We start from the raw sequence: 44,833 nt of genomic DNA on the forward strand, positions 1-44,833 counted from the left end.
CCTTCGAGCCCGGGTCAAGCGAGCGTTCCGCACGCCGGAGGGATGCCTTCGAGCCCGGGTCAAGCGAGCGTTCCGCACGCCGGAGGGATGCCTTCGAGCCCGGGTCAAGCGAGCGTTCCGCACGCCGGAGGGATGCCTTCGGTTCCGGGACAAGCGAGCGTTCCGCATGCTGGAGGGATGCCTTCGGTTCCGGGACAAGCGAGCGTTCCGCATGCTGGAGGTATGTCTTCGTCTTCGGGTCAAGCGAACGTCCCGCGTGCTGGAGCCGGTCCGTCCGCTCCCGATGAGGCCGGCTCCCGTGCCGCAGCCGCGCCCTCGACGCCGGGTCCGGCGGGCGTTCCGCGGACCGGAGAGGGCTCGTCGGCGACCGGCCAGGGGCTTGCGGCCGAACCGTCCGCCGGTCCCGGCCGGGCTGCGGTGCCTCAAACGCAGTCGCCCGACCCGGCCGGCCCCTCCGGGCCGAGCTCCGGGTCCGCGCCCTCGGGCGGCGTGCCGGCTCCGTCGGCCGGCCCGGCCGTGTCCAGCCCCCCGCGCGCCCAGGAGCTTGCCGGTATGCCCGGCACGCCGGGAAAGCCCGGTATGCCATTGAACCCCGGTCCGGCCACTGCCCCGCCCGTCCCACCGGCCGTCTCGATGACCGACCTCACCGCTTTCATGCCCAGCGCCTCTTCGGGCGGAGATCCCTCCTCGCCCGCACCCGGACAGGGACCGGCCCCACAGATTCCGACGGCGGGCCGGGCCCGGTCCCCACAGCCCGACACCGCGCCCACCGCCGGACAGCCCTCGCCGAGTGTGCCGTCCTCGCCACCCGTGCAGGCCGAAGGCCGGCCAGACCAGTCCGCCCAGGCGACCACACCTGGGCAGGCGCAGGAATCACCGGCCGGGCCCATGAGCGTGCCGCAGTCGTCCTCGGGTGGGCAGTCGGGTGCCGTGCAGTCGTCCTCGGGTGGGCGGTCGGGTGCCGTGCAGTCGTCCCCGGGTGGGCAGTCGGGTATCGCGCAGTCGTCCCCGGGTGGGCAGTCGGGGGAGCCCGGGCGGGTCAGCGGGCAGCAATTGTCGTCGGACGGGCTGCCGGGTGCTGTACAACCGGGTCAGCTCGAGCGGGCCGGCGGGCCGGCATCCGAGGTGAGACCGGCCGGATCGATGGCGCCGAACTTCTTCGCCGGACCTCGACCGGGTCGGGCGAATGCGCCTTCATCGTCAGAGTCCGTCGCGTCTGTGCCTGGGGGCGGTTCGGACGCCCCGGCGCAGGGTGGGCGGGTGCCTGCCGCGCCGTCGGCGGAATACCCGCCGAGTGGGCCCGGACCGATCGGGAACTGGCCGGGCAACCGTCCCGACCAGGTCGCGAGTGAGGCGGGCCAGACGTCGGCGCAGCAGGGTCATGGTGCTTCTGTTCCGGGCCAGGCGTCGGCCGAGCCGGCCCAGGCCCCGTCCCAGCCCGGCCGAGCACCGGCTCAGCCTGGTCGGGCTTCGGTTTCACAGGGTGATGGTGCTGGGCAGCCTGGTCGGGCTTCGGTTCCGCAGAGCGGTGGGGCTGGTCAGTCGGGCAACGCCACCGTTCGGCCGGGGGGCGGTGCCACCCAGGGCGGTCGGGATCCGGTTCAGCCGGGTGAGGGCGCGGCCCGGCCGGGTGGGGACGCGGCTCAGAGTGGCCGTGCCCCGGTCCGCCACGGCGAAGGGGCGCCTGGGCTGGAGGGTGCCGCTCAATCCGGGGAGGCGACCGTTCGCGGGGCGTGGGCCGCCGGGCCGCCCGCGCACGGTGCGGCGCCGGTACGGGCTTCGGATGCTGCGCGAACCGCCGACATGCACCGCGGCGGCGCCCCGAACCGGCCGATTGATCTCGGGCAGGCCGGAGGGGTTCGGCGTCCCTCCGATCTGGGCCAGGTAGCCGGTTCCGGCCGTCAGGGCGGTGTTCCGGGAGAATACGGGCATCCAGCCGGGCCGGGACAGTCGGGAAACCCGCATCAGCACGGCGAGCCGGGTCAGGTCGGCGGTCAGGGCCGTGCGGCTGTGGACCGGTCTGCCGGGCCGGGCCGCTTCGCAGCCGGTCAGAGTGTCGCGCCGGGCCGCCCGGGAGACGGCCAGGGCATGGACCCGGACAAGACCGCCGATTTCGGGCGGGCCGTGGATCCCGGGAGGGCTGCCGATTCCGGGCGAGGCATGGACCCGGACGAGACCGCTCATTTTGGGCGGTCTGTGGATTCCGGGAGGGTTGCCGATTCCGGGCGAGGCATGGACCCGGACGAGACCGCTCATTTTGGGCGGTCCGTGAATCCCGGAAGGACCGCCGATTTCGGGCGGGCCATGGACCAGGGGAGAACGGCCGACTTCGGGACGGGCTCCGGGCGGGCCAGCGCCTCCGGCCCGGGGACGGGTGCCGACCCCGGGCGGACCGCCGACCCCGCGCGGACCGCCGACCCCGGGCGGACCGCGAACCTGGGACCCATCGTGGATCCCGGTAAGACCGCGAATCTGGGACCGGCCGTGGACCCGGGCCGAACGGATCCGGATCGGACCGCGAGCTTCGGGATGCCCGCCGGTGGGTTCGCGCCCAGAGACGGCGGAGCGACCGGCTTCACGCCGCCGGAGACCAGGAGCGGCAGAGCGGAGACGGGCGGGCCCGGACGCGGCAGGGCGGAGCCGGTCGGGCCCTGGGGCGACGGAGCGGATCCGGTCGGGCCCTGGGGCGACGGAGCGGAGCCGGTCGGGCCCTGGGGCGGCGGAGCGGAGCCCGGCGGCACCTGGGGTGGAAGAACGGACACGAACAGGCCCTGGTCCGGCACGCCGAAGCACGGCCGGCCGGACAGCGCAAGCCCGGGGGATCCGGGTGGCTTCGGGCGGGCGGCGGTGCCGTCGCACCCCGCCCCGGGGGGTACTTATGGAGCGCGAGCCGCGCATCAGCCCGGAACGGGCGTCGCGGCCGGGACCGGCGACGGCGTCGCTCCGGGCGAGGTGGTCACCCGAAAATCCCGTACGAAATTGGTGTCTGGTCTTGTGGTCCTGACGCTGTTGGCGGGTGCGGCGGCAGTGGGCTTGGTGGTGCGGCCCGGGCCGGTCGACGAATGGCTCGGCGCCGAACCGGCTGCCACGCCCACGACGGCGGCCGCCACACCGGAGCCGACGCCGACGCCGGTGTTGATGGCGGCCGAGTCGGACGGCGCGGCCCCGGACCCGGTGGCGGTCAAGGCCGCGCTGGATCCGCTGGTGAACGCGGCGGCGCTGGGTTCCACCGTGCATGTTCAGGTGGTGGACGCGGCGACCGGGACGCTGCTGTACGAGCGCAACGCCGACAAGATGACCACGCCCGCCTCGACGACGAAGGTGCTGACCGCGGCGACCGTGCTGGCCGCGCGGGGCCCGGCGCACCGGCTGGAGACGCGGGTGGTGGCCGGTGACGAACCCGGCGAGGTGGTGATCATCGGCGGTGGGGACGCGACGCTGGCGGTCGAGAAGGACGACAAGGATCTCTTCCCGGGCGCGGCCCGTCTGGACGACCTGGCGGCGCAGGTGAAGAAGGCGCTGGGTGGCACGAAGCCGACCCGGGTGCTGGTGGACACCTCGCTGTTCACCGGGCCGGAGACGGCGGTCGGCTGGGACACGGGGGACATCTCGGCCGGGCAGGTGGCCCGGATCCAGTCGCTGATGACCAACGCCGGCCGGGTGGAGCCGGTGCACAACGAGTACGGCGGGGATCCCCGGCATTCGGATCCGGCGCTGGCGACGGGAAAGCTGTTCGCCAAGATGATCGGCGTCCCGACGTCGGCGGTGGCGAAGGGCGAGGCGCCGGAGTCGGCCGCCGTCGACCCGTCGCCGTCGGCGGGTGCCGCGGCGACTGTCGCGCCCGGTGACGAGCTGGGCAAGGTGGAGTCGCCGCCGATGGTGCAGATCGTCGACTGGATGCTGCAGCAGAGCGACAACGTGCTGGCCGAGGTGCTGGGCCGGCAGGTGGCGCTGGCGGCCGGCGGGGAGCCGAGCTTCAAGGGCGCCGCGACGGCGATGAAGGACCGGTTGACCGAGCTGGGTCTGCCGGCCGAGCTGGCCGTCCTCAACGACGCGAGTGGCCTGTCGAACCGTAACGCCATCGCCCCCGAGCTGCTGGTCAAGACGCTGGCGCTGGCGGCCGGCGACGATCAGCCGGCGCTCAGCAACATCTTCAACGGGCTGCCGGTGGCCGGCTGGTCGGGCACGCTGGAGACACGGTTCGCCACGCCGCGCGCCAACGAGACGGCGCAGGGCATCGTCCGGGCCAAGACGGGGTCGCTGAGTGGGGTGAACACGCTGGCCGGGGTGCTGGTCACCCGGGAGCGGCAGGTGCTGGTCTTCGCGATCATGGCGAAGGGCGGGGCGAACGCGATCACCGCGCGGGCCGCGCTGGACAAGGTGGCCGCCCGGTTGGTGGCCTGCGGCTGCTGATCCGGGGTTTCACCTGAGTGTGGTCTGGTACCGCGCGGGTACGGTGGGCTGCATGGCGCAGTTCGTTGACTGGGATCTGGCCGCCGCGACCGCGGGCGCGCTGTCGAAGACCGGCCCCGCGGTGTCGTTCGAGGAGGCCACCCAGGTGGTGTCCGAGCTGCGGGCGCTGACCGAAGAGGCGGCCGTGCACGTCGCGGCGTATACCGGGTTGGTGGCGCAGACCGATGTGCCACCGGTCCGTGTGGTGGACCGGCGGGACTGGGCGAAGGTGAACATCGCCGGCCTGCAGCGGGTCATCGGCCCGCTGGTGAGCCGTCTCTCCGGGGACAAAGAGCCGAGCCCGCTGGCCGAGGCGATCGGCTCGCGGGTGACCGGTGTCCAGGCCGGCACGGTGCTGGCGTATCTGTCCGGCCGTGTCCTGGGGCAGTATGAAGTGTTCTCCGGCGAGCCCGGCCAGTTGCTGCTCAACGCGCCGAACATCGTCGAGGTGGAGCGCAAGATCGACGCCGACCCGCGGGATTTCCGGCTCTGGGTCTGCCTGCACGAGGTCACCCACCGCACCCAGTTCACCGCGGTGCCGTGGATGCGGGGTTACTTCCTCGGCGAGGTGCAGGCGTTCGTCGACGCCTCGCAGGGTGGCGAGCACATTCTGGAGCGGCTGCGCCGGGGCGTGGCGACGCTGTCCGAGGCGCTGCGCGACGAGGAGAGCCGGGTCTCGATGCTGGACATCGTGCAGACGCCCGCCCAGCGGGCCGTGCTGGACCGGCTGACCGCGCTGATGACGCTGCTGGAGGGGCACGCCGAGTTCGTCATGGACGGTGTCGGCCCCGAGGTGATCCCGTCGGTCGAGTCGATCCGGGCCAAGTTCAACCGCCGCCGCGAGGCCGGCAATCCGCTGGAGAAGGCGATCCGCCGGGTGCTCGGCATCGAGGTCAAGATGCGGCAGTACGCGGAGGGCCGCAAGTTCGTGCACGGGGTCGTCGAGCAGGTCGGCATGGACGGCTTCAACCGGATCTTCGAGTCCCCGCTCACCCTGCCCCGCCTGGAGGAGCTCGGCGACCCGGACGCCTGGGTCGCCCGGGTGCACGGCTGACATGGCCCGGATTCCGCCGCCGGTGGCGGCCGTCCGGACGGCTGTGCGCCGGGGGCTGGCCGATCTGCCGACCGGCGCGCTGGTCCTGGTGGCCTGCTCGGGCGGGGCGGATTCGCTGGCGCTGGCGGCGGCGGCCAAGTTCGTGGGTCATCGGGTGGGTCTGGTCACCGTCGATCACGGGCTGCAGGAGGGCTCCGACCGGCGGGCCCGGTCGGTGGCCGCCTGGGCGCGGGACGCCGGCTTCGATCCGGTGCGGATCGCCACGGTGTCGGTGGCCGGCCTGCCGGGCGGCCCGGAGGCGGCCGCCCGTACGGCCCGGTATGAGGCGCTGACCGCCACCGCCGCCGAGTCGGGTGCGGCCGCCGTGCTGCTCGGTCACACCCGTGACGACCAGGCGGAGACGGTGCTGCTGGCGCTGGCCCGGGGTGCCGGTCCGCGTGGACTGTCCGGGATGCCCGGCCGGCGGGGGGTCTTCCGGCGGCCGCTGCTGGACGTGGCCCGGGCGCAGACGCGGAAGGCCTGCGCCGCTCTGGGCCTGGCACCGTGGGAGGACCCGCACAACACCGATCCGGCGTACGCCCGGTCCCGGGTGCGTTCCTCGGTGCTGCCGGTGCTGATCGACACGCTCGGCCCGGGGGTGCTGGGCAATCTGGCGCGGACCGCGTCGCTGATGGCGGCGGACAACGAGGCGCTGGACGAGCTGGCTTCCGGCTCGCTGGCCGAAGCGCGTTCCGAGGCCGGCCTGTCGGTGACGGCGCTGCGCGGCATGCCGGCCGCGATCCGGGGACGGGTGCTGCACCGTTGGGCGCGGGAGCTGGGGGCGCCGGGCGGGGCTCTGGCGTACGGGCACGTGGTCGCCCTGGATGCCCTCGTGACCGACTGGCACGGTCAGGGAGTGGTGCATCTGCCCGCCGGAATAGGTGTGGCTCGCCACATGGACGACCTCGTACGGGTGGTTCCGTCCCATATCAAGTGAGGCGTCCCGCTCGGAAGGTGGCCCCGTTCGCTGATCGGTAACCTCCATACGGCAGGCTTAGGTTCATGGCTGATGGCTCTTGGTACGACGCCGACATCGACCACGTGATCATCTCGGAGCAACAGATCCGGGACAAGATCGACGAACTTGCCAAGCAGGTGTCGGTGGACCACGTCGACGCCGCTGACGGCATCCTGCTGGTCTGCGTGCTGAAGGGCGCGGTCATGTTCATGGCCGATTTCGCTCGCGCGCTGGGGAAGCACGGGCCCTCGACCGAGATGGAGTTCATGGCCGTCTCGTCGTATGGGCAGGGCACGACCTCTTCGGGCGTGGTGCGCATCCTCAAGGACCTGGACCGGGACATCGCCGGCCGGCACGTGCTCGTCGTCGAGGACATCGTGGACTCCGGTCTGACCCTCTCCTGGCTCATGAAGTACCTGGAGTCGCGGCAGCCGGCGAGTGTCGAGGTGGTGGCCCTTTTCCGTAAGCCGGACGCGGTCAAGGTGCAGGTTCCGGTGCGGTATGTGGGCTTCGACATCCCCAACGAGTTCGTGGTGGGGTATGGGTTGGACTTCGCCGAGCGGTACCGGGAACTCCCGTACGTCGGTGTTCTCAGGCCCGAGGTGTACGCCCGTAGCTGAACCGCTTTCTCAGCGTGTTCTCAGTATTCGTGGTTATGGCCGGTTTTGCACCTAAACCGTTCGTGCTTACCCGTGGGTACCGGAGGTTCGCCCTACTGCCTCACGGGTTCGTCAACGGCACCTACGGTGTACGGTCGAGTGACCAATGGCGTAGTCGTCACAAACGCCGGAGGGGCCGCTGAACACGCGGCGACGTTGAGGTGACCAGGACGCCGATCAGGAGGGTCCGGGCGCTTGGCGCCCGACAACAGTATGGAACGTACGCGTTTCTTCCGCCGCCCGGTGGTCTGGATCATTCTGGTGATCATCGGCGTAGTCGCGCTGAGCTCATTCTTCACCAGTGGTCCGAACTACCAGAGGGTAGATACATCGGTCGCGCTCGAGCGTCTCAACCAGCCCGGAATCAAGAAGGTCGTCCAGAAGGACAAGGAGCAGACGCTCCAGATCGATCTTGAGAAGGCCGAGACGTTCAACAACAAGTCGACCGAGAAGATCGAGACCCAGTATCCGTACGAGCTCACCGACGAGATCTGGAACCAGGTCGACCAGGCGAAGGATCAGAACCGGATCTCCGGCACGATCAACGCCACGGTCTCCGGTGACAACATTCTCCTGAGCATTCTGATCAACCTGCTGCCGATCGCGATCCTCGTGGTCCTTCTGCTGCTGTTCATGTCGCAGATGCAGGGCGGCGGCTCGCGGGTGCTCAACTTCGGCAAGTCCAAGGCGAAGATGATCACCAAGGACACGCCGAAGACCACGTTCGCCGACGTGGCCGGCGCCGACGAGGCGGTCGAGGAACTCCAGGAGATCAAGGACTTCCTCCAGAACCCGACGAAGTACCAGGCCCTCGGCGCCAAGATCCCCAAGGGCGTGCTGCTCTTCGGCTCCCCGGGTACCGGTAAGACGCTGCTGGCCCGTGCCGTCGCCGGCGAGGCCGGGGTGCCGTTCTACTCCATCTCCGGCTCCGACTTCGTGGAGATGTTCGTCGGTGTCGGCGCCAGCCGGGTCCGCGACCTCTTCGAGCAGGCCAAGTCGAATGCTCCGGCGATCGTCTTCGTCGACGAGATCGACGCCGTCGGCCGGCACCGCGGCGCCGGCATGGGCGGCGGCCACGACGAGCGCGAGCAGACCCTCAACCAGCTGCTCGTCGAGATGGACGGCTTCGACACCAAGGGCGGCGTGATCCTGATCGCGGCCACCAACCGGCCCGACATCCTCGACCCGGCACTGCTGCGCCCGGGCCGTTTCGACCGGCAGATCCCGGTCGACAACCCCGACATGGAGGGCCGCAAGGCGATCCTGCGGGTGCACGCCAAGGGCAAGCCGTTCACGCCCGACGTCGACCTCGACTCGGTGGCCCGCCGCACGCCCGGCTTCTCCGGCGCCGACCTGGCCAACGTGATCAACGAGGCCGCCCTGCTGACCGCCCGGCACGAGAAGCGGGCGATCGGCAACGACTACCTCGAAGAGGCGATCGACCGGGTCATCGCCGGCCCCGAGCGCCGCACCCGGGCGATGAGCGACAAGGAAAAGAAGATCACCGCGTACCACGAGGGTGGACACGCGCTGGTCGCCTATGCTCTGCCGCACTCCGCCCCGGTGCACAAGGTGACGATCCTGCCGCGTGGCCGCTCGCTGGGTCACACGCTGGTCCTGCCGACCGAGGACAAGTACACCCAGACCCGCGCCGAGATGATCGACACCCTGGCGTATGCGCTGGGTGGCCGGGCCGCCGAGGAACTCGTCTTCCACGAGCCCACCACCGGCGCCGGCAACGACATCGAGAAGGCCACCAACCTGGCCAAGGCCATGGTCACCCAGTACGGCATGAGTTCCAAACTGGGCGCCGTCAAGTACGGCACGACCGGCGACGAGCCGTTCATGGGCCGCAGCATGGGCCACGACAAGGCGTACTCGGACTCGGTCGCCGCCGACATCGACGCCGAGGTCCGGGCACTGATCGAGCTGGCCCACGACGAGGCCTGGGAGATCCTTGTCGAGTACCGCGACGTGCTCGACAACATGGTGCTCGAGTTGATGGAGAAGGAGACCATCACTCAGGAGGACATGAACCGGATCTGTGCCCGTGTGGCGAAGCGCCCGCCGATGTCGCCGTTCAACGGCTTCGGCAAGCGACTGCCCTCCGAGGCGCCGCCGGTGCTCACCCCCGCCGAGCGGGAGAAGCTGAAGGCTCAGGCCGAAGCCGACGGGCAGATCGCGGTCGGACCGGCCCCGAACGCGAACGGTGCGGAAGGCAGCAACTAGTGAGTCTTTTTCAATCTGGCATCGAACCTGAGGGTGCCGGGCCGTTGGCGAGCGCCGGTGACAGCGGGCCTCGCCACATTGAAGAAGGTTCCACCAGTCCGCACGACGAGCTCGACTACCTCGCCGCCCGCCTGGTCGACGGCAAGCTCACCGGCACCCCGGTCGAGCAGGCCGTCGACCTCGGGCGGATTGAGAAAGCGGTCCGGGAGATCCTCATCGCCGTCGGTGAGGACCCGGACCGTGACGGTCTCCAGCGCACCCCGGCCCGGGTCGCCCGGGCCTACGCCGAGCTGTTCGCCGGCCTCCGGGTGGACCCGGCCAAGGTGCTCACCACCAGCTTCGAGGCGGACCACGAGGAACTCGTCCTGGTCCGCGACATCGAGGTGCAGAGCATGTGCGAGCACCACCTGCTGCCGTTCAAGGGCGTGGCGCACATCGGCTACATCCCCGGCACCCACGGGCGCATCACCGGCCTGTCGAAACTGGCCCGCCTCGTCGAGGTGTTCGCCCGCCGGCCACAGGTGCAGGAGCGGCTCACCTCCCAGATCGCCGACCTGCTGATGGCACAGCTCGGAGCCCGCGGCGCGATAGTCGTCCTCGAGTGCGAGCACCTCTGCATGGAGATGCGCGGCATCCGCAAAGCCGGGGCCCGCACCGTCACGTCGGCGGTGCGCGGCGCCTTCCAGACCGACGGCAAGGTGCGGGCCGAAGCGATGGCCCTGATCAACGCTAGATGACGTTGCGGTACTGATCGGCCGAGTCGATCGCCGCGTGGGTGAGCTGAACCGCCTCGTCCAGACGGGTCCGGGCCTGCTCGAAATGAGCGATCGCGGCCGCCACCGCCGGATGGAACGATCCCAGGGCCGTCATCCGCATCCGGGCCAGAGCCTCATCCAACTGGTCGGCCGCGGCCTGAATGCCGGCCGATGCCCGACGGGCACCGTCCACCGTGGCCGCGACGTTGACCTTGACTTCCTCGACGTTCGCCATGCCCTAATTGAACAACGCTTCCAGCCCTTTGCCCGCACAGGTCAACAGCACCGGCGTCAGGCAGACGACCAACCCGGCCACCGGCGTGCGATCCACCTTCGCCTCCGCGCCGCCGTAGACGAACCCGATCGTCGCGAACCCCAACCCGAACGCCAGCAGCGGCATGCTCAGCCCGCACAGCAGCGCGTAGGCCGACGACGAACCCGGCGGGGTCACCAGGAACAGCAGCACCTGCACGATCAGCACAGCGACCGCGAACGGCCCGTAGATCAGCAGGTTGCGCGCCCACGGCCGCGCCGGACCGGCCGGAACCGGCCCGATGAAGGCATGATCCGCGGCGTCCGCAGTGGCTCGCGCCTCCCGCAGCGCGTTCAGCACGGCGGGCGGCCCACCAGCCACCCTCTCCATCGCCACCGCCTGCTCTGAGGGCTGAGGCATCAGATCACTCTCCGGTACGCGGAAGTCGCGCGCCAGACGAGCCCGTTGCGGCGCCAACCGTGCCCGCACAGACGTCAGCTCCTGCCGTGCGGCCGCCACCGTCGCGGCATGCTCGCCCGCCGACGAACTGGCCGCCCGGCGCAGCGCGTCCAACTCCCGGGCCGCCTGCAGATAATCCGTCCACGGCCCCGGCTCCGGCGGGCCCCCCTGCATCGGGATCAATCCGTGCTGCTCCGCCTGCTCGGTCACGGCGCGTCACTCTCCGGCGCTACGAAGGGGACCACGGTCACCGTACGGTCGGCGTGCCGGTCATGCAGCAGCGCCCGGTTCTCCCGAGGGTGCCAGTCCACCGGACGGCCCAGCATCAGCGACACATCCGACTGCGGAACATTCAGGAACAGCAGCCCGGCCACATCCTCCCGGCCCATGCTGCCGCCCGTCTCCTCACTGAACCGCCGCACCCCGCGCCACCAGGACAACAGATGTGCCCCACGGCTCGGGCCCTCCCGTAACAGCTGCCGCAAACCGGTCAGGCCGCCCGGCGGAGCGGCGTCCAGCCCGAACACCACCCGGTAGCCCGGCTGCTCCGGATCCAGCGCGGCGGCCAGACCGGCGGCGTCCACCACGGACACCTCCTGCCGGTGCCCGATCTCGGCGGCCAACTCGGCGGCCGGCCCGTCACCCTCGGCCACCAGCGAGGCGATCACGAACCGGGCCGTCCGCGGCGCGTGACAGGCGGCCAGACTCCGGGCCGCCGCGTCCAGCACCTCCGCGCCCGCCGTCGACGACCCCAGAATCGCCAGATGCCGGCCCGGCGAGGAGTCCAGCGGGAACGTGGCCGTCGACAACGCCACGTCGATCACCCGGCCGACCAGCGCGGCCGGGCGCGTCACCCGGCCCGCCAGCGCCGCCCGGAACGTCGGGTCGTCGGCCAGATGCTGCCGCGCGTAACCCGCGAACACCCGCGGCGGCTGCGCCTGAAGATCGCGGGCCCCCCACAACCGGTGCCGTAGATCGCTCAACAGCGTCTGATCGGCGTGCGGGTCCGGGAAACGAACCACCCGCTCGTGCCCCCGCGTCGCGCCGCGCGGCCCGCCCAGGCCGCCCGCCGTGTTCACCACGGCACTGCCCATCGGCAGCCCGGCCGCCGCGTCGTTGGTCGGCTCCAGCACGTCACCACCGCCCGGCAACGCGATCCGCACCGGGAACTGACCGAAGATCGAATCCCGTTTCGCATACAGCGCCTCGACACCCAGCACCGTCTGGCTCGCCAGCACCAGATGTATCCCGTACGACCGGCCCTTGCGTGCCAGCGACTCGAGCAGCGCCACCGCCTCGGCCGCCATCGGATCGTTTCCGGCCAGCAGCACCTGGAATTCGTCGATCACGCACAGCACCCGGGGCAGCGAACCGCCCCGGCCCTCCTCGGCGGCGACCGCCCGCAGATCGGCGAACCGCGACACCCCCGCCCGCTTGTACGCCAGCGAGCGGCGGCCCATCTCGGCGTCCAGCTCCCGCAGAACCGCCAGACCGTACTCCCGGTCCGACTCGACACCCACGGCACGGGCGTGCGGCAGCCACGTCCGGTCCCGCTGGGTCGGGACGAACTCGGCGAACGAGACGCCCTCCTTGAAGTCGAGCAGGTACAGCGCCAGCTCGGCGGGGCTGTACCGGGCGCCCAGGCCGTACAGCACGTTGATCAGGAAAGCCGTCTTGCCAGCGCCGGACCGGCCGCCCAGCATCCAGTGCGGGGTCAGGTCGTTGAACCGCAGCACCAGCGGCACGTCACCGTGATGGCCCACCACGGTCTCCACACCGGCCGCCGCGTCCTGCGACCACAACTCCTCGTCCGGCAGCAGATCGGAGAGGGTCACCCGGGACGCCTCCACCGAATCGGCGGCCAGCTCCCGGCAGACCGCGTCGATCAGGCGCGGAGGCGGATCCTCGTCCAGGAACACCGGGGCGTTCAACCACATCGCCTCCGGCACCGAACCGAACGTCCCACCCGGCGGATCGCCCACGATCGCATACGGGTTACGCACCGAGATCGCCGTCGTCCGCGGCAACGGCGCCTGCGTGGTCTCCGTCGTCAGCGGAGGCGGCGGCCAGCCGGCCACGATCAGATGCAGACCCGAATCCGGGCCCTGCTGAGCCAGCGCCGCGATCCGCCGCAACTCCTCGCCCTCGGTCAGCTCCGGCAGACTCGCGATCACCACGAGCAGGCTGCGATCCCGCCGCCCCCGCCGGCCGCCGGCCCGGACCGGGCGCAGCCACTTCTCCGCCTCCGACAGCACATCCCGCAAACCCTGCCGATCGGTCGCCGGCGGCGACATCAGCCCCGCGTCGGACAGCTCCTCGAACGGTGCGAACACCGCGCCACCACCGGCGCCGTCCACCGCCCGGACCAGCAGGGAACCCGGCGGTGCGGCCGCCAGCAGACGCAACAACAGCGAGCGCAGCAGGCCGAACACCCGCGGATCGGTGGCCGTCGCGTCGACCGTCAGATGACCCGTGCCCAGCAACGGCACCACTGCCGGAAACCGCACGTCCTCCAACGGCTGAGCCAGCCCCACCCGGACGAACCGCGGCATGCCGTCACCACCCAGCGGCGCCACCGGGGACAACGCGTCCAACGTCGAACCCAGCCAGCCCGGCGCCAACCGCGCCGCCGCCGCCCGCAACCGGTCAGACAGACGATGCTGCTCGCGAGGGTCGGCGTCAGCCGGGGCGAACGCCTCCAACGCGACGGCGGCCGCGTCCGCCGTCGCCACAGCCTGCCGGTGCAGAGCAGCGGCCTGCCGGACCCGCAGAGTCGAATCAGCCACTGCCGTCACCTCCTGTCCGCGTCATAAAACCTATCCCAGACCCGCCCGGTCACCGCGTTGCGTCCCCGGTGCGAACTTTCGTGCCGGACCGGTCCTGATCAGTCCATTCAGGACCGCGGGACGAACGGATCGTGTCTGTTTGAACCCGAAGCGTGCAACAGCGGTATCCGCACCCAGAGGATTCGCGCGGGAAGACAACGATGGGAGGCCGCGGTGGACCACACGCAGGGGCACGGTGAGCACGCCCAATCCACCCACACGGCGGAATTCTCCGACACCGCCGACTACATCGCGTCCACCGGAAGCGGCGCCGACGGCCTCGTCCGGATCGAACTCGACGGCAACGGACGGCTCTGGGACGTCGTCCTCGACCCCCAGATCACCGAACTCACCGTCGACGACCTGCGGACCGCACTCTTCGACGCCATCACCGAAGCGCAAGCCGGCCTCGTGGCCGAGCACCGGACCGATTACGAGAACGCGGTCGCCGACGTCAACACCACGGCGGAACGCCGCTTCGCCGAGATCTCCGCGGCCCTCCACGGCCTCACTGCCAGGGCGGTCACGAGATGAGCGTACGGATGAGACTCGACCCGGAAGCGGTGGCGTCGTCCGGCCGTGCCCTGGCCGGCATAGCCCAGCGGATGGCCGACGACGTCGCCGTCCTGGAGACCACCGTCAACGGCCCCGGCAACCCGTGGGGCGGCGACGAGAGCGGCAGCGTCTTCGCCCTCGCGTACCAGGCCGTCCTCGGGCACGCCCTGCAAGCCCTCGGCTCCCACGTCGAGCAGATGGGCGAAGCCGCGCTCACCCTCACCGAACAGGCCCGCGCCGTCGCCGCCACCGACGCCACGGCCGGGGCGGAACTGAGGGCCGGCTCATGACCATCGAACTGCCCCCGGAACTCACCGAGCCGCTCGAATGGCTCGGCCTCAGCTGGCCGGAAGCCGACGAGGACCGCCTCTACGCCGACGGCATGGCCTGGATCGAACACGGCACCCGGCTGCGCCTGCACGCCACCGACGCCGACGTCGCCGCCCGCCGGGTCTGGCTGGAGAACGAAGGCGCCACCGTCGAAGCCTTCGAACAGTGGTGGAACGGTGACGACGGCCCCGGCCGGCACTTGACCGACGCGGCCACCGCCGTCGAACTGATCGGCGCCGGCCTGATCGCCATGTCCGGCGTCACCGTCGCCCTCAAAACCGCCTACCTGGCCCAGCTGACCCTGCTCGCCTTCCAGGTCGGCCAGGCCATCGCCACCGCCACCGTCTCGGCCGGCGCCACCCTCGCCGAGATCCCGATCTTCGTGGCCGCCAGCCGCATCGCCTGCCGGCAGCTCATCCACAAAGCACTCCAGGTCGTCGAAGGCGAGATCGCCCAATCCTTCACCCAGGCCGCCGCACTCCTCCGCACCGCCGGCACCAAGGCCGCCGCCCAGCACGCCGGCCAACTCGCCAAGCACTTCGGACAGAACTCCGAATTCCACCGCCTCATGCGCGAGGTCGAACGAGCCGACGTACGCAGCCCCGTCGACGGCGCCAACTTCTACTCCGGCAAGGACACCGCCGGAACCCCCATGCGGGTGTACGCCGAAAAGCACACCGACGGCGTCTCCTCGGTGACGCTGGAACAGACCTCCGGTGGCGGGCGCTTCGACGACATGATGCTCTTCGAAACCGGCTCGCCGATTCGGGTAGAACACGCCAAGGACGTCTGGTCGCGGCTCTCCGAACGCTACGCCGAAGACGCCCGGGGCGAAGTCACCGCCTGGTCGCACAGCCCACGAGCCGAAGGTATCTGGAACACGGTGGAACGTCCGGCCTTGGAACGGAACCCGGCAGTGACGAGTATTAGGGTCATCGACCCCGATGCATGACGGTGGAGGCGGGATGGGTGTTCACGACATCGCCAGTCAGGCGGCACGAACCGATACCGGCGTGATCGTCCGCAACGTCGACCGGGAGACCATGCGCGCCGACTACCGGGGACGCAGCATGATCTTGCCGGTGGATCGCGGGGTCGGAAGCGACGGCGTCTACCTTCCGAGGGCGCCGGTCTGGGACGACGGTGAGCCGATCGATCCGGAGGACCTCGCCGTCATCAAGGACGCCGTGGTGGAGATCCTGCGGCACTGGGGTGCCGAGACCGAGTTCATCACCCTGCCGGGCTGGAAGCCGTAGGCGCTCTGTGAACGAACTACTGTCTTATGTATGCAACCCAGGGAACCGGGAGCCGGTCCAGCCGAGGGCGACGTCGCGGTGACGTCTCCGGAACGGCCTCGTGGCCGCTTGCAGAGCCGCCGGGCGCGCCTGTGGCTGGCGCTGGGCGGCGGCATCATGGCTCTCCTCTGCCTGGGCGGTGTCGGGGTCGTCTTCGTCCTCTTCAACGACGCCACCGAAATCAACCGCAGCGAGCCGGACATCGTCGCTGATGCCTTCCTGATCGCCTACCTAGTGAATAGAGATGATCAGCAGGCAGTGCTCTACACCTGTGACAGCCCTGATCTGCAAGCTATCAAGGGCCTTCGCGACGAGATCGTGCGGCGAGAGGCCGAGTTCAAGGTCAGCGTCTCGGTCAGTTGGGGCGCACTCTACCGAGCACCTACCGGCCAGGGGCAGGAGGACGTGAGCACTCAGCTGACGATATCCAGCGCGGCCAACGGCAAAATGAACAGCAGCAGGAACGAGGACTGGGTCCTCAAGCTGCAGGAGCAGAGTGGGTCCTGGCGCGTCTGCGGAGCAGCGGAAGCGGCGTAACGCTACTCGACCCAGATCAGGTGCGCCGGGACCTCCAGCGTGCGGGGAATCTTGCCGCTCCAGCCCCACCGGTACCAGTCGAGTTCCTGAGCCACCCGCACGGTGACCGTCCCGTCGTCGCTCACATGGGTCTCGGTGACGGCCCGCAGGTCTCGGCGTTCCTCGCCGTCCTCCAGGACCTGGGTGACTCGGCGCCCGGTCAGCGAATCCGTGTCGACCGCCGCGACCGGCGGCCGTCGTGGCGGCTCATCGAGTGAGACGAGCTGATTCACCTTGGCTCCGGCGACGCTGGTGCCGGCGAATCCCAACTCCTCGACCCAGACCCGTTCGACCGGGACCAACGCGGCGAACACTTCGGTCTGCTCCGCCTCGGCCCTATACCACTCGGCCTCCGGCATCACCGGAACGTAGGTTCGGCTGCCCTGTATCACCTTCTCGTCGGCCCGGAGATCGCCGCGCCAGCCGTGCCCGGGCAATCCGACGAGCACCCGCCGACCCCGCAACTCACCGGCCATGGTGGCGGGAGTCGGCACTATCGGACGAGGAGACTCCAGCGCCCCGTCCCGGGGCCCGCCGAACGGGTCGGGCATCGATCCGCCACTCATCCCTGGTTCCCCAACGGTGCGCCCTGCTGCTGCATGAACTGAACCGGATCCACCGCGCCGGCGCTGGACCGGTCATTGTTCAGATGGACCTCGAAGTGCAGGTGGGGACCGGACGAGTTGCCGCTGCTACCGACCCGGCCGATCACCTCTCCGGCCGTGACCTGCTGGTTCTCCCGCACGAACGGCCGTTGCACCAGGTGACAGTAGCGCGTCATGACGTTACCCGCATGGATGATCTCGACCATCCAGCCGCATCCGCCCTTACCGGGGTAGCCGTCCACATTGCAGGTCTTCCGGCCGCGGAAGTCCTCGTCGCATTTGACGAGCGAGACCACCCCGCTGGCCGCGGCTTGAATCGGTTTGTACTTTTCCACGCTGAGGTCGACACCCTGGTGGGTGGGCCGTGACGGGCTGCGGAAGGCGGACCCGACCGGGGCCTTGAGCGGGATGGTCCATCCGGAGGCCGCGATCTGCCCGGCCGCCGCGCACTCCAGCGCGGCCTGGTTCCCCACCGCGTTGGCGGCTCCATCGGCCAGCATGTTGACGATCTGGGTGGCCAGCGGCTCATGCTTCGCGTAGGCGTCCGGGTAGGCGCTGATCTGCACCGCCTGCGCGGCCTCGGTCAGCGCCATGCCCTCCCAGCCCTCGATCGTCTTGAGCTTCTCGTAGAACTTCGTGCTGGCGTAGACCGGATCCTGGATCTGCTGCGGTGTTCCCCACCCGGTGCTCGGACGCTGCTGGAAGAGTCCGAGGGAGTCGTGGTCGTTGCGCGATCCGAGGTGCCCGAGATTGCTCAGCCGGGACTCCTGCATGGCGGTCGCCACCGCGATCACCCAGGCACGTGGGGGGAGTTGCATGTCCGCGCCGACGTTGATGATGATCGCGGCGTTGCGGATCTGTGCGGCGCCGTAGGGCCGGATTCGCGGCAGCTTGGAGTCCGGGTCGACCGCGCCGCCCTTCCCGCAACCCAGGGAGGCATTGAGGAACCGGTCGTTGTCGTTGCTGGTGAGCCCGTTCAGCAGCAGAACCGTGATGCTGCCACCACAGCACAGCAGCGCGAGCGTGACGACCAGGGCGACTACGAGGACTGCCTTACGGGGACGGAACCTCACGCCGGTTCCCAGTCGATACCGTCGACGAGCCAGTAGCCCTCCGGTGCGACCAGGCGGAGGCCGAGCTTGCCGGAATCCATCGTCACGGTCGCGTTGACCATGCTCTCGTTGACCGCCACGAGTGTTGGCCGTCCGATCACCCGATCAGCCGGAACGCTGGCAGGGTCGACGCCGCGCAGCTTGTCCGCGAGGGCCGTGGTCGAGTTCGGCTGGAGGCGGTTGATCCACTTCTTGGCGGTGATGTTCTGGTGGTTCACCCAGGCTGAGGCGAATGCGTAAGCGACGGCCTCCGGCTGTGCCCGCCCCGGGCTGGTCTTCGGTGTGGGCGGCGGATCAGGCGAGACGACGCTGTCGTTGTCGGATGGGTCGATGCTGATCGCCGGTGCCGCACTGCCGTTCCCGAGCGGAGGGGATGCTTCCCCATCGGAGAACAGCCGGCCGATACCCACGACCGCCAGGACGATGACGACGATGACGATGGCGACACCCCAACGGGATCGGAAGATCCCGTTGAGGCCACGCTCAATCAACCGAGGCATCGTTCACCTGGCCTCGGAACGCACCCGCGGGCTAGCCGGTTCCTGGCTGGTCGAGCCGGTCTCAGGTCGGTAGATCGCGTAGGACGTGGGCCGCTCGGTTATATCGGGCTCGGTCCAGTCGGCGTTGGCGCGGGTACGAGTACGGGCGGGCCGGGGCTGCGGCGCGGGCGCCTCGGCCGGGCCGTCGTCACGCACCGACTCGTTGCCATCCGGACGGCTGGGGGCAATGGCAGGAACGATTTCGGCTCTCTCGTTACGCGACGAGTGCGCCGGATCCTCCAACCGCGCCTCCGGCCGGAGGCTTCGCTGCTCAGTGCCGAGGCGGCTCTTGCCGAACGTCGGCTCCCGCGTTCCGCCGCCCTCGGCGACTTCGAGCTTGGCGGCTTCCCGCATGTCACGGAAGAACCGCCGATGCCACGAACCGGCCGATGCGATGGCAGCAGTGCCGTCCTTCCCGCCGAGTTGTGTGACTCGTCGGTACGGCCGCAGAAGCAACCAGCCGACGACCCCGCAAAGCCAGACCAGGACGACCTGCAGCCAGCCAGGAAGACTCGCGGTATTCATGATCAGGTCGACCGCGAAGAGGTAGATGGCCGCGCCAGTGCCGAAGATCGCGATGTTGAACAGAGCGGCCACTACGGCGTTGCCGAGGCGACGGATACCACTGCTCGCCGGCTGCAGGAGACCGATGGTTCCCAGGATCGGCGCGGCGATGACCGCCCAGCGGAAGACGAGGAAACCGAGGAGCACCAGAAGCGATGCGGTCAGGTCGAACATGGCGAACATGATCGCGGCGAGAACAGCGATGAAACCGGCACCGATCCGGTCCATTCCGTTGATGCCCTGGAGGTACTGGTATGCCTCCGGGTCTTCTGCCTTGATCTGTTCAGCGACCTTCTGCCACTGAGTGCTCTTCTGCTTGAGCAGAGCATCCCGAGTCTGGGGATTCTCGCGGAGCTTCTCTGCCTCCTGCCACGAGATCGACTTGGCGTCGTATAGCGCGAGTCCGTATTTCTTGGCGGTCTCGCTGTCGGCCGATCCGAGAAGTCCGCGCAGATAGTTCCGATAGAGGATGGTCTCCGTGGCGGTGTCGCTGGCACGGACTGCCGGGGCTCGGTCGTCCTCACAGGCGCCGGGCGTCGGATCATCACACTGCCCGGGAGGGACCTCGTGGGCGCGGGGCCCCACAGCGTCGTGGACGACGTTCAGGCTTGTGATCAAGCTCTGGTCCGCGATGTTCGCGGACTTGACCGGCCAGGCCGCGATCGCCGTTACGACGACCATGATGAGGATGGCCCAGCCTGCCGTGGTTGTCGCGGCCCCCAACTCGGCCTGCCGTGACCGCCAGAGCAGGTAGAGACCGACCACAGCGAGGGTGACCACACCGAAGACCGTGAACACCTTCTCGTAGACCGCTCGAGTGGCCTGTTCGACCAACGGGTCGGCCCAACCCCAGAGGGATTGCGGGTCCCACGCGCGCTCCCTGAGCGCGTTGGAGGCGCCGATGATAGCCGTGGCGATCATGAACTCGCCGTTGGCGATCGTGGTTTCGATCTTGAAATCCGGGTCGACTAACGTCGAGGCGCAGCCGCTATCCAGATCGTAGGTTGTGTAGTTGTATCCGGCATATCCATATTTGCTGTATAGGCCCTCGAAGCCGAGTCCATCTGATGACTCGGGACGTTCCGCGAACCATCCAGCCAAGCCGGAGTCCGGCGTGTTGGGAGTAGGAGCCTTGAGGCACTGGGCGCGGGCGCTGCCGACCTCAGCCAGACGGCTCACACAGCCTTGAATGTTCTGCTGCCACTCCTCGACGCTGCAGGCGCCGCCTGGGGCCTTGGCCGGCGGCGGGGCCGCCACCGCACTGGACGGCGCGGCGACCGCCCAAGCGATCGACGCCACCACCAGGACCAACAAGGTAGTGAGGAACGCCAGCCCCCGCCGCACCATCTCAAACCTCCAGGTCGGACGGGAGCGGCACAACGGTAGGCGGTGCCACACCCGGTGTCGTATCCAGATGTTCGAGCAGCCCGTCGACGTACGAAACGTCGACGCGCACTTTCTGGACGCGTCCGTCCACGTCCCGCATCACGAACTCGCGGAAGCCGAGCCGGTGCTGGGAGGACGTGTCGATCTGGGAGAGGGAGGCGAGCGTCGCCTCGTACCCGTCGTGGACCGGCACCCGCAGGAGCCGGAGCGCCTCGGATGCGATCTCCTGGTCTTCGGCGATCCGGCCGACGAAGACGGTGGAGACGAGGTTCTGCACGTCCAGGCCGAGGATGTCGCGGGGGTTCTGGGACGCCACGAGGGCGGCCAGGTTCCATTTCCGGGAGTCGCGGGCGAGGCGGACCAGGAACGACCGGCCGGAGCGCCAGCCTTCCATGAAGTGGGCCTCGTCCAGGCCGACCATCTTGCGGGAGGACATCGATCCGCCGTAGCAGCGGCGGACGGCGAGCCGGTGTGCGGTGTGCAGCATCGGCAGGGCGAGGGATTCCTCCGCCGACCAGTACTCTCGCTCGATCTTGAGGTCGGGCAGTCGCAGGCCGGCCATGGTGATGACGGTGAGCGCCGCGTCGGCGCCGAGGAGGTGCTGCGGCGGGTGCCCGAAGAAGAGCAGCGCGAGCGGCATCTCTGCGGTGTCGAGGAGCAGGTTGGCGAGTTCCTTGCCCTCGTCGTCGTCAAGACCCTGGAGGGTACGCACGACGTCGTCCAGCGTGGAGGTCTCCTCGGCCGGCACCTGTCGCACCGCGTGGCGCAGCAGGGTGGCGGTGGAGGCCTCCTTGGCGACCTGTGGCGGCACCAGCATCGAGCAGATGTCCTGTACGAGCATCCGCCGCTCGGCCCGCGCGTTGGAGACGGCGATCTCGTACTCCCGGTCGCCGGCCGGCCCGGTCGGGAACTCGGAGCGCACCGGCGTCGGGATCAGTGAGTACGGCGCGAGCGTCCCCTGTTCGGAACCGGTCAGGTTGAGCACCCGTGAGTACGGCCGCAACTCCGGCATCTGGCACAGCCGCGCGAGTGGCCCGGACGGGTCGAGCAGGGTGACCTGCACTCCGCGGCGCGCGTTGAGGTAGCCGAGGGCGCCCATCAGGGTCGACTTGCCGCCGCCCGGTTCGGCGACGAAGACGCCGAGCCCGGAGCGTTCCCGCACCTCCATGGGGAAGTGCAGGTCGAGGAAGACGGGCCGTCGGCAGGTCCCCGAGGTACGCCCGATCAGGTCTCCGCGCCGGTCACCGACCGTGGACGCCGCCTGTGGGAGGGCTGCGGCGAGCAGTTTGACCGGCATCCGGCGTACATATCCGGTGTTGGCGATGGGCTCGCCGGGGATGAACTCGCGGGCCAGCTGGTCCTGGTTCTTCGGGTGTTGCAGCGAGATCCGCATCTCCCGCGAGTAGAGCTGGATCAGGCGCCGGGCTCGTTCGAGGCACTCCTCGCGGGTGGCGCCGCCGACCGCGATCCGGTGCCATCCGTGGGCGCGGGCCGACTCGACGGGCAGTCCGGTGGTCATCTCGTCGCCGATGACGAGCGCCCGTTTGGCGAGCCGTTCCAGCTCGGGTGGCGCGTCGATGCCGTGTTCGGCGTAGTCGAGCTGCTGGGATCGGATCATCCGGAGCCGGTGTTCGAGGTTCTTGAAGGAGCTGCCGGAGCCGAGGATGTCGATCCGCGAGGAGATTTCCATGGGCCAGGGCAGTCGTTCGTGGAAGTGCATCCACGGCTCGTGCTTCTCCGGGATCTCCAGCGGTTCCATCCGGCCGACGGAGAGCACGGCGACGTGCCGTTCCTCCCCGGACATCCGGTTGACCAGCTTGACCGTCGAACCGTACGGCGTCCGGTAGCGCTCGACCTGTTCGGTGAGGGCGAGCAGGTCGCCGGTCTCCCAGTGGCCGTTGGTGACCGGGGAGAGCAGCCCGGGCGGGGCCATGCACAGCGCCACCGACCGGTAGAGCAGCCATTCCAGTTCCTGCGGGGTGACCCGGCGGCCGCGCATGCCGAACGCGTTGAGCACCTCGTCGAACTGTTCGACGGTGCGGCCGAGTTTGCGCCGTTCCCCGTCGGAGGTGCCGCGCCCGAAGGCTCGCAGGATCCGTTCGGAGAAGGTGTCGCCGAGTGACCGCCGCGCGAACGTCACGCCCAGGTACGTCTGCCCCTCGGCGTGGTTGACCGACAGCAGGTGCCGTTGCGCCGCGACCAGGTGGTCGGACCAGGAGGTGGCGCCGTGCACGTCGGCGAGCGGTTTGGTGGTGAACGAGTCGACGGTGCGGGCCCACTCGTCGGCCGGGAAGGGCCGGGTGGTGCGGCGCAGGTGCAGGCGGAAGCCGGCGAGTCCGGCGTACTGCTCGGAGATGGCGCTGAGCAGGGCCTCGCGTTCGGCGTCGGGGCGGAAGGCCCAGCGCACTTCGGGCAGGTGGTACCACGCGGTGACGGTGCTCTGGGTGAACGTCAGATGCCCGGCGATCTCGCTGATGGCCAGTTCGACGGACGGGTCACGGTCGTTGAACTTGAACTTCGGCGCGCGGACCGGGGCCGGTTTCGGCTCGCGGCCCTCCTTGCGTTTGGCGGGCGCCTTCTCCTTGCGGCGGGCCGGGGCCTTCTCCGGGACGGGCACCGGCAGCGGCGCGGGCTCGGCGGAGACGGGCGCCGCGGACATCGGCACGGCGGAGACCGGTGCGGCGGAGACCGGCGCCGGGGAGGCGGGCGCGGCCGCCATCGGGGCCTGCCACAGCGGAACCGGGTCGGCCGGCGGGGCCACGGCGGGGCCGGCCGGAGTGGGCGGCGGTGGCCAGTCCTCGAAGTCGGTCCACTCGTCGTCGTCCACATCCGGGGCGGGGGCCTGACCGTTCTCCTGGAAGAAGTCCGGTTCGGGGCCGACCGGCGCCCGGGTGAAGGGTGCGCCGTTCCACCCGCGCGACGTCTCCGCCGGCGGTGGCGGGGTGTAAGGAGCGGGCGGTGCGGCCGGGATCGGCTGAGCTTCACCCGATCGGGGACCGGGTGCGCCACCGAAGAGGTCGAGGAAGGGCGAGTCGATGTCCAGCGTGGAGTCCATCGCGGAGCCTCGCGGGCGGACCGGCTGCGGGGCTTGGAAGACGCCCACCCCGCCGTGCCCGGGCGCGGTGACGAACTCGTCGGCGTCGTCGGCCGGGCCGGGCCGGGAGTAGTCGTCCGAACGCACACCGTTACTCTGCCTGCCCGGGGACGAGGCGTCCGCTCGGGGATGCCCGTGCGGAAACGTTCCGGTCATGCGTGGACCTCGTGCGCGTGGACGAACCGGCAACTGGTCATACCAACTCCTCCCGAACCCGGATGCGAGTGGCGACAAGTCTGGGATCGCGTTGCTCCACGGCGGGCTCGCGGGTGCGGCGCCAGTCGGTGAGCGCGGTCTTGATCACAGCCCGGGCCGGCCGGTCGGGGTCGACGTGACGAAACACGTACGACGTGGTGACCATGGCCAGGGCGATCTCCCAGGCCGGGAACGGGTCGAACTCGAGTGTGATCAGGTAGTGCAGGAACATGAAGACCGGTACGAGTACGACGAACATCCCGTACTGCGCATATGGCAGGTGGATGGGCAGTGTGTAGCCGGGCGGGCCGAGATAGACCAGGCGCGCCCGGTAGATGTCGTCGTCGGTCCGGAGCCGCATCTCAGTTGAAGATCAGGTCGATGATCGACTCGCCGACGAAGAACAGCGTCGCGGCGCCGGCGATGAACGCCAGGCCCACGATCGCGATCGCCGAGCTGGTGAGCACTTTGGAGATCTCGCCCTTGCTGGCCCGGCCGATGAAGATCACGCCGAGGACCGCGAGCAGGATCGGTGCGATATTGCTCGCGAAGAAGGTGACGATGCCTTCGGTGTTGATGTTGCCCGCTGGCTCGGCGGCCAGGATGGCGATCTCGGTGGCGATCATCGGTAAACCTCCCGGTGTCCGTGGGGGGTGCGGACACACTGCAGTTGTGAAGCCGTACGGCAACGCCCATATGGTGCTACCTCTGACTCACCGCGTCGAGTGAGCCGTTCGGGCACTGCCATGCTCGTCTCTGCTCTCTTCGGTCACTTCATGATGCCCAGATCCGAAGAGTACGGCCCGGACATGCGAGCAACAAGCGCCCGTTTCGTTACCCAAGGTGAAGGAGTGCGTGAATCCTCGTTACACGCCATCGTACGCGTGTTCGAACAACCGCCGCCCCGTACCCTTCACGTGTGTCCACTTCGCCGACAGACGCGCAGCTCACAGGGGCTGAACTGCTTCGCCGGGATCACCCGGTCGTGATGGGTGTCCTCAACGTCACGCCGGACTCCTTCTCTGACGGTGGGAGATACACCGGCATCGACGCCGCGGTTCAACACGGCATCGCACTTTTTTCCGACGGTGCGCACGTCATCGACGTCGGTGGCGAGTCCACCAGGCCGGGAGCCGAGCGTGTGGACGCCGCCACCGAGATCGCCCGCGTCGTCCCGGTGATCGAGGGGTTGTTCGCCCAGGGCGTACCGGTCAGCATCGACACCACCCGTGCGGCGGTCGCCGAGGCGGCGCTCACAGCCGGCGCCGCGGTGATCAACGACGTCTCCGGGGGCCTCGCCGACCCGGGCATGGCATCGGTCGCGGCGGCCGCCGGATGCCCGTGGATCCTGATGCACTGGCGCGGCCACTCCCGCGAGATGCAGAAGCTGGCGGTGTACGGCGACGTCGTCACCGAGGTCCGCGACGAGTTGCGGGCCCGCGCCGACGACGCGATCGCGGCCGGCGTCGACCCCGCGATGATCGTCCTCGACCCGGGACTGGGCTTCGCCAAGCTGCCGGAGCACAACTGGGCGCTCAGCGCACGTCTCGACGTACTCGTCGATCTGGGTTTCCCGGTTCTCTTCGCGGCCAGTCGCAAGACCTACCTGGGCCGCCTGCTCGCCGGGCCGGACGGCACACCGCGGCCGGTGGACGGCCGCGAGGCGGCCACCCTCGCCACCTCTCTACTCGCGGTCGCCGCCGGCGCCTGGGGAGTGCGCGTTCATGAGGTACGGGCGACCGCCGACGCGCTCGCCGTCTGGCAGGCGACGGGAGCACCGGCGATCCGTCACGGAGCGAAGGAGCGGCGATGACCGGGCGGATCACGCTGACCGGCCTGCGGGCCCGCGGCCATCACGGCGTCTACGACTTCGAGCGGGCCGAGGGCCAGGACTTCGTGGTCGACGTGACCCTCGACCTGGACCTGGGCCCGGCCGCCCGCAGCGACGACGTGGCCGACACCGTCCACTACGGCGAACTGGCCACCGCCCTGGTCGCGGTGCTCACCGGCGAGCCGGTCAACCTGCTGGAACGGCTCGCCGGCCGGCTCCTCGACGTGTGCCTCGCCGACCCGCGGGTGGCGTCCGCCGAGGTGACCGTGCACAAGCCGCAGGCACCGATCCCGCACGAGTTCGCCGACGTGGCCGTCACCCTGCGGCGAGGGCGTTCATGACCAGCGCGGTCCTCTCCATCGGCGGGAATCTGGGTGACCGGCTCGCCCACCTGCGGGCCGCCGTCGCGATGCTCGGCGACAGTGTCACCGCCGTCTCCGGGGTCTACGAGACGCCCCCTTGGGGAGACGGCGCGCAACCGCCGTACCTCAATGCCGTGGTCCTGGTGGACGATCGGAGCGCGGCCCCGCGCGACTGGCTGGAGCGGGCACGCGCGTGCGAGGCGGCCGAAGGCCGGGTCCGTGACCCGGAGCGACGATTCGGGCCGCGCACCCTGGATGTCGACGTCATCGTGGTCCGCCGGTCCGACGGCGTCCCGATCCTCGACGACGACCCCGAGCTCACCCTGCCGCACCCGCGCGCCCACCTGCGGGCCTTCGTGCTGGCGCCGTGGCTGGCCGTGGATCCGCGGGCCGAGCTGCCGGGACACGGCCCGGTCGCCGCGCTGCTGGACACGCCCGGCGTCGCCGCCGACCTCGCCGGTGTCACGCCCCGCCCGGACTTGTCGTTAGAGTCGATGGAGTGAGCGTCAACCCGGGCAACGACCCCTCGCGCCGGACCGATCCGTCGCTCCGGCCGACCAGCGCGTCGGCGCTGATCGTGGCCGCACTGGCGGCCGCGGCGGCGGGCTGGCTGCTGATCTCCACGAACGACCTCTTCTACCACATATCACCGCTGCCCTGGACCGGCGCGGGCGTGCTGGGCGTGCTCGCCGTCGCCGAGGCCTACCTGGCGCAGAGCACCAGCGCCCGGATCCAGCGCAAACCGGGGGCGCCGCCGGTCCAGCCGCTGGCCGTCGCCCGGTATGCCGCTCTCGCCAAGGCGTCCTCCCTGGTCGGCGCCCTGTCCGCGGGGTTCACCGGTGGCCTGCTCGTCGGACTGCTGCTGGAGACCACCGAGGAAGCCGCCTCCAACGTGCCGGTCGCGGTGACCACCCTCGCCGCCGCCGTCGCGCTGATCGCCGCGGCGCTCTGGCTGGAGCGCGCCTGCCGGGTCCCGGACCGCCCGGACCGGGAGGACGACGAAGTGAATCGCCGTTGACAAGCCGTCGATGATCTTCGACGTGAGTTGGCCTCTGAACTGAGGCCATCTCGTTTCCGTATGCTTTGCGGCGGGCGGCACACAGCCGGAGTAGCGTGCGCCTCGAACCGCTCGTGGAGGCGTAAGGAGGCGCGGATCATGGCGTACGACGACACCACCTTCCGCCGGCCCGGTGACGAGACGACCGAGACCGATCCGGCCGCCTACCGGCGCCGGGTGCAGTACGACGACACCGTCGGCGACACCCTCGACCAGTCCCTGCGGAGCCCGGTGACCACCACCGGCGCCATCCCGGCCGTGACCGACGACGGCCGCGACCGGCTCGGCATCCACCTCGGCTGGGAGGTCATGCTGCTGGTCGCCGCGGGCGTCCTCGGATTCCTGCTGAACCGGGAGGACGCGGCCGCCCTCCAGCGTCCCGCCCTGGACGCGCTGCTGGTCACCGGCGCCGCGATCGGCCTGCTCACCCTCGGCGCCGGGCTCACCCTGCGGGCCGGAGTGCCGAACCTCGCCCTCGGCCCGATCGCCCTGGCCGCCGCCTTCCAGTACGCGGAGAACGGCGACGAGGGCGTGGCCAAGGCCCTCGTCCCGGCGCTGATCATCGCGGCCGCCGGCGCGCTCCTGGTCGCCGCCCTGGTGGTCGTGCTGCACGTTCCCGGCTGGGCCGCCACCCTGGCCGCCGGGTTCGGCGTCATCGTCTACATCCAGATGCGGCCCGCACCGGTCGTCGTGCAGGGCGACTGGGACCCGACCGGTAAGGCGTTTCTGTTCTTCGGCGGCTTCGCGCTGCTCGCCGTGCTGGGCGGCGCGATCGGCGCGATCGGCCCGATCCGCCGTTTCGTCGGCCGGATGCGCCCGGTCGGCGACCCGGCCCGCCGTCGCGGTGTCGCCGCCGCCGTCCCGGCCGTGTTCGCCCTGATCATCTCGTCGCTCTTCGCGGTCGGCGCCGGCGTGCTGTTCGCCACCCAGGCGGACGGCCCGATCCAGCCGGACACCGGCCTCGAGTGGACCGGCATCGCGCTCGGCCTGGCCCTGCTCGCCGGCACCAGCGCGTACGGGCGGCGCGGCGGCATCTTCGGCACCCTGTTCGCGGTGACCGCGCTGACCCTCTTCCTGGAGTACTCCGACCGTCTCGACCTCCAGATCGCCCTGTTCGCGATCGCCGCGGCGGTCTTCACGGCCGGCCTCGTCGTGACCCGGTTCGTCGAGTCGTTCGGCGCCCCGTACCAACCGGCGGCCGGCGAGGAGTGGAACGCCGCGGCGTCCAACGGCACCGCCTGGTCGCCCACACTGCCGGAGACCTGGAACTCGCCGGCCACCCCCGCGCCGCGCAGCGACCGTTGGGGATGACCCCCGTGGGGCGTCACCCGCTGACCTATGCTTTCGGACATGACCTTGCCCAGCTTTGCCGAACTGGACGCACTGCCCACCGAGGCCCTGCGCGAGCAGGCCTTCGCCAAGGCACGGGCAAGACACGACATCGCCTTCTTCTGGCAGGTGCTGCGGCACCTGCCGGACGCCGGTGACGCCGCCTCGCTGGACGGGGCGCCCCACTCGATCGGGCCCACGGTCGACGAGGCGGTCGCCCTCTGGCGGGAGTTCGAGGGCCGCGACCTCGGTCCGCAAGAGCCGCTGCTGCGTGCCGCGTTCATCGACTACCTGAGCAAACAGTGACGTTCGTCGTTTGAAAACCCTGCCGCCGCGGGAAATCGCGGGGACATGGCTCTCGGTAATCGGTACAAGACCGCACCCGGTGCGGGCACTCTTGCCGCGCTGATACTCGTCCTCGTCTTCGGCAGCCCCTGGTACGCCGACTGGGCGCAGGAGAACACGTCCCCCGGCACCGCGGGGGGCTGGTGGCTGCGGCTGCTGGCCTGGCCGCACTGGAGTTTCGACACCGACGACTCACTGCGTGACGTGATCGTCGGTGACCTCAAGGCGATCCTGGTGGTCGTGCTGACCGCGCTCTTCCTCGTCCTGCTGCCCGGCTCACAGCTGGCCCGGGCCCGCGGCACGATCAGCCAGTTCTTCGCCGGCTGGGCCGCGTACATCTTCGCCGGCGGGTTCGCCGCACTGCTGGCCACCCTGTTCCTGAGCAATCCGTCGCTGCTCGGCGCCTTCAACGCGGCCGGCGCCGGCGCCCAGTACGGGCTGTTCGTCGGCTGGATCGTCGGCCTGGCCTCCCTCGGCGGCTGGCGCGGCACCCGCTGAGTTCGGTGTCGGGCGCGGCACCCGCTGAGTTCGGTGTCGGGCGCGCCGCCCGCTGAGTTCGGTGTCCGGCGCGCTGCCCGCTGAGCTCGGTGTCCGGCGGGCTGCCCTGCCGGTTTCGGCGTCCGCCGGTTGCCCGCTGCGGCCGCGGCGGGCGGCGGTTGGCGCCTGCTGAGACCGGCGTCCGGCACGCCGCCCGCTGGCACAACCCGGTGTGTGGATTTCGGGTGCGAACCGCACCCGAAATCCACACACCGATGGGCGGTTTGTTCGCGGGCGCACTCTCGGTAACATCTCCGGCCATGCCGGAACGAGACTCACAAGGACACAGCACACGGCTGCTGCGTGGCCTCGTCTGGGCGGGAGTGGTTCTCGCCCCGATGGCGGCCGCCGTCGTGCTGATCGGTGGCAACTCGAACTCGGTCCGGTTCGCGGTCGTGCTGATCGCGGTCAGTGTCGTGCTGATCGGCGCGTCGGTGCTGGTTCGCAGCGATCCGGTGTTGCTCCGGATGGACGTCGAGGACCGGGTCGCGGAAGAGGTCGAGGCGTTGCGGCGGGAGTTGCGGGCCGAATTCGCCGCACCCACAGCCGCCCCCGCCCCCGCCGAACCACGGCCGCCGCTGCCGATGCGCACGCCGGGCGGCCGGGCCCAGGTCGCCGTGCCGCCGGAGCCCGTCTACGGTGGCGGGTTCGAGCCGGAGCCGGAGTTCGCGCCGCAGACCGACTACGGACGCCGCCCGCAGTTCGTGCACCAGCCCGGCTTCGAGTCGCAGCCGGAGTTCGCGCACGCCGACCTCGTTCCGCAGCCGGTCTCGCCGGGCGCCGCCGAGTTCGGGGCGCCACCCGGATTCGACGAGGCCGGATTCGACGAGGCCGCCTACGACCAGTCAGCCTACGAACAGACCGGTTATGACCAGACCGGCTATGACCAGAACGCCTATGACCAGGGCGATTACGGCCAGGGCGGTTACGGCGATCAGGCCGGGTACGGCGAATACCAGCAGGACTTCGTGCCGCAGCCGACCAACGGCCGTGCCTCGGTGCCCGGCATCGTCCAGCCGGTCTCGCCCGCCCGAAACGCCCCGGCCGGCCGGGCGAGCGCGCCGATCCCGCAGCCCAACGCGGGCACTGCTTCGGTGGCCCGAGTAGCCGCGGCGGCGGCAGCGGTGCCCATGCCACCCGTCGCGGCGGCGGCCGCGGTGCCCATGCCACCCGTCGCGGCGGCGGCCGCGGTGCCCATGCCACCCGTCGCGGCGGCGGCCGCGGTGCCCATGCCACCTGTTGCGGCGGCGGCCGCGGTGCCCATGTCCCCGGTCGCGCCCGCCGCCCCGATGCCGAGGCCCCGCGCCGCCGCCGCGGTCGTTCCGCCCGGCCCGAACGGGGGGATCGTCCCGCCCGGCCCGAACGGCATGATCGCGCCACCGGTACCGGCTCGCGCCGCCGCGGCCGTCCGGCCGGGCCCGCAGTACGGCCGCCCGGAATCCCCCGACGGCGATTTCGGCGCCACCGACGGGTACGCCGGAGCGAACGGCTACGAGGAGCCCACCTCCGACTACAAGGCCCGCCGCCACCGCCCGTCCGCGAACGACACCAACGTCGGCACTCTCGCCGACTTCGCGAGCTACCCCGGTTACAGCAACCAGGAGAACTGGTGACCGGTCACTTGTCGATGTCCCCGACCACGAAGAACATCGAGCCGAGGATGGCGATCAGGTCGGGGACCAGACAGCCGGGGATGAGCGTGGCCAGCGCCTGCACGTTGGCGTAGGAGGCGGTCCGCAGTTTGAGCCGCCACGGCGTCTTCTCGCCGCGGGACACCAGGTAGTAGCCGTTCACCCCGAGCGGGTTCTCGGTCCAGGCGTACGTGTGCCCCTCCGGCGCCTTGACCACCTTCGGCAGCCGCACGTTGACCGGGCCGCCGATCCGGTCCACCCGGTCGAGGCAGGCGTCGATCAGGTCGAGGGAGACGTACACCTGCTCCAACAGCACCTCGAAGCGGGCGTGACAGTCCCCGGAGGTACGCGTCACCACCGGAACGGCCAGTTCCCCGTAGAAGAGGTAGGGCTCGTCCCGGCGTACGTCGAAGTCCAGTCCGCTGGCCCGGGCGACCGGCCCGGAGGCGCCGTAGGCGGCCGCGTCCGCGGCGCTGAGCACCCCGATCCCGACGGTGCGGGCCATGAAGATGTCGTTGCGGTGGATGACCCGGTCGAGGTCGGGCATCCGCCGCCGGACCGCGGCGACCGCCTGCCGGGCCCGTTTGGTCCACCCGGCCGGGATCTCCTCCTTCAGGCCGCCGACCCGGTTGAACATGTAGTGGATGCGGCCACCGGAGACCTCCTCCATCACCGCCTGCAACGTCTCCCGCTCGCGGAAGGCGTAGAACATCGGCGTGATCGCGCCGATCTCCAGCGGGTAGGAGCCGAGGAACATCAGATGGTTGAGCACCCGGTTCAACTCGGCGAGGGCCATCCGCAGCCAGGTGGCGCGCTCCGGCACCTCGATGCCCATCAGCCGCTCGACGGCGAGGACCACGCCCAGCTCGTTGGAGAAGGCCGACAGCCAGTCGTGCCGGTTCGCCAGCATGATGATCTGCCGGTAGTCGCGCACCTCGAACAGCTTCTCGGCGCCCCGGTGCATGTAGCCGACGATCGGCTCACAGGCGACCACCCGCTCGCCGTCGAGGGTCAGCTTGAGCCTTAGCACACCGTGCGTGGACGGGTGCTGCGGCCCGATGTTGAGCACCATGTCGGCCGTGTCCAGGCCGGCGCCGGTGCCTACTGTCATCTCCCGCATGGTCATGCCGTCGGTCCGCTGTCGGATGGGGTCACCAGAGCATCGTGCCATGGTCGCCGAGACCGACGCTGTGCCAGAGCCACCAGTGTCCGCCGAGTCCGGCCGGGTCGGTCAACTCGGCGGCCGCACCGGCTGCGGAGAGCGCCCGCAGATAGCCGCCCGGGTCGGTCCAGGCCATCTCCAGCGGCGGCCGGGAACCGTCCACGCCGAGGGCCCGCAGCGCCTCCCGCTGCCGGAGCATCCGATGGGGAAGGCCGGTCGCCGCGGCCACCGAGTCCATCGCCACGTGCGCCGTGACGTCACAGCCGCCGTCCGGCACCGGCGGAACCTGCCGTCCCTGCCGGAATCCGGTCAACGTCCCGAAGGCCGGCCGCTCCGCCTTCACGTGCCCGTAGTCAACGCACAGTGCCGCGCCACGCTCGATCGCTCCGACCGCGTCCGCCCACGCCACGTCCCGGTGCCGGCCCACCTCGACGCGGCCCGCTTGCGGCCACCAGCGGCTTGTCCATGAACGATCAGCCGGGTCGGCTTCCGCGCCGAGCGACTCGGCGCCTGTCGCCGGGTCCACGAGCACCTTCCGCAGTCGTCCGTCCCCGTCCGTCTCCAGCACGTCGAGCGGCACGTTGTCCAGCCATTCGGTAGCCACCAGCAGCCCGGTGACACCCTCCGGGACATCACGCCGCCACCGCACCGCCGGATCCAGTCCTTCCGGGCGGGGCGCGACCTCGACCGCGGTGGCCACCACCCGCCCGGCCAGCTCCTCCGGCAGCGTCCGGAGCAGCGCGGTGATCAGCTCCCCGCGCCCGGCGCCCACATCCACCAGATCGAATGCCGCCGGATGACCGAGCGCCTCGTCCATCCACTGAACGAGCCGCGCGACGGCACCGGCAAACAGCGGCGACGAGTGCACGCTGGTCCGAAAGTGATCGCTTGGCCTCTCGTCTGTCCGCACGAAGAACCCATCACTGCCATACAGCGCGGCCCGCATCGCCGTCCGCCACCCGATAGCCATCCCGAAACCCTTCAGATCAAAACCATCCTTTCGTACGCCTACCCGTACCGCCGTGGGCGACCGCGGCCACCTGCCACACCGGGCCGTAGCGCCCGCGCCGGGCTGATTCCCGGCTGGATCTCAAAGCTGTCTCCTGCCCCGTGAGTCAACCCTGAGATCCAGCCGCCGGTCGCCCAAGACTGTCCAGGCCCGGGTGGTTCTCGGGGCCGGTCTCAGGTCCCGTGAGGCAGATCTGGGGCCGGCCAGGGGTTGGCCAGGAGCGGCGGCAGACGAGTGCGTGGGCAGTCGGCCGGCCTGCGGGACCACCGATCTCAGCCCGGTGGGCGCGGCACAGGCTGGAGTGGGCAGCGAGCCGGCATCGAACAGTCGGGACGGTCCGAAAGGCGGGACGAGGTCGCGCGTACGGAAAAGAAAAGCCGGCGGCGAGAAACGGAGCCCGGCCATGAAAGGTCGCGACAGCGCCTGAACCCGGTGGTGTGGCGTCGATAGGTGACGGTGGACACGCTTCTCGAGGGCCGTGCGGTACTTCACAGGTGGTTGCTACGGATGTGTGAACGCGGCGCATACTGACGCCGACCGGTACCCCATTACACGAGGACTGGATCCAGATGAATTCTTTGACCGTCGGCGTCGTGGGCGCCGGCCGGGTCGGCGCCGTGCTGGGCGCCGCTCTGAACGCGGCCGGCCACCGGGTGGTCGCCGCCGCGGCCGTCTCGGCCGCCTCCCGTGAGCGAGCCGCCCGCCTGCTGCCGGGCGCCGCGATCCGTCCCGCTGACGAGGTGGCTCGCGCGGCCACCGATCTGCTGCTGCTGGCCGTTCCGGATGACACGCTCGCCGGGGTGGTCGCCGGCCTGTCCCGGACCGGGGCGCTGCACGAGGGCCAGGCGGTGGCGCACACCTCAGGGGCTCACGGACTCGCGGTTCTGGGCGATGTGAACGGCATGGCCCTGCACCCCGCGATGACCTTCACCGGCGCGGACTCCGACCTGGACCGGCTTCCCGGTATCGCCTGGGGGGTGACGGCGCCGGACCGGGCGTTCGCCACCCGGCTGGTGGCCGACCTGGGTGGCGTGCCCGAGTGGATCGCCGAGGAGTCCCGCCCGGTCTACCACGCGGCTCTCGCCCACGGCGCGAACCACCTGGTCACCCTGGTCAACGAGGCTGCCGACGTGCTGCGCGCGGCGGGGGTGGGCGAGCCCGGCCGGGTGCTGGCCCCGCTGCTGACGGCGGCGCTGGAGAACGCGCTGCGGATGGGTGACGACGCTCTGACCGGCCCGGTCTCCCGCGGTGACGCCGGCACGGTCGGCAAGCACCTGGACCGGATGCCGGCCGAGGCGGTGCCGGCTTACCTGGCGATGGCCCGGCGCACCGCGGACCGGGCGATCACCTCGGGCCGGCTGCGCCCGCGGGACGCCACCGCGCTGCTCGACGTGCTGGCCCGCGCCGGGGCGGGGCATCCCGCGACCGGCCGTACCGTGGCGAAGCAGGGGCCCGCAGAGCGCGCGAAATGGGGGACGGCATGACGACTCTGGTGCACACCCGGGGTGAGCTGGCGACGGCCCTGGACGCCGTGCCCGGTGAGATCGCCGTCGTGATGACGATGGGCGCTCTGCACGAGGGGCACCGGCAGTTGATGCGGGTGGCCCGGGAACGCTGCCCCTACGTGGTCGTGACGATCTTCGTGAACCCGCTCCAGTTCGGGCCGAACGAGGACTACGAGAAGTACCCGCGCACCCTCGACGAGGATCTGGCCGCCTGCCGGGCCGAGGGCGCGGACCTGGTGTTCGCGCCGAGCCGGGACGACGTCTACCCGCACGGGCAGCCGTCGATCACCATGCACCCGGGCCCGCTCGGCGAGATCCTGGAGGGCGCGAGCCGTCCCGGCCATTTCTCCGGGATGCTCACGGTGGTCGAGAAGCTGCTGATGCTCACCCGGGCCGGGGTCGCCTGTTTCGGGGAGAAGGACTTCCAGCAGTTGGCGCTGGTCCGCCGGATGGCGCGCGACCTGGAGTTGCCGGTCGAGATCGTGGGCGTCCCCACCGTACGGGAAGAGGATGGTCTCGCCCTTTCCAGCCGTAACCGGTATCTTTCGCCGGACCAGCGGCGATCCGCTCTGGCCCTGTCCCACGCTCTGCGCGAGGGGGCCGCGCGGCGCGATCCCGCGTCGGTCCTGGCCGTCGCCCGCAAGATCTTGGCGGACGAGCCGGGGGTACGCGTGGACTACCTGGAGTTGACCGGCCCGGACCTCGGACCGGTCCCGGACGAGGGCCCGGCCCGCCTGCTGGTGGCGGCCCGGGTCGGCGCCACCCGGCTCATCGACAACGTTCCGCTGACCCTGGAGAAGATCGCCTGATGCTTCGGACCATGCTCAAGTCGAAGATTCACCGGGCCACCGTGACGCAGGCCGACCTGCACTACGTCGGTTCGGTCACCGTCGACCTGGATCTGCTCGAGGCGGCCGATCTGATTCCCGGTGAGCAGGTAGCGATCGTCGACGTGACGAACGGGGCGCGGCTGGAGACGTACGTGATCCCCGGGGAGCGGGGCAGCGGCGTGATCGGCATCAACGGGGCGGCCGCGCATCTGGTGCATCCGGGCGACCTGGTCATCCTGATCTCGTACGGGCAGATGGACGACGCCGAGGCGCGCGCCTACCAGCCGAGGGTCGTGCACGTGGACGCCGCCAACCGGGTCATCGAGCTGGGCGCGGACCCGGCCGAGGCCGTTGCCGGCATGGCCGGTGACCTGGTGCGCGGCGATCTGGCCCGGGCTGTCGGGTAGCTCTTTGGCGGATCCGTCCTCCCGAGCGGCTCCGATGCCCATATAGTCGGCAAATCGGATACGGTCACCGGGCTGCTCGGGAGGCACGGCTCATGCGATTCCGTCCGCGCACCCCCGGAATCGCCGCCACGGCCGCCGCCCTGCTGTGCGTCGGCGCCTGCGGCACCGGCGGAGACGTCGACGGCGACCTGACCAACGACTGGGGAGCGATGGCCCCGGCCACCGGCTTCGTGCCGTCCGCCCAGACCTGCCACCTCTCCAACTTCGCCGTCTCCGGGCCGCGCGCCACGTACGAAGAGGTCGACTGCGCCGTCGAGCACCGCACCGAGACCGTGCACGTCGGCGAATACACCGCGCCCGCGAGCGAGGCCGCCGAACCACCGGCCGGCACCTCGGCCGGCGCCCGCGCCGCCTACCGGACGTGCGACGAGAAGACCACCGAGTACGTGGGCGGCCCCTGGCGTCACGCCCGGCTCTGGATCGGCGTCACCCATCCCTCGCCCGCCGCGTGGAGCGGCGGGGCCCGCTGGTTCCGGTGCGAGGTGGTCGAGCTCGACTCGATAGAGGACGACGGCGCCCTGGCACAGCGCTCCGGCACCGTACGCGGCGCGCTCGCCGCCAAGGATTCCGACCTGCTGCTGACCTGCTACGCCATCGAACTCGACGACGCCGGGGCGATCAGCACGATGCCGCCCACCGAATGCGCCGACAAGCACAACGCCGAGTTCGCCGGGATCTGGACCGCGCCGGCCAAGGTCTCCTACCCGAAGGGCGACGCGGCCTGGGAGGAGTTCCACGACGGCTGCCGTACGGTGGCCGCCTCCTACGTGGGGGTGCCGGTCGACGGCAACCTGCGATACCGCACCGGGGTGGTGTCGCTGCCCGGCAACGCCGACGTGTGGGCGCAGGGCGATCACGGGGTCCGCTGCTACCTGTGGCTGGACGGTGCCGAATTGACCTCGTCGCTCAAGGGCAAGGGGACGAAGGTCCTTCCGGTCCAGTACAAGTAACGATGACCACTGACGGTGCCCCCGGCGCGACGGGTCCGTAGGGGCGGAGTGTACTGAAACACATGTCACCTCTCGCCGATCTACCGGCGCTGCCCCGCCGGCTCGCCGCCGCCGAGCCAGGCTGGACCGAGACCACCGACGTCGTCGTGGTCGGATCCGGTATCGCCGGGTTGACCGCGGCTCTCTACTTGCGGGAACAGGGCCTGCACGTCACGGTCGTCACCAAGGTCAACATCAACGACGGGTCGACCCGGTGGGCGCAGGGCGGGATCGCGGCCGTGCTCGATCCGCTGGACTCGCCGCAGGCTCACGCGTACGACACGGAGATCGCCGGGGTGGGGCTCTGCGACCCGGCGGCCGTGCGCGTGCTCGTCGAGGAGGGCCCGGCCCGGATCCGGGAGCTGATCCGCCGGGGCGCCGAGTTCGACCGCAACCCGGACGGTTCGCTCATGCTGACCCGCGAGGGCGGTCACCGCGCCGACCGGATCGTGCACGCCGGCGGCGACGCGACCGGCGCCGAGGTGCAGCGCGCCCTGCACGCCGCGGTCCGCCGCGACCCGTGGATCCGCCGCGTCGAACACGCGCTCGTGCTCGACCTGCTGCGCTCCGCCGACGGCCGGGCGTGCGGCATCACCCTGCACGTGCTCGGTGAGGGCACCGAGGACGGCGTCGGCGCGGTCCTGGCCCGGGCCGTGGTGCTGGCCACCGGCGGGATGGGCCAGATCTTCTCCTCCACCACCAACCCGTCGGTCTCCACCGGCGACGGCGTGGCGCTCGCGCTGCGGGCCGGCGCCGAGGTCACCGACGTCGAGTTCGTGCAGTTCCACCCCACGTCCTTCATGACCTCCCAGACCGACTCGGTGCAGCGCCCGCTCATCTCGGAAGCGCTGCGCGGCGAGGGCGCCCACCTGGTCGACGAGTCCGGCACCCGGTTCATGGTCGGGCAGCACGAGCTGGCCGAACTGGCGCCCCGCGACGTGGTCGCCAAGGGCATCTACCGGGTGCTGCGGGCCACCGGCGCCGACCACGTCTACCTGGACGCGCGGCACCTGGGCCGGGAGTTCCTGGAGAGCCGCTTCCCGACCATCATGGCGTCCACCCGCGGCGACGGCGTCGATCCGGCCACCGACCTGATCCCGGTCGCGCCGGCCGCCCATTACGCCTCCGGTGGCGTACGCACCGACCTGCACGGCCGCACCAGCATCGACGGCCTGTACGCGTGCGGCGAGGTCGCCTGCACCGGCGTGCACGGCGCCAACCGGCTGGCCAGCAACTCGCTGCTGGAGGGTCTGGTCTTCGCCCGGCGGATCGCCGACGACATCGCCCGCGAGCTGCCCCCGCAGGCCGAACCGGCCCGCACCTCGGCCACCGGCCCGGCCTGGGTCGCCGACCCGGCCATCCGCACCGAGTTGCAGCGTGCCATGACCCGCGGCGCCGGGGTGCTGCGCTCCGCCGACTCGCTGGACACCGCGGCCAAGGAGCTGACCCGTCTCGCCGAGCAGCGGTCCCACCCCAGCACCGCCGCCTGGGAGGCCACCAACCTGCTGACCGTCTCCGCCGCGCTGGTGGCGTCGGCCCGGACCCGCCGGGAGACCCGCGGCTGCCACTGGCGTGAGGACCACCCGGCCGCCGCCGACGAGTGGCGCGGCCACCTGCTCAACGCCGTCGCGCCCGACGGCGCCCTGACCCAGACCTTCGAGGAGATGGCGTGATCGACTGCACCGCGGCGAAGCAAGGGCCGGGAGAGCACGCCCAGGGAGGCACAGCGTGATCGACTGCACCGCGGCGAAGCAAGGGCCGGGAGAGCACGCCCAGGGAGGCACAGCGTGATCGACTGCACCGCAGCGAAGCAAGGGCCGGGAGGCACAGCATGACTGATTCGCAGGTTCCCGACAGCGGCACGCTCTCCCCGGCCGAGCCGCTTCCCGACGACCACGCCGCCGTGGCCGACCTGGGACTCGATCTTCTCGAGGTGCAGCGGATCGTGCTGACCGCGCTGGCCGAGGACCTCGGCACCCCGCCCCGGGACGTGACCAGCGAGTCCACCATCCCGGCCGACCAGACCGACACCGCCGAGTTGGTGGCCCGCGCCGACGGCGTGGTGGCCGGCCTGCTGGTGGCGGCCGAGGTCTTCGCTGTCACGTCGGCGGGGGCGGCCACCTTCGAGGCGATCGTGTCCGACGGCGACCGGGTCCGTCGTGGCGACGTGCTCGCGGTGATCACGGGCCCCACCCGGGCGCTGCTGACCGCCGAGCGCACCGCCCTCAACCTGCTGTGCCGGATGTCCGGCGTCGCCACTCACACCCGCCGGTGGGCGGATCGGCTGGAGGGCACCGGCGCCACGGTGCTGGACACCCGTAAGACCACCCCCGGCCTGCGGGTGCTGGAGAAGTACGCGGTCCGTGCCGGTGGCGGCACCAACAAGCGCATGGGCCTGTACGACGTCGCCATGATCAAGGACAACCACAAGCTGGCGGCGGGCAGCATCACGGCCGCGTACGAGTTGGTGCGGGCCACCTTCCCGGACGTGGCGGTGCAGGTCGAGGTGACCACGCTGGCCGAGGCGGAGGAGGCGGTGGCGGCCGGGGCGGACTTCCTGCTCTGCGACAACATGTCGCCTGAGCTGCTGACCGAGGTGGTCGGTGCGGTCGGCGACCGGGTCGAGCTGGAGGCGACCGGCAACCTGACGCTGGAGACGGCGGCCGCCTACGCCGCCACCGGGGTGGACTATCTGTCGGTGGGTGGGCTGACCCACTCGTCGCCGATTCTCGACATCGCCCTGGACCTCCGTCCCCGTTGACGCGGGGGCGCGCCGCGCCGCGTACAAAATAGGGGTCTTGATTTTGACTCTTAGGGGCCTGGCGTGCTGCTCTGCATTGACATCGGCAACACCAACACCGTGCTGGCGACGTTCGACGGCGACAAGCTGGTGCACAACTGGCGGATCAAGACCGATGCCGCCTCGACCGCCGACGAGCTGGGCCTGAAGATCCGTGGCCTGCTCGCCGGCGACGCCGTGGAGATCACCGGGGTGGCGGCCTGTTCGACCGTGCCGGCCGCGCTGCGCAACCTGCGCACCATGCTGAAGCGCTACTACGGCGAGTTGCCCAACGTGATCGTCGAGCCGGGGGTGAAGACCGGTGTGCAGCTGGCCATCGACAACCCCAAGGAGGTGGGCGCCGACCGGGTGGTCAACACCCTGGCCGCGCACACTCTCTACGGCGGACCGTCGATCGTGGTCGACTTCGGCACCACCACCAACTTCGACCTGATCAGCGCGAAGGGCGAGTTCCTCGGCGGGGCGTTCGCTCCGGGGATCGAGATCTCCTTCGACGCGCTCGCGGCCCGCGCCGCCCAGTTGCGCAAGGTGGAGCCGATCAAGCCGCGTTCGGTGATCGGCAAGAACACGGTGGAGTGCCTGCAGGCCGGCCTCTATTTCGGCTTCGGCGGGCAGGTGGACCGGATCGTCGAGCGGATGATCGAGGAGATCGGCCCGGTCCGCGCGGTCATCGCCACCGGCGGCCTGGCCTGGGTGGTGAAGGAGGAGTGCCGCACCATCACCGCGCACGAGCCGATGATCACGCTGATCGGGCTGCGGATGGTATATGAGCGGAACGTCTGAACTCGGCTGAGTAGGCTTTCAGGGCCCCAGCTCAGACCTACACAGGAAGTCTTGCCGTGACCGAGCAGAACACGCCAGCGATCGACCCCGCCGAGGACCTTCCCGAGCAGATGCGGGTCCGCCGGTCGAAGCGGGACCGGTTGCTCGCCGAGGGCGTGCCGCCCTACCCGGTCGAGGTCCCGCGGACCGACGAGATCGCCGATATCCGTGCCCGTTACGCGGACCTGCCGACCGACACCGCCTCCGGCGACAAGGTGTCGATCACCGGCCGGGTGATCTTCGTGCGTAACGGCGGCAAGCTGTGCTTCGCCACGCTCCGCGCCGGTGACGGCAGCGAGATCCAGGCGATGTTCTCGCTGGACAAGGTGGGGGAGAAGGCGCTGGCCGACTGGAAGGGCGTGGTCGACCTCGGCGACCTGGTCGCGGTCACCGGCGAGGTGATCAGCAGCCGGCGCGGCGAGCTGTCGGTTCTCGCTGACGAGTGGCGGATGAGCGCCAAGGCGCTGCGGCCGCTCCCGGTCGCGCACAAGCCGCTTTCCGAGGAGACCCGGGTGCGGCAGCGTTATGTCGATCTCATCGTGCGCCCGCAGGCGCGTGACGTGGTGCGTTCGCGCGCCGCGGTGGTCCGCAGCCTGCGCGAGTCGCTGTTCCGCCGGAATTATCTCGAGGTGGAAACGCCGATGTTGCAGTTGCTGCACGGTGGCGCGGCGGCCCGCCCGTTTGTGACGCACAGCAACGCACTCGATACCGATCTTTATCTGCGGATCGCTCCGGAACTGTTTTTGAAGCGAGCCGTGGTCGGCGGCATCGAGCGGGTCTTCGAGATCAACCGGAACTTCAGGAATGAGGGCATGGACTCCACGCACTCTCCGGAGTTCGCCATGCTCGAGGCGTATCAGGCGTATGCCGACTACAACGTCATGCAGGTGCAGGTCCGGGAGTGGATTCAGGAGGCCGCGGTCGCCGTCTCCGGTTCGCACGTGGTCACCCACCACGACGGCACCGAGATCGACCTGGGCGGCGAGTGGGCGCAGGTCACCCTCTTCGGCGCGATCTCGGAGGCGCTCGGCGAGGAGGTGACCATTCGGACCGACCTCGCGCAGCTCCAGCGGTACGCGGAGAAGGTCCAGCTCTCGGTGGACCCGAAGTGGGGCGCCGGAAAGCTGGCCGAGGAACTCTTCGAGCACCTGGTGGCGGACGACCTGCGGGCGCCCACCTTCGTCCGGGACTTCCCGGAGGAGACCGCTCCGCTCACCGCCCCGCACCGGACCACCCCGGGCCTCACCGAGAAGTGGGACCTGTACGTCGGTGGATTCGAACTCGCCACCGCCTATTCCGAGTTGGTGGACCCGGTGATCCAGCGCGAGCGGTTCCACGCCCAGTCCCTGCTCGCGGCCGGTGGCGACGCCGAGGCGATGCAGCTGGACGAGGATTTCCTCCGTGCCATGGAGTACGGAATGCCGCCGTCCGGTGGCATGGGAATGGGAATCGACCGGCTGTTGATGGCGCTGACCGGGCTGGGCATTCGGGAAACGATCCTCTTCCCGTTGGTGCGCCCGGAGTAGCCCTCCCGTATTTGTCCACCCCGCCATTGACGGGTGATGCGCCCCTGGCGTTATTGTTCTCCCATTGCTGGGGAGAGAACCTGTGTTCGGGAGGATAACCGCGCGTGGCCAAGCAGATCATTCACAAGCTGGTCGATGACATCGACGGTGTTGACGCCGACGAGACCGTGAAGTTTGCGCTCGACGGCATTCAGTACGAGATCGACCTCTCGGAGAAGAACGCCGCGAAATTGCGGGAGGTCTTCGAGCCCTACGTGAAGGCCGGGACGAAGGTGGCCCGGGGTGGCGTCGTGGTAGGTGGTCGCGCGGCGCGTGGCCGGGGCGGGGCGACCGCCGACCGCGAGCAGAACAAGGCGATCCGGGAGTGGGCCAAGAAGTCGGGCAAGGACATCTCCGACCGTGGCCGTATCCCGCAGGAGATCGTGGACGAGTTCCACCAGAAGGGTCCCGGCCGGGCCTGATCCCGGTTCGGCCTCGGAGAGGGCGCCCCGACCACGTGGTCGGCGCGCCCTCTCCGTGTTTGACCGCCGGGCCGTCCACGCACTCACTACGGTTATCCACAGGAGTGGACCGGGTTGTCCACAGGCTGTGGATCGGCAGGATTTCGCTGTACGCGTACACGTTCGGGTGGGGGAACAGCCGCTGAGCGTGCGAAGTTGGCTAAATCAACGTTGCGGATCGTTTCCAAGGGGCGCGAGGGCCCGGCGGAGCCTCTCAGCGGCGATAGAGTTACAGCACGGGTATCACCGATGCCCGTGCGCTGGCCCGCCAGCTGTTGAGACAAGCTCAGCATTGGCGCACGGCACGTGAGGAGCACGAGGGCATGTTCGAGCGGTTCACCGACCGAGCGCGACGGGTTGTCGTCCTGGCCCAAGAAGAGGCCCGGATGCTCAACCACAACTACATTGGGACAGAGCACATCCTGCTCGGCCTGATCCACGAGGGCGAGGGCGTCGCCGCCAAGGCTCTGGAGAGCCTCGGCATCTCTCTCGAAGGGGTCCGCCAGCAGGTCGAGGAGATCATCGGCCAGGGGCAGCAGGCGCCGAGCGGGCACATCCCGTTCACGCCGCGGGCGAAGAAGGTTCTTGAGCTCTCCCTGCGGGAGGCGCTGCAGCTCGGCCACAACTACATCGGCACCGAGCACATCCTGCTCGGCCTGATCCGTGAGGGTGAGGGCGTCGCCGCCCAGGTGCTGGTCAAGCTCGGCGCCGACCTCAACCGGGTCCGCCAGCAGGTGATCCAGCTGCTCTCCGGCTACCAGGGCAAGGAGCCGGCCGCCGCGGGGACCGCGACCGGAGAGGCCGCGCCGTCCACGTCGCTCGTGCTGGACCAGTTCGGCCGCAACCTGACCCAGGCCGCCCGGGAGGGCAAGCTCGACCCGGTCATCGGCCGGGAGAAGGAAATCGAGCGGGTCATGCAGGTGCTGTCCCGGCGTACCAAGAACAACCCGGTCCTGATCGGTGAGCCCGGCGTCGGCAAGACCGCCGTAGTCGAGGGGCTGTCGCAGTCCATCGTCAAGGGCGAGGTGCCCGAGACGCTGAAGGACAAGCAGCTGTACACGCTGGACCTGGGCGCCCTGGTCGCCGGTTCGCGTTACCGCGGTGACTTCGAGGAGCGCCTCAAGAAGGTGCTCAAGGAGATCCGCACCCGCGGCGACATCATCCTGTTCATCGACGAGATCCACACCCTGGTCGGCGCGGGCGCCGCCGAGGGCGCGATCGACGCAGCGTCGATCCTCAAGCCGATGCTGGCCCGCGGTGAGCTGCAGACCATCGGCGCCACCACCCTCGACGAGTACCGCAAGCACCTGGAGAAGGACGCCGCCCTCGAGCGTCGTTTCCAGCCGATCCAGGTCGGTGAGCCGTCGCTGGCGCACACCATCGAGATCCTCAAGGGTCTCCGCGACCGCTACGAGGCGCACCACCGGATCAGCATCACCGACGCCGCCCTGGTCGCGGCCGCGACGCTGGCCGACCGGTACATCTCCGACCGGTTCCTGCCGGACAAGGCGATCGACCTGATCGACGAGGCCGGCGCCCGGATGCGCATCCGCCGGATGACCGCGCCGCCGGACCTGCGTGACTTCGACGAGCGCATCGCCCAGGTGCGCCGCGACAAGGAGTCGGCGATCGACGCGCAGGACTTCGAGCGTGCCGCCCAGCTGCGTGACAAGGAGAAGACCCTCCTCGGTCAGAAGGCGCAGCGGGAGAAGGAGTGGAAGGCCGGCGACCTGGACGTGGTGTCCGAGGTCGACGACGAGCAGATCGCCGAGGTGCTGGGCAACTGGACCGGCATCCCGGTCTACAAGCTCACCGAGGAGGAGACCTCCCGCCTGCTGCGCATGGAGGACGAGCTGCACAAGCGCGTCATCGGCCAGGAGGACGCGGTGCAGGCCGTCTCCAAGGCGATCCGGCGGACCCGTGCGGGCCTCAAGGACCCGAAGCGCCCCTCCGGCTCGTTCATCTTCGCCGGCCCGTCCGGCGTCGGTAAGACCGAGCTGTCCAAGGCGCTCGCCGAGTTCCTGTTCGGCTCCGAGGACGCGCTGATCCAGCTGGACATGTCCGAGTTCCACGACCGGTACACGGTGTCCCGCCTGGTCGGCGCGCCTCCCGGCTACGTGGGTTACGACGAGGGCGGTCAGCTGACCGAGAAGGTGCGGCGCAAGCCGTTCTCGGTGGTGCTGTTCGACGAGATCGA

Annotated in this window: 42 protein-coding genes; 29 read left to right on the forward strand and 13 right to left on the reverse strand. The window is 70.4% G+C overall.

The window, feature by feature from the left end; translation table 11 throughout:
• Nucleotides 1–1,476: 1,476 nt before the first annotated feature.
• Nucleotides 1,477–2,184, reverse strand: coding sequence for a hypothetical protein (locus tag AB0I88_RS30875; protein ID WP_361032490.1), 708 nt, complete (start codon nucleotides 2,182–2,184; stop codon nucleotides 1,477–1,479).
• Between the two features lie 798 nt (nucleotides 2,185–2,982).
• On the opposite strand from AB0I88_RS30875, the gene dacB reads away from it, so the two are divergent.
• The 6 genes from dacB (at nucleotide 2,983) to folE (ending at nucleotide 10,128) form a co-directional block, all read left to right on the forward strand.
• Nucleotides 2,983–4,413: a D-alanyl-D-alanine carboxypeptidase/D-alanyl-D-alanine-endopeptidase gene (dacB, locus tag AB0I88_RS30880; protein WP_361032493.1), complete on the forward strand. Its 1,431-nt coding sequence runs from the start codon at nucleotides 2,983–2,985 to the stop codon at nucleotides 4,411–4,413.
• Nucleotides 4,414–4,465: 52 nt separating this feature from the next.
• Entirely contained in the window at nucleotides 4,466–5,506 is a 1,041-nt protein-coding gene (locus AB0I88_RS30885; protein ID WP_361032496.1) for a zinc-dependent metalloprotease, read from the forward strand.
• A gap of 1 nt (nucleotide 5,507) precedes the next feature.
• Nucleotides 5,508–6,482 carry a tRNA lysidine(34) synthetase TilS gene (gene tilS, locus AB0I88_RS30890; protein WP_361032499.1) on the forward strand — a complete coding sequence of 325 codons (975 nt, stop codon included), beginning with the start codon at nucleotides 5,508–5,510 and terminating at the stop codon, nucleotides 6,480–6,482.
• 65 nt (nucleotides 6,483–6,547) lie between these two features.
• Complete coding sequence (gene hpt, locus AB0I88_RS30895; RefSeq protein ID WP_361032502.1) at nucleotides 6,548–7,123, forward strand: hypoxanthine phosphoribosyltransferase; 576 nt, start codon at nucleotides 6,548–6,550, stop codon at nucleotides 7,121–7,123.
• Nucleotides 7,124–7,375: 252 nt separating this feature from the next.
• The gene (gene ftsH / locus AB0I88_RS30900; RefSeq protein WP_361032505.1) at nucleotides 7,376–9,391 is read left to right on the forward strand and encodes an ATP-dependent zinc metalloprotease FtsH; all 2,016 of its coding nucleotides are present in this window, start codon (nucleotides 7,376–7,378) and stop codon (nucleotides 9,389–9,391) included.
• Nucleotides 9,392–9,468: 77 nt separating this feature from the next.
• Nucleotides 9,469–10,128 (forward strand): GTP cyclohydrolase I FolE, encoded by a 660-nt coding sequence (gene folE, locus AB0I88_RS30905; RefSeq protein ID WP_361032599.1) that lies wholly within the window; start codon nucleotides 9,469–9,471, stop codon nucleotides 10,126–10,128.
• Here the strand turns inward: folE and AB0I88_RS30910 are convergent.
• Genes AB0I88_RS30910 through AB0I88_RS30920 form a run of 3 tightly spaced genes read right to left on the reverse strand, consistent with a single transcriptional unit; the run spans nucleotide 10,121 to nucleotide 13,653 of the window.
• Entirely contained in the window at nucleotides 10,121–10,381 is a 261-nt protein-coding gene (locus tag AB0I88_RS30910) for a hypothetical protein (RefSeq protein WP_361032508.1), read from the reverse strand. The genes folE and AB0I88_RS30910 overlap by 8 nt on opposite strands.
• 3 nt (nucleotides 10,382–10,384) lie before the next feature.
• Entirely contained in the window at nucleotides 10,385–11,068 is a 684-nt protein-coding gene (locus AB0I88_RS30915) for a hypothetical protein (protein ID WP_361032511.1), read from the reverse strand.
• Entirely contained in the window at nucleotides 11,065–13,653 is a 2,589-nt protein-coding gene (locus AB0I88_RS30920) for an FtsK/SpoIIIE domain-containing protein (protein WP_361032514.1), read from the reverse strand. The genes AB0I88_RS30915 and AB0I88_RS30920 overlap by 4 nt, the downstream gene beginning before the upstream one ends.
• 204 nt (nucleotides 13,654–13,857) lie before the next feature.
• Between AB0I88_RS30920 and AB0I88_RS30925 the strand changes: the two genes are divergently transcribed.
• From AB0I88_RS30925 to AB0I88_RS30945, 5 genes are read left to right on the forward strand one after another with little or no spacing between them, the layout of a single operon-like run.
• Nucleotides 13,858–14,217 carry a hypothetical protein gene (locus tag AB0I88_RS30925; RefSeq protein ID WP_361032517.1) on the forward strand — a complete coding sequence of 120 codons (360 nt, stop codon included), beginning with the start codon at nucleotides 13,858–13,860 and terminating at the stop codon, nucleotides 14,215–14,217.
• Between the two features lie 8 nt (nucleotides 14,218–14,225).
• Entirely contained in the window at nucleotides 14,226–14,528 is a 303-nt protein-coding gene (locus AB0I88_RS30930; RefSeq protein WP_361032520.1) for a hypothetical protein, read from the forward strand.
• Nucleotides 14,525–15,520, forward strand: a complete 996-nt coding sequence (locus AB0I88_RS30935; protein ID WP_361032523.1) for a hypothetical protein — start codon at nucleotides 14,525–14,527, stop codon at nucleotides 15,518–15,520. The genes AB0I88_RS30930 and AB0I88_RS30935 overlap by 4 nt, the downstream gene beginning before the upstream one ends.
• Nucleotides 15,521–15,533: 13 nt before the next feature.
• On the forward strand, nucleotides 15,534–15,824 hold the full coding sequence (locus AB0I88_RS30940; protein WP_361032526.1) for a hypothetical protein: 291 nt from the start codon (nucleotides 15,534–15,536) through the stop codon (nucleotides 15,822–15,824).
• A 30-nt stretch (nucleotides 15,825–15,854) separates the two neighbouring features.
• Nucleotides 15,855–16,400, forward strand: coding sequence for a hypothetical protein (locus AB0I88_RS30945; protein ID WP_361032529.1), 546 nt, complete (start codon nucleotides 15,855–15,857; stop codon nucleotides 16,398–16,400).
• Between the two features lie 2 nt (nucleotides 16,401–16,402).
• Here AB0I88_RS30945 and AB0I88_RS30950 read toward each other — a convergent pair whose 3' ends face one another.
• From AB0I88_RS30950 to AB0I88_RS30980, 7 genes are read right to left on the reverse strand one after another with little or no spacing between them, the layout of a single operon-like run.
• The gene (locus AB0I88_RS30950) at nucleotides 16,403–17,005 is read right to left on the reverse strand and encodes a hypothetical protein (RefSeq protein WP_361032532.1); all 603 of its coding nucleotides are present in this window, start codon (nucleotides 17,003–17,005) and stop codon (nucleotides 16,403–16,405) included.
• Nucleotides 17,002–18,117 carry a M23 family metallopeptidase gene (locus AB0I88_RS30955; RefSeq protein ID WP_361032535.1) on the reverse strand — a complete coding sequence of 372 codons (1,116 nt, stop codon included), beginning with the start codon at nucleotides 18,115–18,117 and terminating at the stop codon, nucleotides 17,002–17,004. The genes AB0I88_RS30950 and AB0I88_RS30955 overlap by 4 nt, the downstream gene beginning before the upstream one ends.
• Entirely contained in the window at nucleotides 18,114–18,656 is a 543-nt protein-coding gene (locus AB0I88_RS30960) for a hypothetical protein (RefSeq protein WP_361032538.1), read from the reverse strand. Before AB0I88_RS30960 ends, AB0I88_RS30955 begins: the two co-directional genes overlap by 4 nt.
• Nucleotides 18,657–18,659: 3 nt before the next feature.
• The gene (locus AB0I88_RS30965) at nucleotides 18,660–20,606 is read right to left on the reverse strand and encodes an MFS transporter (protein ID WP_361032541.1); all 1,947 of its coding nucleotides are present in this window, start codon (nucleotides 20,604–20,606) and stop codon (nucleotides 18,660–18,662) included.
• A 1-nt stretch (nucleotide 20,607) separates the two neighbouring features.
• Nucleotides 20,608–23,895 carry an ATP-binding protein gene (locus tag AB0I88_RS30970; protein ID WP_361032544.1) on the reverse strand — a complete coding sequence of 1,096 codons (3,288 nt, stop codon included), beginning with the start codon at nucleotides 23,893–23,895 and terminating at the stop codon, nucleotides 20,608–20,610.
• 37 nt (nucleotides 23,896–23,932) lie between these two features.
• Entirely contained in the window at nucleotides 23,933–24,295 is a 363-nt protein-coding gene (locus AB0I88_RS30975; protein ID WP_361032547.1) for a hypothetical protein, read from the reverse strand.
• 1 nt (nucleotide 24,296) lies between these two features.
• Entirely contained in the window at nucleotides 24,297–24,560 is a 264-nt protein-coding gene (locus AB0I88_RS30980) for a hypothetical protein (RefSeq protein ID WP_183224381.1), read from the reverse strand.
• A 362-nt stretch (nucleotides 24,561–24,922) separates the two neighbouring features.
• Between AB0I88_RS30980 and folP the strand changes: the two genes are divergently transcribed.
• The 8 genes from folP (at nucleotide 24,923) to AB0I88_RS31020 (ending at nucleotide 31,008) form a co-directional block, all read left to right on the forward strand.
• Entirely contained in the window at nucleotides 24,923–25,747 is an 825-nt protein-coding gene (folP, locus tag AB0I88_RS30985; protein ID WP_361032602.1) for a dihydropteroate synthase, read from the forward strand.
• Complete coding sequence (gene folB / locus AB0I88_RS30990) at nucleotides 25,744–26,106, forward strand: dihydroneopterin aldolase (RefSeq protein ID WP_361032551.1); 363 nt, start codon at nucleotides 25,744–25,746, stop codon at nucleotides 26,104–26,106. The genes folP and folB overlap by 4 nt, the downstream gene beginning before the upstream one ends.
• The gene (gene folK / locus AB0I88_RS30995) at nucleotides 26,103–26,630 is read left to right on the forward strand and encodes a 2-amino-4-hydroxy-6-hydroxymethyldihydropteridine diphosphokinase (protein ID WP_361032554.1); all 528 of its coding nucleotides are present in this window, start codon (nucleotides 26,103–26,105) and stop codon (nucleotides 26,628–26,630) included. Before folB ends, folK begins: the two co-directional genes overlap by 4 nt.
• A complete protein-coding gene (locus AB0I88_RS31000) occupies nucleotides 26,627–27,145 on the forward strand; it encodes a DUF3180 domain-containing protein (RefSeq protein WP_361032557.1) in 519 nt (172 codons plus the stop codon). Before folK ends, AB0I88_RS31000 begins: the two co-directional genes overlap by 4 nt.
• 138 nt (nucleotides 27,146–27,283) lie before the next feature.
• On the forward strand, nucleotides 27,284–28,495 hold the full coding sequence (locus AB0I88_RS31005) for an ABC transporter permease (RefSeq protein WP_361032560.1): 1,212 nt from the start codon (nucleotides 27,284–27,286) through the stop codon (nucleotides 28,493–28,495).
• 39 nt (nucleotides 28,496–28,534) lie between these two features.
• On the forward strand, nucleotides 28,535–28,819 hold the full coding sequence (locus AB0I88_RS31010) for a hypothetical protein (RefSeq protein ID WP_361032563.1): 285 nt from the start codon (nucleotides 28,535–28,537) through the stop codon (nucleotides 28,817–28,819).
• A gap of 45 nt (nucleotides 28,820–28,864) precedes the next feature.
• Nucleotides 28,865–29,356, forward strand: a complete 492-nt coding sequence (locus AB0I88_RS31015; RefSeq protein WP_361032566.1) for a hypothetical protein — start codon at nucleotides 28,865–28,867, stop codon at nucleotides 29,354–29,356.
• Between the two features lie 299 nt (nucleotides 29,357–29,655).
• Complete coding sequence (locus tag AB0I88_RS31020) at nucleotides 29,656–31,008, forward strand: hypothetical protein (protein WP_361032569.1); 1,353 nt, start codon at nucleotides 29,656–29,658, stop codon at nucleotides 31,006–31,008.
• Between the two features lie 4 nt (nucleotides 31,009–31,012).
• On the opposite strand, the gene AB0I88_RS31025 is transcribed toward AB0I88_RS31020, so the two are convergent.
• Both AB0I88_RS31025 and AB0I88_RS31030 read right to left on the reverse strand, forming a co-directional pair.
• Nucleotides 31,013–32,146 carry an NADH-quinone oxidoreductase subunit D gene (locus AB0I88_RS31025; protein ID WP_361032605.1) on the reverse strand — a complete coding sequence of 378 codons (1,134 nt, stop codon included), beginning with the start codon at nucleotides 32,144–32,146 and terminating at the stop codon, nucleotides 31,013–31,015.
• A 31-nt stretch (nucleotides 32,147–32,177) separates the two neighbouring features.
• Complete coding sequence (locus AB0I88_RS31030; RefSeq protein WP_361032572.1) at nucleotides 32,178–33,158, reverse strand: SAM-dependent methyltransferase; 981 nt, start codon at nucleotides 33,156–33,158, stop codon at nucleotides 32,178–32,180.
• 608 nt (nucleotides 33,159–33,766) lie between these two features.
• Between AB0I88_RS31030 and AB0I88_RS31035 the strand changes: the two genes are divergently transcribed.
• The 10 genes from AB0I88_RS31035 to AB0I88_RS31080 all read left to right on the forward strand — a co-directional run.
• Complete coding sequence (locus AB0I88_RS31035) at nucleotides 33,767–34,681, forward strand: Rossmann-like and DUF2520 domain-containing protein (RefSeq protein ID WP_361032575.1); 915 nt, start codon at nucleotides 33,767–33,769, stop codon at nucleotides 34,679–34,681.
• Nucleotides 34,678–35,511, forward strand: coding sequence for a pantoate--beta-alanine ligase (gene panC, locus AB0I88_RS31040; protein WP_361032578.1), 834 nt, complete (start codon nucleotides 34,678–34,680; stop codon nucleotides 35,509–35,511). Before AB0I88_RS31035 ends, panC begins: the two co-directional genes overlap by 4 nt.
• Entirely contained in the window at nucleotides 35,511–35,939 is a 429-nt protein-coding gene (gene panD / locus AB0I88_RS31045) for an aspartate 1-decarboxylase (protein ID WP_361032581.1), read from the forward strand. Before panC ends, panD begins: the two co-directional genes overlap by 1 nt.
• 92 nt (nucleotides 35,940–36,031) lie before the next feature.
• Nucleotides 36,032–36,949, forward strand: coding sequence for a septum formation family protein (locus AB0I88_RS31050; RefSeq protein WP_361032584.1), 918 nt, complete (start codon nucleotides 36,032–36,034; stop codon nucleotides 36,947–36,949).
• Between the two features lie 62 nt (nucleotides 36,950–37,011).
• Nucleotides 37,012–38,661: an L-aspartate oxidase gene (locus tag AB0I88_RS31055; RefSeq protein ID WP_361032587.1), complete on the forward strand. Its 1,650-nt coding sequence runs from the start codon at nucleotides 37,012–37,014 to the stop codon at nucleotides 38,659–38,661.
• A 230-nt stretch (nucleotides 38,662–38,891) separates the two neighbouring features.
• On the forward strand, nucleotides 38,892–39,749 hold the full coding sequence (gene nadC, locus AB0I88_RS31060; RefSeq protein WP_361032608.1) for a carboxylating nicotinate-nucleotide diphosphorylase: 858 nt from the start codon (nucleotides 38,892–38,894) through the stop codon (nucleotides 39,747–39,749).
• 63 nt (nucleotides 39,750–39,812) lie between these two features.
• Nucleotides 39,813–40,571 (forward strand): type III pantothenate kinase, encoded by a 759-nt coding sequence (locus tag AB0I88_RS31065; RefSeq protein WP_361032590.1) that lies wholly within the window; start codon nucleotides 39,813–39,815, stop codon nucleotides 40,569–40,571.
• 56 nt (nucleotides 40,572–40,627) lie between these two features.
• Nucleotides 40,628–42,136 (forward strand): lysine--tRNA ligase, encoded by a 1,509-nt coding sequence (gene lysS, locus AB0I88_RS31070; RefSeq protein ID WP_361032593.1) that lies wholly within the window; start codon nucleotides 40,628–40,630, stop codon nucleotides 42,134–42,136.
• Nucleotides 42,137–42,240: 104 nt separating this feature from the next.
• Nucleotides 42,241–42,597, forward strand: a complete 357-nt coding sequence (locus AB0I88_RS31075; RefSeq protein ID WP_183224411.1) for an Lsr2 family protein — start codon at nucleotides 42,241–42,243, stop codon at nucleotides 42,595–42,597.
• Between the two features lie 362 nt (nucleotides 42,598–42,959).
• A partial coding sequence (locus AB0I88_RS31080; RefSeq protein WP_361032596.1) for an ATP-dependent Clp protease ATP-binding subunit occupies nucleotides 42,960–44,833 on the forward strand: 1,874 nt, incomplete at its 3' end.

The sequence above is a fragment of the Actinoplanes sp. NPDC049802 genome (assembly GCF_040656595.1).
Lineage (GTDB): Bacteria > Actinomycetota > Actinomycetes > Mycobacteriales > Micromonosporaceae > Actinoplanes.

Bases quoted from the DNA above. Each gene is read 5' to 3' on its own strand.
- AB0I88_RS30935 (WP_361032523.1), top strand. From the start codon at position 14,525: ATGACCATCGAACTGCCCCCGGAACTCACCGAGCCGCTCGAATGGCTC.
- AB0I88_RS31025 (WP_361032605.1), bottom strand. From the start codon at position 32,146: ATGCGGGAGATGACAGTAGGCACCGGCGCCGGCCTGGACACGGCCGAC.
- AB0I88_RS30980 (WP_183224381.1), bottom strand. From the start codon at position 24,560: ATGATCGCCACCGAGATCGCCATCCTGGCCGCCGAGCCAGCGGGCAAC.
- AB0I88_RS30910 (WP_361032508.1), bottom strand. From the start codon at position 10,381: ATGGCGAACGTCGAGGAAGTCAAGGTCAACGTCGCGGCCACGGTGGAC.
- hpt (WP_361032502.1), top strand. From the start codon at position 6,548: ATGGCTGATGGCTCTTGGTACGACGCCGACATCGACCACGTGATCATC.
- folP (WP_361032602.1), top strand. From the start codon at position 24,923: ATGGGTGTCCTCAACGTCACGCCGGACTCCTTCTCTGACGGTGGGAGA.
- AB0I88_RS31035 (WP_361032575.1), top strand. From the start codon at position 33,767: ATGAATTCTTTGACCGTCGGCGTCGTGGGCGCCGGCCGGGTCGGCGCC.
- AB0I88_RS30875 (WP_361032490.1), bottom strand. From the start codon at position 2,184: ATGAGCGGTCTCGTCCGGGTCCATGCCTCGCCCGGAATCGGCAGCCCT.
- tilS (WP_361032499.1), top strand. From the start codon at position 5,508: ATGGCCCGGATTCCGCCGCCGGTGGCGGCCGTCCGGACGGCTGTGCGC.
- AB0I88_RS31050 (WP_361032584.1), top strand. From the start codon at position 36,032: ATGCGATTCCGTCCGCGCACCCCCGGAATCGCCGCCACGGCCGCCGCC.
- AB0I88_RS30940 (WP_361032526.1), top strand. From the start codon at position 15,534: ATGGGTGTTCACGACATCGCCAGTCAGGCGGCACGAACCGATACCGGC.
- AB0I88_RS30960 (WP_361032538.1), bottom strand. From the start codon at position 18,656: ATGCCTCGGTTGATTGAGCGTGGCCTCAACGGGATCTTCCGATCCCGT.
- folB (WP_361032551.1), top strand. From the start codon at position 25,744: ATGACCGGGCGGATCACGCTGACCGGCCTGCGGGCCCGCGGCCATCAC.
- AB0I88_RS31030 (WP_361032572.1), bottom strand. From the start codon at position 33,158: ATGGCTATCGGGTGGCGGACGGCGATGCGGGCCGCGCTGTATGGCAGT.
- AB0I88_RS31010 (WP_361032563.1), top strand. From the start codon at position 28,535: ATGACCTTGCCCAGCTTTGCCGAACTGGACGCACTGCCCACCGAGGCC.
- panD (WP_361032581.1), top strand. From the start codon at position 35,511: ATGCTTCGGACCATGCTCAAGTCGAAGATTCACCGGGCCACCGTGACG.
- AB0I88_RS31020 (WP_361032569.1), top strand. From the start codon at position 29,656: ATGCCGGAACGAGACTCACAAGGACACAGCACACGGCTGCTGCGTGGC.
- AB0I88_RS31055 (WP_361032587.1), top strand. From the start codon at position 37,012: ATGTCACCTCTCGCCGATCTACCGGCGCTGCCCCGCCGGCTCGCCGCC.
- AB0I88_RS30965 (WP_361032541.1), bottom strand. From the start codon at position 20,606: ATGGTGCGGCGGGGGCTGGCGTTCCTCACTACCTTGTTGGTCCTGGTG.
- AB0I88_RS31005 (WP_361032560.1), top strand. From the start codon at position 27,284: ATGGCGTACGACGACACCACCTTCCGCCGGCCCGGTGACGAGACGACC.
- AB0I88_RS30975 (WP_361032547.1), bottom strand. From the start codon at position 24,295: ATGCGGCTCCGGACCGACGACGACATCTACCGGGCGCGCCTGGTCTAT.
- panC (WP_361032578.1), top strand. From the start codon at position 34,678: ATGACGACTCTGGTGCACACCCGGGGTGAGCTGGCGACGGCCCTGGAC.
- AB0I88_RS30930 (WP_361032520.1), top strand. From the start codon at position 14,226: ATGAGACTCGACCCGGAAGCGGTGGCGTCGTCCGGCCGTGCCCTGGCC.
- AB0I88_RS30885 (WP_361032496.1), top strand. From the start codon at position 4,466: ATGGCGCAGTTCGTTGACTGGGATCTGGCCGCCGCGACCGCGGGCGCG.
- AB0I88_RS30945 (WP_361032529.1), top strand. From the start codon at position 15,855: ATGCAACCCAGGGAACCGGGAGCCGGTCCAGCCGAGGGCGACGTCGCG.
- AB0I88_RS30950 (WP_361032532.1), bottom strand. From the start codon at position 17,005: ATGAGTGGCGGATCGATGCCCGACCCGTTCGGCGGGCCCCGGGACGGG.
- ftsH (WP_361032505.1), top strand. From the start codon at position 7,376: ATGGAACGTACGCGTTTCTTCCGCCGCCCGGTGGTCTGGATCATTCTG.
- AB0I88_RS30970 (WP_361032544.1), bottom strand. From the start codon at position 23,895: ATGACCGGAACGTTTCCGCACGGGCATCCCCGAGCGGACGCCTCGTCC.
- folK (WP_361032554.1), top strand. From the start codon at position 26,103: ATGACCAGCGCGGTCCTCTCCATCGGCGGGAATCTGGGTGACCGGCTC.
- AB0I88_RS31015 (WP_361032566.1), top strand. From the start codon at position 28,865: ATGGCTCTCGGTAATCGGTACAAGACCGCACCCGGTGCGGGCACTCTT.